At 65.7% G+C, this 57671-nt stretch carries 54 protein-coding genes and 2 tRNA genes (1 of these 56 running past the window's edge); 17 read left to right on the plus strand and 39 right to left on the minus strand.

The genetic code is table 11. The features are described from left to right. Positions 1-85: 85 nt before the first annotated feature. Positions 86-1285, minus strand: a complete 1200-nt coding sequence (tyrS, locus tag FSV73_RS23035; protein WP_145012068.1) for a tyrosine--tRNA ligase — start codon at positions 1283-1285, stop codon at positions 86-88. A 167-nt stretch (positions 1286-1452) separates the two neighbouring features. On the opposite strand from tyrS, the gene FSV73_RS23040 reads away from it, so the two are divergent. Together FSV73_RS23040 and FSV73_RS23045 are read left to right on the plus strand one after the other, a co-directional pair. Then, a complete protein-coding gene (locus tag FSV73_RS23040; RefSeq protein WP_186309319.1) occupies positions 1453-2892 on the plus strand; it encodes a peptidoglycan DD-metalloendopeptidase family protein in 1440 nt (479 codons plus the stop codon). A gap of 1 nt (position 2893) precedes the next feature. Next, positions 2894-3979, plus strand: a complete 1086-nt coding sequence (locus FSV73_RS23045; protein ID WP_145012074.1) for an anhydro-N-acetylmuramic acid kinase — start codon at positions 2894-2896, stop codon at positions 3977-3979. Between the two features lie 18 nt (positions 3980-3997). Here FSV73_RS23045 and erpA read toward each other — a convergent pair whose 3' ends face one another. Then, a complete protein-coding gene (erpA, locus tag FSV73_RS23050; protein WP_145012077.1) occupies positions 3998-4348 on the minus strand; it encodes an iron-sulfur cluster insertion protein ErpA in 351 nt (116 codons plus the stop codon). Positions 4349-4522: 174 nt separating this feature from the next. Here erpA and hemJ point away from each other — a divergent pair, with 174 nt between their 5' ends. The 4 genes from hemJ (at position 4523) to coq7 (ending at position 6906) form a co-directional block, all read left to right on the plus strand. After that, a complete protein-coding gene (gene hemJ, locus FSV73_RS23055; RefSeq protein ID WP_145012081.1) occupies positions 4523-4948 on the plus strand; it encodes a protoporphyrinogen oxidase HemJ in 426 nt (141 codons plus the stop codon). Positions 4949-5007: 59 nt separating this feature from the next. After that, positions 5008-5796, plus strand: coding sequence for an SDR family NAD(P)-dependent oxidoreductase (locus tag FSV73_RS23060; RefSeq protein WP_145012085.1), 789 nt, complete (start codon positions 5008-5010; stop codon positions 5794-5796). 81 nt (positions 5797-5877) lie between these two features. Continuing rightward, positions 5878-6219, plus strand: a complete 342-nt coding sequence (locus FSV73_RS23065; protein ID WP_145012113.1) for a histidine triad nucleotide-binding protein — start codon at positions 5878-5880, stop codon at positions 6217-6219. A gap of 39 nt (positions 6220-6258) precedes the next feature. Continuing rightward, entirely contained in the window at positions 6259-6906 is a 648-nt protein-coding gene (gene coq7, locus FSV73_RS23070; RefSeq protein ID WP_145012116.1) for a 2-polyprenyl-3-methyl-6-methoxy-1,4-benzoquinone monooxygenase, read from the plus strand. 60 nt (positions 6907-6966) lie between these two features. On the opposite strand, the gene pcaG is transcribed toward coq7, so the two are convergent. The 3 genes from pcaG to pcaQ all read right to left on the minus strand — a co-directional run bounded on the left by pcaG (position 6967) and on the right by pcaQ (position 9337). Then, positions 6967-7578, minus strand: a complete 612-nt coding sequence (gene pcaG / locus FSV73_RS23075) for a protocatechuate 3,4-dioxygenase subunit alpha (protein ID WP_145012119.1) — start codon at positions 7576-7578, stop codon at positions 6967-6969. A gap of 10 nt (positions 7579-7588) precedes the next feature. Next, positions 7589-8314 carry a protocatechuate 3,4-dioxygenase subunit beta gene (pcaH, locus tag FSV73_RS23080; RefSeq protein ID WP_145012122.1) on the minus strand — a complete coding sequence of 242 codons (726 nt, stop codon included), beginning with the start codon at positions 8312-8314 and terminating at the stop codon, positions 7589-7591. 99 nt (positions 8315-8413) lie between these two features. Beyond that, a complete protein-coding gene (pcaQ, locus tag FSV73_RS23085; RefSeq protein ID WP_145012125.1) occupies positions 8414-9337 on the minus strand; it encodes a pca operon transcription factor PcaQ in 924 nt (307 codons plus the stop codon). Between the two features lie 116 nt (positions 9338-9453). Between pcaQ and FSV73_RS23090 the strand changes: the two genes are divergently transcribed. From FSV73_RS23090 to FSV73_RS23110, 5 genes are all read left to right on the plus strand, one after another. Beyond that, positions 9454-10146 (plus strand): TetR family transcriptional regulator, encoded by a 693-nt coding sequence (locus FSV73_RS23090; RefSeq protein ID WP_145012128.1) that lies wholly within the window; start codon positions 9454-9456, stop codon positions 10144-10146. 98 nt (positions 10147-10244) lie between these two features. After that, on the plus strand, positions 10245-10745 hold the full coding sequence (gene ureE, locus FSV73_RS23095; protein WP_145012131.1) for an urease accessory protein UreE: 501 nt from the start codon (positions 10245-10247) through the stop codon (positions 10743-10745). Beyond that, on the plus strand, positions 10742-11413 hold the full coding sequence (locus FSV73_RS23100; RefSeq protein ID WP_145012134.1) for an urease accessory protein UreF: 672 nt from the start codon (positions 10742-10744) through the stop codon (positions 11411-11413). Before ureE ends, FSV73_RS23100 begins: the two co-directional genes overlap by 4 nt. 11 nt (positions 11414-11424) lie before the next feature. Next, positions 11425-12039 (plus strand): urease accessory protein UreG, encoded by a 615-nt coding sequence (gene ureG, locus FSV73_RS23105; RefSeq protein ID WP_145012137.1) that lies wholly within the window; start codon positions 11425-11427, stop codon positions 12037-12039. Positions 12040-12068: 29 nt separating this feature from the next. After that, on the plus strand, positions 12069-12641 hold the full coding sequence (locus FSV73_RS23110) for a HupE/UreJ family protein (RefSeq protein ID WP_145012139.1): 573 nt from the start codon (positions 12069-12071) through the stop codon (positions 12639-12641). Positions 12642-12645: 4 nt separating this feature from the next. Here the strand turns inward: FSV73_RS23110 and FSV73_RS23115 are convergent, their stop codons facing one another. Both FSV73_RS23115 and FSV73_RS23120 read right to left on the minus strand, forming a co-directional pair. Continuing rightward, positions 12646-13902 carry a metallophosphoesterase gene (locus FSV73_RS23115; RefSeq protein WP_145012142.1) on the minus strand — a complete coding sequence of 419 codons (1257 nt, stop codon included), beginning with the start codon at positions 13900-13902 and terminating at the stop codon, positions 12646-12648. Positions 13903-13912: 10 nt separating this feature from the next. Then, positions 13913-15541, minus strand: a complete 1629-nt coding sequence (locus FSV73_RS23120; protein WP_145012145.1) for an ArnT family glycosyltransferase — start codon at positions 15539-15541, stop codon at positions 13913-13915. Positions 15542-15796: 255 nt separating this feature from the next. Between FSV73_RS23120 and FSV73_RS23125 the strand changes: the two genes are divergently transcribed. From FSV73_RS23125 to FSV73_RS23135, 3 genes are all read left to right on the plus strand, one after another. Further along, entirely contained in the window at positions 15797-16324 is a 528-nt protein-coding gene (locus tag FSV73_RS23125; protein WP_145012148.1) for a DUF3455 domain-containing protein, read from the plus strand. Positions 16325-16407: 83 nt separating this feature from the next. Further along, the gene (locus FSV73_RS23130; protein WP_145012151.1) at positions 16408-16938 is read left to right on the plus strand and encodes a sigma-70 family RNA polymerase sigma factor; all 531 of its coding nucleotides are present in this window, start codon (positions 16408-16410) and stop codon (positions 16936-16938) included. Continuing rightward, positions 16935-17645, plus strand: coding sequence for an anti-sigma factor (locus tag FSV73_RS23135; RefSeq protein WP_145012154.1), 711 nt, complete (start codon positions 16935-16937; stop codon positions 17643-17645). Before FSV73_RS23130 ends, FSV73_RS23135 begins: the two co-directional genes overlap by 4 nt. A 9-nt stretch (positions 17646-17654) precedes the next feature. On the opposite strand, the gene FSV73_RS23140 is transcribed toward FSV73_RS23135, so the two are convergent. The 9 genes from FSV73_RS23140 to amaB form a co-directional block, all read right to left on the minus strand. After that, a complete protein-coding gene (locus FSV73_RS23140; RefSeq protein ID WP_145012157.1) occupies positions 17655-18413 on the minus strand; it encodes an SDR family oxidoreductase in 759 nt (252 codons plus the stop codon). A 247-nt stretch (positions 18414-18660) separates the two neighbouring features. Then, positions 18661-20385, minus strand: a complete 1725-nt coding sequence (gene lhpI / locus FSV73_RS23145; protein WP_145012160.1) for a cis-3-hydroxy-L-proline dehydratase — start codon at positions 20383-20385, stop codon at positions 18661-18663. Between the two features lie 2 nt (positions 20386-20387). Further along, the gene (locus tag FSV73_RS23150; RefSeq protein WP_145012163.1) at positions 20388-21104 is read right to left on the minus strand and encodes an ABC transporter ATP-binding protein; all 717 of its coding nucleotides are present in this window, start codon (positions 21102-21104) and stop codon (positions 20388-20390) included. Continuing rightward, positions 21101-21976, minus strand: coding sequence for an ABC transporter ATP-binding protein (locus FSV73_RS23155; protein ID WP_027599107.1), 876 nt, complete (start codon positions 21974-21976; stop codon positions 21101-21103). The genes FSV73_RS23150 and FSV73_RS23155 overlap by 4 nt, the downstream gene beginning before the upstream one ends. Continuing rightward, a complete protein-coding gene (livM, locus tag FSV73_RS23160; RefSeq protein WP_145012166.1) occupies positions 21973-23253 on the minus strand; it encodes a high-affinity branched-chain amino acid ABC transporter permease LivM in 1281 nt (426 codons plus the stop codon). Before livM ends, FSV73_RS23155 begins: the two co-directional genes overlap by 4 nt. A 3-nt stretch (positions 23254-23256) precedes the next feature. Continuing rightward, positions 23257-24171 (minus strand): ABC transporter permease subunit, encoded by a 915-nt coding sequence (locus FSV73_RS23165; RefSeq protein ID WP_059231854.1) that lies wholly within the window; start codon positions 24169-24171, stop codon positions 23257-23259. Between the two features lie 96 nt (positions 24172-24267). Next, positions 24268-25389: a branched-chain amino acid ABC transporter substrate-binding protein gene (locus FSV73_RS23170; protein WP_145012169.1), complete on the minus strand. Its 1122-nt coding sequence runs from the start codon at positions 25387-25389 to the stop codon at positions 24268-24270. 495 nt (positions 25390-25884) lie between these two features. Beyond that, on the minus strand, positions 25885-27162 hold the full coding sequence (gene amaA, locus FSV73_RS23175; RefSeq protein WP_145012172.1) for an L-pipecolate oxidase: 1278 nt from the start codon (positions 27160-27162) through the stop codon (positions 25885-25887). Between the two features lie 25 nt (positions 27163-27187). After that, positions 27188-28678 (minus strand): L-piperidine-6-carboxylate dehydrogenase, encoded by a 1491-nt coding sequence (amaB, locus tag FSV73_RS23180; RefSeq protein ID WP_145012175.1) that lies wholly within the window; start codon positions 28676-28678, stop codon positions 27188-27190. 113 nt (positions 28679-28791) lie between these two features. Between amaB and FSV73_RS23185 the strand changes: the two genes are divergently transcribed. Then, the gene (locus tag FSV73_RS23185; RefSeq protein WP_145012178.1) at positions 28792-29676 is read left to right on the plus strand and encodes a LysR substrate-binding domain-containing protein; all 885 of its coding nucleotides are present in this window, start codon (positions 28792-28794) and stop codon (positions 29674-29676) included. A 159-nt stretch (positions 29677-29835) separates the two neighbouring features. On the opposite strand, the gene pnp is transcribed toward FSV73_RS23185, so the two are convergent. From pnp to ftsH, 14 genes are all read right to left on the minus strand, one after another. Next, complete coding sequence (gene pnp, locus FSV73_RS23190) at positions 29836-31938, minus strand: polyribonucleotide nucleotidyltransferase (RefSeq protein ID WP_145012181.1); 2103 nt, start codon at positions 31936-31938, stop codon at positions 29836-29838. A gap of 174 nt (positions 31939-32112) precedes the next feature. Next, positions 32113-32382, minus strand: coding sequence for a 30S ribosomal protein S15 (gene rpsO / locus FSV73_RS23195; protein ID WP_007162645.1), 270 nt, complete (start codon positions 32380-32382; stop codon positions 32113-32115). A gap of 94 nt (positions 32383-32476) precedes the next feature. Beyond that, on the minus strand, positions 32477-33391 hold the full coding sequence (truB, locus tag FSV73_RS23200) for a tRNA pseudouridine(55) synthase TruB (protein WP_145012184.1): 915 nt from the start codon (positions 33389-33391) through the stop codon (positions 32477-32479). A gap of 2 nt (positions 33392-33393) precedes the next feature. Further along, positions 33394-33777, minus strand: a complete 384-nt coding sequence (gene rbfA / locus FSV73_RS23205) for a 30S ribosome-binding factor RbfA (protein ID WP_007162647.1) — start codon at positions 33775-33777, stop codon at positions 33394-33396. Between the two features lie 132 nt (positions 33778-33909). Then, positions 33910-36465: a translation initiation factor IF-2 gene (gene infB / locus FSV73_RS23210; protein WP_145012187.1), complete on the minus strand. Its 2556-nt coding sequence runs from the start codon at positions 36463-36465 to the stop codon at positions 33910-33912. Positions 36466-36491: 26 nt separating this feature from the next. Continuing rightward, complete coding sequence (nusA, locus tag FSV73_RS23215) at positions 36492-37964, minus strand: transcription termination factor NusA (RefSeq protein WP_145012190.1); 1473 nt, start codon at positions 37962-37964, stop codon at positions 36492-36494. Positions 37965-38013: 49 nt separating this feature from the next. Next, complete coding sequence (gene rimP, locus FSV73_RS23220; protein WP_133863045.1) at positions 38014-38472, minus strand: ribosome maturation factor RimP; 459 nt, start codon at positions 38470-38472, stop codon at positions 38014-38016. 127 nt (positions 38473-38599) lie between these two features. Beyond that, a tRNA-Met gene (locus FSV73_RS23225) sits at positions 38600-38676 on the minus strand. An 87-nt stretch (positions 38677-38763) separates the two neighbouring features. Next, positions 38764-38849: transfer RNA gene (locus tag FSV73_RS23230), tRNA-Leu, on the minus strand. 16 nt (positions 38850-38865) lie between these two features. Next, positions 38866-39246, minus strand: coding sequence for a preprotein translocase subunit SecG (gene secG, locus FSV73_RS23235; protein WP_145012193.1), 381 nt, complete (start codon positions 39244-39246; stop codon positions 38866-38868). Next, complete coding sequence (tpiA, locus tag FSV73_RS23240) at positions 39246-40004, minus strand: triose-phosphate isomerase (protein WP_145012196.1); 759 nt, start codon at positions 40002-40004, stop codon at positions 39246-39248. Before tpiA ends, secG begins: the two co-directional genes overlap by 1 nt. Before the next feature lie 66 nt (positions 40005-40070). After that, positions 40071-41408 carry a phosphoglucosamine mutase gene (gene glmM / locus FSV73_RS23245; RefSeq protein ID WP_145012199.1) on the minus strand — a complete coding sequence of 446 codons (1338 nt, stop codon included), beginning with the start codon at positions 41406-41408 and terminating at the stop codon, positions 40071-40073. Continuing rightward, on the minus strand, positions 41408-42271 hold the full coding sequence (gene folP / locus FSV73_RS23250; RefSeq protein ID WP_145012202.1) for a dihydropteroate synthase: 864 nt from the start codon (positions 42269-42271) through the stop codon (positions 41408-41410). The genes glmM and folP overlap by 1 nt, the downstream gene beginning before the upstream one ends. 7 nt (positions 42272-42278) lie before the next feature. Then, a complete protein-coding gene (gene ftsH / locus FSV73_RS23255; RefSeq protein WP_145012205.1) occupies positions 42279-44198 on the minus strand; it encodes an ATP-dependent zinc metalloprotease FtsH in 1920 nt (639 codons plus the stop codon). Positions 44199-44819: 621 nt separating this feature from the next. Here ftsH and yhbY point away from each other — a divergent pair. Next, positions 44820-45131 (plus strand): ribosome assembly RNA-binding protein YhbY, encoded by a 312-nt coding sequence (gene yhbY / locus FSV73_RS23260; RefSeq protein ID WP_145012208.1) that lies wholly within the window; start codon positions 44820-44822, stop codon positions 45129-45131. Here the strand turns inward: yhbY and FSV73_RS23265 are convergent. From FSV73_RS23265 to grpE, 9 genes are all read right to left on the minus strand, one after another. Further along, complete coding sequence (locus FSV73_RS23265; RefSeq protein WP_260856148.1) at positions 45119-45586, minus strand: hypothetical protein; 468 nt, start codon at positions 45584-45586, stop codon at positions 45119-45121. The two genes, yhbY and FSV73_RS23265, sit on opposite strands and share 13 nt — an antisense overlap. After that, positions 45549-46025 (minus strand): transcription elongation factor GreA, encoded by a 477-nt coding sequence (gene greA, locus FSV73_RS23270; protein WP_145012211.1) that lies wholly within the window; start codon positions 46023-46025, stop codon positions 45549-45551. The genes FSV73_RS23265 and greA overlap by 38 nt, the downstream gene beginning before the upstream one ends. Then, the gene (gene carB, locus FSV73_RS23275) at positions 46022-49243 is read right to left on the minus strand and encodes a carbamoyl-phosphate synthase large subunit (protein WP_145012214.1); all 3222 of its coding nucleotides are present in this window, start codon (positions 49241-49243) and stop codon (positions 46022-46024) included. Before carB ends, greA begins: the two co-directional genes overlap by 4 nt. A gap of 21 nt (positions 49244-49264) precedes the next feature. After that, positions 49265-49921: a leucine efflux protein LeuE gene (leuE, locus tag FSV73_RS23280; protein WP_145012217.1), complete on the minus strand. Its 657-nt coding sequence runs from the start codon at positions 49919-49921 to the stop codon at positions 49265-49267. Between the two features lie 21 nt (positions 49922-49942). Next, positions 49943-51079 (minus strand): glutamine-hydrolyzing carbamoyl-phosphate synthase small subunit, encoded by a 1137-nt coding sequence (carA, locus tag FSV73_RS23285; protein WP_145012220.1) that lies wholly within the window; start codon positions 51077-51079, stop codon positions 49943-49945. Between the two features lie 176 nt (positions 51080-51255). Further along, complete coding sequence (dapB, locus tag FSV73_RS23290) at positions 51256-52062, minus strand: 4-hydroxy-tetrahydrodipicolinate reductase (RefSeq protein WP_145012223.1); 807 nt, start codon at positions 52060-52062, stop codon at positions 51256-51258. 54 nt (positions 52063-52116) lie between these two features. Then, the gene (gene dnaJ / locus FSV73_RS23295) at positions 52117-53250 is read right to left on the minus strand and encodes a molecular chaperone DnaJ (RefSeq protein WP_007162663.1); all 1134 of its coding nucleotides are present in this window, start codon (positions 53248-53250) and stop codon (positions 52117-52119) included. Between the two features lie 112 nt (positions 53251-53362). Continuing rightward, entirely contained in the window at positions 53363-55291 is a 1929-nt protein-coding gene (gene dnaK / locus FSV73_RS23300) for a molecular chaperone DnaK (protein ID WP_145012226.1), read from the minus strand. A 93-nt stretch (positions 55292-55384) separates the two neighbouring features. After that, the gene (gene grpE / locus FSV73_RS23305; RefSeq protein WP_145012228.1) at positions 55385-55951 is read right to left on the minus strand and encodes a nucleotide exchange factor GrpE; all 567 of its coding nucleotides are present in this window, start codon (positions 55949-55951) and stop codon (positions 55385-55387) included. 165 nt (positions 55952-56116) lie between these two features. On the opposite strand from grpE, the gene recN reads away from it, so the two are divergent. After that, positions 56117-57671: the 5' portion of a DNA repair protein RecN gene (recN, locus tag FSV73_RS23310; RefSeq protein WP_145012231.1), read on the plus strand. 113 nt of this gene lie beyond the right edge of the window; the window shows 1555 of its 1668 coding nt (coding positions 1-1555); its start codon is at positions 56117-56119; the stop codon falls past the right edge of the window.

The following is a 57671-nucleotide window of genomic DNA, read 5'->3' on the forward strand; positions in this document are numbered from 1 at the left end:
TGATTTTCAAGCCCTTCAGCGTCTGCGCCGGAAGTGGGGCGCATTATAGGGGAGTTTCAGAGGACGTCAACAGGTTATTTCAACTTTATTGCTGGCGGACGCTGATGCGGGCAAAGGCCTTCTTGCCGGCCTGGCATATATAGGTACGGCCGATCTCGAACTGGAAGCCACGGTCGACCACCTCGCCATCCACCTTGACGCTGCCGGCGGCCAGCAGGTCGCGAGCCGCGGCGGCATTCTTCACCAGGCCGGCCTTGTTGAGAACGGCAGCGACCGGCAGCGGGGCGTCGGTCTCCAGCTCGACTTCGGGCAGGTCTTCCGGCAGTTCGCCTTCCTTCATGCGGTTGCCCGCGGAGCGGTGGGCATTCTGCGCGGCTTCTTCACCATGGAAGCGAGCGACGATTTCCTCGGCCAGCTTGATCTTGATGTCGCGAGGGTTGGCCCCCTGCTCCACATCGCTGCGGAACTGGGCAATCTCTTCCAGGCTGCGGAAGCTGAGCAGCTCGAAGTAACGCCACATGAGGGTATCGGGAATGGACACGAGCTTGTTGTACATGACGCCGGGCGCTTCCTGGATGCCGACATAGTTGCCCAGGGACTTGGACATCTTCTTCACGCCGTCCAGGCCTTCGAGCAGCGGCATGGTGAGGATGCATTGGGCTTCCTGGCCGTAGGCCCGCTGCAGCTCACGCCCCATCAGCAGGTTGAACTTCTGGTCGGTACCGCCCAGCTCGACGTCGGCCCGCAGGGCGACGGAGTCGTAGCCTTGCACCAGCGGGTAGAGGAACTCATGGATGGCAATGGACTGGTTGCTCGCGTAGCGCTTGCTGAAGTCGTCGCGCTCGAGCATGCGGGCTACGGTGTACTGCGAAGAGAGGCGAATGAAGTCGGCCGGGGACAGCTGATCCATCCAGGTGGCGTTGAAGGCCACTTCGGTACGCGCCGGGTCAAGGATCTTGAATACCTGGGCCTTGTAGGTCTCGGCATTCTCCAGCACCTGCTCGCGGGTCAGCGGCGGGCGGGTGGCGCTCTTGCCGCTGGGGTCGCCGATCATGCCGGTGAAGTCGCCGATCAGGAAGATGACCTGGTGGCCCAGCTCCTGGAACTGGCGCAGCTTGTTGATCAGCACGGTGTGGCCGAGGTGCAGATCCGGCGCGGTCGGATCGAAGCCTGCCTTGATGCGCAGCGGAGTGCCACGCTCCAGTTTTGTTACAAGCTCTGACTCGACGAGCAGCTCATCTGCTCCACGCTTGATGACCGCCAGCTGCTCCTGGACCGTTTTCATGGGGGCTTCGCCTCTGAATTTCGAAAGCGTGAACCTTATCAAGATGCCCCTAGCAGCCGCCAGCCGGCACGTCGGATCACCACCCCAAAGGGTTGTGACAGCCAGATTTTGATTATATTTTAGGCAGTTATTCACTTCTTTTAACGTCACATCATCACTTTAGCTAAATGACGAAGCCAATCACCAAAAGTCCGTTCTACCCCAAAAGCCACCTCGTGGCCGCCAGCGGGGTGGCCGCGCTCTTGAGTCTGGCCTTGCTCGTGTTTCCCTCTCAGCAGGTTGAGGCGAAACGTACTTCCATCAACTTGGATGTTGAACAGGACGCCGCGCGCGTCATGCCGGGTCAGGACGATCTAAAGGAGCAAGTGCTCTCCGATACTCAAGCGGCGACTACCCCATCTTCCTCCCCCTTCGCCCAGGTCGAGCAGGATCAACCGACCGACCAGACCGCCGAGGAGGCCCCCGCCGCAGAAGAAGCGGTGGCCGCCAGCGAGACACAGGAGCCGCAGTGGACCACCGAGACGGTACGCAAGGGCGATACCCTCTCGACCCTGTTCGAGCGTGCCGGCCTGGCCGCGGCCGTGGTGCACGAGGTGCTCGCCAGCAGCAAGGAAGCCAAGAAGCTGACCCGCCTGCGGGTAGGCCAGAAGATCGAATTCCAGCGGGAATCCTCCGTCGAGTTGCTGGCGGTGCGTACCAAGCTCACCGCGCTGCAGACCCTGTCGCTGGTCAAGGGCGACCAGGGCTACGAGATCGAGCACAAGACGGTTACCCCGGACATTCGCAAGGCCTATGCCCAGGGACGGATCAGCAGCTCGCTGTTCGCCTCGGCGCAGAAGGCCGGGCTGTCCCATGACATGACCATGGCGCTGGCCACCATCTTCGGCTACGACATCGACTTCGCGCTGGACATCCAGGAAGGCGACGAATTCGAGGTGGTCTACGAGGACAAGGTGGTCAACGGCAAGCACGTCGGCTACGGCAACATCCTGGCCGCGCGCTTCGTCAACAAGGGCAAGGCCTACACCGCGGTGCGCTACACCGCGAAGAACGGCACCACCAACTACTACACTGCCGAAGGCGGCAGCATGCGCAAGGCCTTCATCCGGACGCCGGTGGAGTTCTCGCGGATCAGCTCGCGCTTCACCATGGGCCGCTTCCACCCGGTGCTGAACAAGATGCGCGCACACAAGGGCGTCGACTACGCCGCGCCCACCGGTACGCCAATCCATGCCACGGGCGATGGCAAGATCGCCAAGGCCGGTCGCGAGAATGGCTACGGCAACGTGGTGATGATCCAACACGGCAAGACCTACACCACCGTCTATGGCCACATGAGCCGGATCGCCAAGGGCATGCAGGCCGGTGCCTCGGTGAAGCAGGGCCAGGTGATCGGCTACGTGGGCATGACGGGCCTGGCGACCGGTCCGCACCTGCACTACGAATTCCGCATCAACGGCAACCACGTCGATCCGCTCGGGGTGAAGCTGCCCATGGCCGACCCCATCGCCAAGAACGAGATCTCGCGCTTCCTGGCTCAGAGCCAGCCGCTCATGGCCCGCATGGACCAGGAGCGTGCGTCGCTCCTCGCGATGAACAAGCGCTGAGATGGAGCGCTACCTGGGGGTGATGTCCGGCACCAGTCTGGATGGACTGGACATCGCCCTGATCGAACAGGATGAGCGGACCCGCTTCGTCGCTGCCCTCGGCGTGCCCATGCCGGACGCGCTGCGCGGCGAGCTGCTGGCGTTGTGCGCGCCCGGGGACAACGAGATCGAGCGCATCGCCCGGGCCGAGCAGGCGTGGGTGACACTGGCCGCCCAGGGTATCGCCGAACTCCTGGCCCGGCAGGGGCTGACGCCAGCCGATATCCGCGCGGTAGGCAGCCACGGCCAGACCATCCGCCACCTGCCCGCCCAGGGCTACACCCTGCAGATCGGCGATGCCGCCCTGCTGGCCGAGCTGAGCGGCATCGACGTCATCGCCGACTTCCGCCGGCGCGACCTGGCGGCGAGGGGCCAGGGTGCACCCCTGGTACCGGCCTTCCATGCCGATCTCTTCGGCCAGGAGCGCCCACGCGCGGTGCTCAACATCGGTGGCTTCAGTAACGTGACCCTGCTGGCACCGGGCCTGCCGGTGCGCGGCTTCGACTGCGGCCCGGGTAACGTGCTGCTGGATGCCTGGATCCACCATAGCCAGGGATTGCACTTCGACGCCGACGGCGCCTGGGCGGCGCAGGGTCAGGTCGTGCCAGCGTTGTTACAGCGCCTGCTGAGCGATCCCTTCTTCGTGAAGAGCGGGCCGAAAAGCACCGGGCGCGAGCATTTCAATCTGCCCTGGCTGCAACGGCAGCTGGGGCAGCAGGCCGGCCTGGCGCCGGCGGATGTGCAGGCGACCCTGGCCGAGCTGAGCGCCCGCAGCATCGCCGACAGCATCCGCGCCGCCCAGGCGGTGGATGAGGTGCTGGTCTGTGGCGGCGGCGCGCACAACCAGGACCTGATGGCGCGGTTGGCCCGCCACCTGGCACCGGCCGCGGTACTCAGTACCGCGGCCTACCAGGTGTCACCGGACTGGATGGAAGCCATGGCCTTCGCCTGGCTGGCGCATAGATTCTGCGAGGGCCTGCCCGGCAACTGCCCCGAGGTCACCGGCGCCCGTGGCCTTCGCGTGCTGGGTGCGCTCTATCCGCACTAGGGCAATTGCTGCGCCCGATCAGATGGAGAAGGACTGACCGCAGCCGCAGGTGGTGGCGGCGTTGGGGTTCTTGATGACGAAGCGCGAGCCTTCCAGGCCTTCCTGGTAGTCCACCTCGGCACCGGCGAGGTACTGGAAGCTCATGGGATCGACGACCAGGTGCACGCCGTCGCGCTCGATGACGGTGTCGTCGTCGGCGGAGTCTTCATCGAAGGTGAAGCCGTACTGGAAGCCCGAGCAGCCGCCACCCGTGACGAAGACGCGCAGCTTCAGGCGGGGATTGCCCTCTTCCTCGATCAGGTTCTTCACCTTGCTGGCCGCGCCCATGGTGAACTGCAGGGGGGTCGGGGTGAAGGTTTCAATGGTCATTGCCGTAGTCTCCCGGCTTGCGCCGAACACAATTCAGTGACGAAATTATCCGCTTGCCCCAGCAAAAGGGTCAACTATTGCGCGACCGCGGGATGCCAGCCGAGACGACCGGAGTGAATGACTTGCTGGCAGCGCCACTCTAATATCGCGCCGCCTGATAAGGAGAATGCCCCGATGCTCTATCTTTGGTTGAAAGCCTTCCACCTGATCGCCCTGGTCTGCTGGTTCGCCGGTCTGTTCTATCTGCCGCGCCTGTTCGTCTATCACGCCCAGAGCAGTGATAGCGTCAGTCATGAGCGTTTCTGCCTGATGGAGCGCAAGCTGTACCGCGGCATCATGCTACCGGCGATGATCCTGACGCTGCTGTTCGGCATCGGCCTGCTGGTGATCAATCCGAGCTGGCTGACCCAGGGCTGGATGCACACCAAGCTGGCCCTGGTCGTGGTGCTGGTCGGTTATCACCATGTCTGCGGCGCCATGCGCAAGAGGTTCGAGCGCGGCGAGAACAAGCGCAGCCACGTGTTCTATCGCTGGTTCAACGAGGTACCGGTACTGGTCCTCATCGCCATCGTCATCCTGGTGGTGGTCAAGCCCTACTAGGTCCGCCGCCTTCCGAGGCGGACCCCCGCCGGTGACCGGCGTGATCTGGAGAAAGCAGTATGCAGCGTTATGCCCTGGTAACCGGTGCCTCGTGCGGGATCGGCCTGGCCCTGGCCGAGGCCCTGGCGCGGCGTGGCCAGCCCCTGATCCTGCTGGCGCGGCGCAAGGACAAGCTGGAGAGCATCGCCGCCGAACTGGCCCAGCGCTTCGACGTCGAGGTGCTGTACCGGGTCTGCGACCTGGCGGAGCCGCTGCATCTGACCGGCCTGCTGCATGAACTGGAGCAGAGCGAGAGGGCTATCGGCCTGCTGGTCAACTGCGCCGGGATCGGCAGCGGCGGCGACTTCCTCGCCGCCGACTGGCCGCGGGTGCAGGAGCAGCTCGAGTTGAACATCCTGGCGCTCACCCGCCTGTGCCATGCCCTGGGTCAGCACATGGCGATCCAGGGGGGCGGCCAGATCCTCAACGTCGCCTCCACCGCCGCCTTCCAGCCCATTCCCTACATGAGCAGCTATGCGGCGACCAAGGCCTATGTGCTGCACTTTTCCGAAGGCCTGCGCGAAGAACTCAAGGGACGTGGGGTATCGGTGTCGGTGCTCTGCCCCGGCCCGACCCGTACCGCCTTCTTCGAGAACGCCGGCCTGCACACAGGGCGCATGGAGCAGGGCAAGCTGCTGATGTCCGCCGAGGAGGTGGCCCTGGCGGCGGTCAAAGGGCTGGAACGCCGCCAGGCGGTGATCGTGCCCGGCTGGCGCAACCGGCTGGGTAGCCTGCTGCCGCGCTTCTTCCCCCGCGCCCTGACCCGCTCGGTGGCGGTGCGGATCGGCAAACTGTTCCAGCCGGCGTAACGGTGCTCCCGCCCGCGGCACCTGACCCCGGACGGCGGCCGCTGGTACACTCGCCCTCTATCCAGCCAGCAGGAGATCGACGTGGATTGTCTGTTCTGCAAGATCGTCGCCGGGGACATTCCGGCCAAGGTGCTCTACGAGGACGATCAGGTCATGGCCTTCCATGACATCGCCCCGCAGGCGCCGGTGCACTTCCTGGTCATCCCCAAGAAGCACATCGCGACCCTCCACGACCTCAGCGAGGCCGACGACAAGCAACTCGCCGGGCACATCCTCTTCACCGCCCAGCGCCTGGCCCAGGAGCAGGGCTGCGAGGAAGGCTTCCGCGTGGTGATGAACTGCAACGCCCTGGGTGGCCAGACGGTCTACCACATCCATATGCATGTGCTGGGCAAGCGGCAGATGACCTGGCCACCGGGCTAGGTATCCCCCGCCCCTTCATTGCCTGCCAAGGAGATCATCGTGAGATCCAAGCGTCTCTACTCCCCGCTCGATCGGCTATTGATCCAGGCCGATACCGCTCTGCGTACCCTGACGCCCTTCAGCGGCGCCCCGACCCGAAGCTCGCCGGCCATCCCGCTCAAGGATGCCGAGCTGAGCGACGAGGAACGGCGCCATGCCGCCGGCCTCATGCGCATCAACCACACCGGCGAGGTCTGCGCTCAGGCGCTGTACCAGGGCCAGGCGCTGACCGCCAAGCTGCCGGAAGTGCGCGAGGAGATGGAGCGCGCGGCGGACGAGGAGATCGATCACCTGGCCTGGTGCGAGCAGCGCATCCGCGCCCTGGGTGAGCGTCCCAGCCTGCTCAATCCGCTGTTCTACGGCCTGTCCTTCGGTATCGGCGCCGGCGCCGGCCTGATCAGCGACCGCCTGAGCCTGGGCTTCGTCGCCGCCACCGAGGATCAGGTGTGTCGTCATCTGGATGAGCACCTGGAAAAGCTGCCGCCGGCCGATGCCAAGTCGCGGGCGGTACTGGAGCAGATGCGCATCGACGAGGAACAGCACGCCGAGCACGCCTTGGCGGCCGGTGGCTGGCGCTTTCCCTCGCCAATCAAGCAGGGCATGAGCCTGGTGGCCAAGGTGATGACCAAGACCACCTACCGCATCTGACACGGCATTCGCGCCCATGAAAAAGCCCTGCCTTGGCAGGGCTTTTTGCCGTCTGGCGCTTCAGATATCGAAGAAGACGGTTTCCTGCGGACCTTGCAGGTAGATGTCGAAGCGATAGGCCAGGCGACCGTCGATCTCGCAGCGACGTGCCAGCAGGGTGCTGCGGCGCTCCGGTTCCGGCAGGTTGTAGACCGGGCAGCGGGCGTTGGCCTCGGCTTCGTCGTCGAAGTAGATCCGCGTCTGCAGGTGGATGTTGATGCCCCGGGCGAACAGGGTGACGTTGATGTGCGGGGCCATCGGCTGGCCACGCTGGTCGCTCACCTGGCCAGGCTTGACGGTGCGCAGAGTCCAGTCGCCGGCATCGAAGGTGGTGGCGGTGCGGCCGAAGCCGTTGAAGGCCTTCTCGATGTCGTAGAGCGGATCGTAGTGGCCCTGGTGGTCGGCCTGCCAGAACTCCAGGAAGGAGTCGCGCACCAGGTTGCCGTTGCCGTCGAACACCTGGCCGGTGAGCAGGATGTGCTCGCCGGGGGCATCGGGCTTGGCCAGCTCGTTCCAGATCTCGACATCGCGGGTGGGATTACCGGCCGCGGCCAGGGCCAGGCCGATGTGCACATAGGGGCCGGCGGTCTGGGAGGGCGTTTCCGGCAGCAGGTCGTGGCGGTTGGGGATCATCTCGGCGTCCTCAGTGGTGTTCGAAGAACGTCTGCCGCGCGCCGCGGGTGACGATGTCGAAGCGATAGGCCAGGCAGTCCATGGGGTTGGCCATGCTCATGTCCAGGCGGGCGATGAGGGTCTGGACGGCATCGGGATTGGCGATGGCCTTGATGATGGGGCACAGCGGGATCAGCGGATCGCCCTCGAAGTACAGCTGGGTGATCAGCCGGGTGGCGATGGCCGGGCCCATGACCGAGACGTGGATGTGCGCCGGGCGCCAGTCGTTGCTGCCATTGCGCCAGGGATAGGGGCCTGGGCGGATGGTACGGAAGACGTAGTTGCCCTGGCTGTCGGTACGGGTGCGGCCGACGCCGCCGAAATTAGGATCGAGCGGCGCCAGGTAGACGTCGTTCTTGTGCCGGTAGCGGCCACCGGCGTTGGCCTGCCAGATCTCCACCAGGGAATTGGGCACGGGCTTGCCGAACTGGTCGCGCAGGGTACCGAACAGCACGATGCGCTCGCCCTGGGGCAACTGGCCGGTACCGAAGTTGAGCAGCAGGTCGTTGTCGTGCGGGCCCAGGGGCAGCCGCGAGAAATCCGGGCCGGTCCGCTCGGAGGCGGTCTGGTGCTGCAGGCTGACCAGCGCCTGGCGCGGCGAACGCGGAATGGACGACTTGTAGGCGGGAGTATAGGCCTGGGGATGCCAGGCGCGATCACGGGCGACGTAGCGTACGTCGTGGGGCTTGTTATGCATTGGAATGCTCCACGGAAGAATCAGGGGCCAGGAGGGCCGATCCCAGTGTGGCTCAGGGCGCCGCCTGGCTGAATTGAAAGCTGCGCCTCAACCCATAACCTAATGGTTATGGGTAAGCTCGGCGGCGACCTCGCGCAGGACGGCGCAGAAACGCTCCACCGCCAGCGACAGGGGCACGCTGCCATTGCGGCAGATGCCCACCGAGCCGCCCGCCTCCCGCACGCCGAGACTCACCTCTACCAGCTCGCCGGTGGCCAGGTCACGGCGGACCGCATCGAGCGGTGCGATCCACAGGGCATCGCTCTGCCGCACGTACTGCCGGCTCAGGGTAGGCGACAGGGTTTCCAGGCGCTGGGCGCTGAGCGGGATGCCGCACTGCACGAAGAGGCTCTCGGCATGGCGGCGGATGGTGGCACCGGGCAGCGGCAACACCAGGGGATAGCGCGCCAGGGTCGCCCGGTCGGCCGGCAGGGCCTGGCTCAACGGATGGCCCGGACGGACCACCAGGGTCAAGGCCTCGGTATAGAGGTGCTCGAACTGCAGACCATGGATGTCGGGGCTGTCGGTCATGCGGCCGACCACCAGGTCCAGGTCGCCGACTCGCAACTGGCCCAGCAGGTAGGCGCTGGGACCGGTGGCGACATTGACGATGAGCTGGCGGTGGCGATCGTGCAGCCGCGCCAGGACCTCGGGCAATACCTGGCTTTCCACCGTCGAGAGCACCCCGACCCGTACCAGGCCGCCGGCCTCGCCGCCACGCACCAGTTGCATCCCTTCGCGCAGCGCCTGCACGCAGGGCCCGGCATGGCGCAGGAACAACAGGCCCGCGGCCGTCGGCACGACCTCGCCCTTGCCGCGCTCGAACAACCGCACCTCGAGAATCTCCTCGAGTTCGCGGATGGTCTTGGAAATGGCCGGCTGGGACACGGCGATGGCATCGGCAGCCTTGGCGAAGCTGCGCTGCTGGGCGATTTCCAGAAAGCACAGCAGGTGCCGGAACTTGATGCGGTTGTCGAGATTCATGGGGCTCTCAAGGCAAGGCTCGGGCCAGAGACTACCACCCGGCGGTCGCGCCAAAGCCTTGCAGTCAGCAAGGGCATCCTTTGCTACAGTGCCGCCTCGCCCCCTGGAATGTCCCCATGTCGATCCGTGCCCAGCAGAAGCTGCAAACGCGCCAGGCGCTGCTGGAGTCGGCACGCCTGCTGATGAACAGCGGCCGCGGCTTCGGCAGCCTCAGCCTGCGCGAGGTGAGCCGCCAGGCGGGGATCGTGCCGGCGGGCTTCTATCGCCACTTCGCCGACATGGAAAGCTTCGGCCTGGCCTTGGTGACGGAGGTGGGTGACACCTTCCGCGACGCCCTGCGCCAGGTAAGGCACCACGAGCTGCAGCAGCGCGGGATGATCGAAGCCTCGGTGGAGATCTTTCTCGGCGCCGTGGCCGACAACCGCGATCAATTCCTCTTTCTCGCCCGTGAGCAATACGGCGGCTCCCTGACCGTGCGCCAGGCCATCGCCGACCTGCGCCAGCGCATCACCCAGGATCTGGCGCGCGACCTGCTCGCCCTGGGTCGCCTGCCACAGCTGACGGCATCGCAGATCGATGTCCTCGCCGACCTGGTGGTGAAGACGGTGTTCGCCACCCTGCCGGAGTTGATCGATCCACCACCGGCCACGACGCCTGGGCACCTCTGGCCAGCGGCGAAGATGGTGCAGCAGCTCAAGCTGATCCTGATCGGCAGCAAGCACTGGCGACGCCATGAGCGGGAAGACGCCCCAAAAGAGCGCATTGAGCTGCTGGCTACGGCGATGGCGCACCAAATAGGAGCAACCTGAGCGCCTGGTCAGGAATCGCTGCCTCAGAAGCAGGCGAATTGCCTGGCTTGGCAGGCCCCTTGCTGGGATGCTGGGCGAAAACTGCCAAGAGTCCTGCCATGCTGGTCGTCCAAAGCCGCTGCGCGCCCCGGGATACCTGGGACGCCGAACTCCACCTCACCTATGACGCCCGTAGCAAGAGCCGCCTGAGAGCCACCACCAGTGCAGGCGAAGACGTCGGCCTGTTCCTCGAACGTGGGCAACCGCCGCTGGCCGATGGCGACTGCCTTGAGGCGCGGGACGGCCGCATCGTGCGGGTCGTCGCCCGCCCGGAACAGCTGCTGCACGTCACCTGTGCCAGCGCCTTCGAGCTGACCCGCGCCGCCTACCACCTGGGCAATCGTCATGTCGCCCTGCAGATCGGCGATGGCTGGCTGCGATTGCTGGACGACTATGTGCTCAAGGCCATGCTGGAGCAGCTCGGCGCCCAGGTCACCGCGATCGAGGCCGGCTTCCAGCCGGAGCACGGCGCCTACGGCGGCGGCCACCATCACTCGCACCATGGCGAGGAAGGCTTCAACTACGCGCCCAAGCTGCACCAGTTCGGCGTGCGCCCGTGAATGCGCCCTTCGCCCTGCTGCGCCTGGCCAGCCCCCAGCTGCCCATCGGTGGCTACAGCTATTCCCAGGGCCTGGAGCTGGCCATCGACAGCGGCCTGATCCGCAGCGCCGTGGACGCCGAGGCCTGGCTGCGCGACAACCTCGACCTCAACCTGGCGCGGTTCGAGGCGCCCCTGCTGCTGGCCCACTGCGCCGCGGCTTGCGCCGGCGACTGGTCGCGCCTGAGCGAACTGGCCGACCGTCACAGGGCCAGTCGCGAGACCGCGGAATTCCAGCTGGAAAGTCGCCAGACCGGCTATTCCCTGGCGCAACTGCTGCTCGGCCTGCCGGAGCTGGACGACGAGAGTCGCAGCCTGCTGGCCGACCTGGCGCCGACCTTCGCCCTGGGCTGGGCGCTAGCCGCCCGCGCCTGGGGCATAGCGCCGCGCGCGGCGCTGGATGCCTGGCTGTGGACCTGGCTGGAGAACCAGCTGGCGGTGCTGATGAAGACCCTGCCGCTGGGCCAGCAAGCCGCCCAGCGCCTCACCTCCACCCTGCTGCCGACCCTGGCCGCCGTCGCCGAGCGGGCCGCAGACCTGCCCGAAGCGGCCTGGGGCGGCGCCCCCTTCGGCCTCGCCCTCACCAGCATGGCCCACGAGCGGCAGTACAGCCGCCTGTTCCGTTCCTAGGAGATCCCCTGATGAATACCCAACCCCTGCGCGTCGGTATCGGCGGACCGGTCGGCTCCGGCAAGACCGCCCTCACCCTGGCCCTCTGCCGCGCCCTGCGCGAGCGCTACAACCTGGCGGTGGTGACCAACGACATCTATACCCGCGAAGACGCCGACTTCCTGGTGCGCAACGAGGCCCTGGCGCCCGAACGCATCCTCGGCGTGGAGACCGGTGGCTGCCCGCACACCGCCATCCGTGAAGACGCCTCCATCAACCTGGAGGCGGTCGACCAGCTCAACCGCCGCTTCCCCGGCCTGGACCTGATTCTGGTGGAATCCGGTGGCGACAACCTCTCGGCCACCTTCAGCCCGGAGCTCTCCGACCTGACCCTCTATGTCATCGACGTCTCGGCCGGCGACAAGCTGCCGCGCAAGGGTGGCCCCGGCATCTGCAAGTCGGACCTGCTGGTGATCAACAAGGTCGACCTGGCCGAGATGGTCGGCGCCTCCCTGGAGGTGATGGATCGCGACACCCGCAAGATGCGCGGCGACAAGCCCTTTGTGTTCAGCAACCAGAAGACCGGCAAGGGTCTGGAAGAGATCATCGCCTTCATCGAGAAGCAGGGCCTGCTGACCGCCGCCTGACCCCAGGATCACCCCCTCAAGGAGCCTCCATGAAACACACCAAGATCCTCGCCACCGCCGCCCTGCTGCTCACCCCGGCGCTGGCCTTCGCCCACCCGGGCCACGCCGAGAACGGCCTGGCCGCCGGGGTCCTGCACCCCCTGACCGGCCTCGACCACCTGCTGGCCATGCTGGCCGTCGGTCTCTGGGCGGCCCAGCAACAGGGCAAGGCGCGCCTGGCGCTACCCTGCACCTTCGTCGGCACCATGTTGATCGGCGGCCTGCTGGGCTTCACCGGGCTGGAGTTGCCGTTCCTGGAGACCGGCATCGCCGCCTCGGTGCTGGCGCTGGGACTGCTGGTCGCCCTGGCCGCCCGCCCGCCGGTGGCGGCCGCCGTGGGTCTGACCGCCGCCTTCGCCCTGTTCCATGGCGTGGCCCATGGTCTGGAACTGCCGGAAATGGGCAACCCCTGGGCCTATGCCCTCGGCTTCGTCGCCGCCACCGCGACCCTGCATGGCTTGGGCTATGCCGTGGTGCGCTACCTGCCCCAGGCCGCCACGCCGCTGGTACGCCTGGCCGGTGTGGCTACCGCCGTGGCCGGTGGTTGGTTGCTCGCCGCCTGACCTGTCAGGTTATCCCCAGCTGCTGGCGCAACCGCGCCAGCACGCCCTCCTCCACCACCGCCGGCAGCTGTGCGGTGTAGCCACCGAAGCTGGCGAAGCGGCTGGCGAAGTCCACGTCGAGCACGAATCTGTTGTCGAACTGGGTGGACGCCAGGGGCGCCAGCACCTCGGCGGAATAGGTGTCGCGCGGATCACTGCCCAGTCGCACCGGCAGGTCGCCGCTCTGCTGGCGATAGGCGACCCAGGGCGAATAGGTGAAGGCTTCCAGCCGCCCACGCGCCAGATCCAGCTCCAGTAGCCGCAACAGGCCGTTGCCGCCGGCATATTCGGTCTGATAGTTGATCAGCAAGAGATCCACCGGCTGGCCGGCGTCGTTGGCCAGGCGCAGATGGCCGCTGCCGTGGTTGTGGCCATTGAGGGTGAGGAAGATCTGGTCGTTGTGGCGGATCAGCCGATTCCACAGCCGTACCCCGGTGTCGTTGCGGCGGTTCGACAGCACCGCGTGGCCGTTCACCAGGTCGACGATGTTGTGCGAGCAGAGGATGGTCGGCAGGTGCGGATAGCGATCCAGCAGCCCCTGGGCCCAGTCCAGGCTCTGGTCGGAGGGGCACCAGTCCAGGGTCAGCAGCAGAAAGCCCTGGCCGAGCGCCGAGAAGCGATGGGCCTCGTTGAGTCCGGTGGCATCGCGCTCGACGAAGGTCGCCTGCCGCGCGGCACGTTCGCGGCCGAAGTATTGGGTGAAGAGTTCACGGCCATCGCGCAGGCGATCCTCGGTGTAGAGCTCGACGACGTCATGGTCGCCGGTCATGACGCTATAGGGCACGCCGGCCCGCTCCAGGCGTGCCATGGCGTGGCTCGCCAGGGTCCATTCGCCACGTTGCTCGGCGTTTTCCACCAGATCGCCCAAGTGCACCACGAAGGGCATGTTCAGGGCCGCGGCGTTGTTCGCCAGCCAGTGGGTCTGGGCATGGAAGGCCAGTGCCGGTGGATAGCCGAGGTGACCATAGCGCTCCACCCGCCGGCCGTTGGGCAGCATCTCGTGGTTGTTCTCGCTGTAGTACTGGGTATCCGGCAGGGCCCCGAGCACGAAGCTGGTACGCGACGGCAGGGGCGCCAGCGGCGTGAAGGCGTGGCGCTCGAACCAGCTGGCGCGGTGTTCCGGCAAACCATAGCGCTGGGTCGGCTTGCAGGCCGCCAGCAGCGGCAGGCCGGCCAGCGCCAGGCACAGCCGGCGACGATGGAGATCGGGCGAGTCGGTCATGGCGCAGGCCTCAGGGCAGGTAGTAGGCCTGCCAGCGATTGTCGTTGAAGCGACCCTCCAGCACCGGCTGGCGGCTGGCCAGCGGGGTGCCGGCCAGGGCCGCCTGGCTGTCGGCGTCGAGCAGGACATAGGCGGGCCGCGCGACCTCGGCGAGCTGGCCGGGTCGGGCGACGTCGATGAAGGTCGGCAGGGGCACGTCGTAGTCCAGATTCATCAGGTAGCGGAAGGCCTTGGTGTCCTGGCCCAGGCCGAAGAACACCAGCTGCCCAGGCTCGCCCTGGCGCAGGCTCTCCAGACGGGTGACGAAGGCACGGGTGTCGTAGCGCAGCGCCTGCATGGGGTCCAGCGCCAGCACCACCAGCAGCCATTGCGCCAGGGCCGCCGCGGCCAGCGGCATGCCCAGGCGGAAGGCGCCGCGCTCGCGCCAGGCGGCCACCAGGGCGAACAACGCGAGGACGCCGAAGGCGCCCAGCAACAGGCGCAGGTCCAGCGGCGGCCACCAGCCGGCGGCCTGTAGCCTGGGTTGCTGCAGCTTGACCAGGACCCCGAGCACCAGCGGGAACACCACCAGCAACGGCAGGAACAGGCGGCGTACCCAGACCAGGGCACCCTGGCCCTGCAGCAGCACCCAGGCACCCAGGGCGGCGCAGGCGGGGATCGCCGGCAGGATGTAATAGGGCTTCTTGAAGGTGGGGATGGACAGCGCCACCAGGATCAGCGTGGCGAAGCCGGCCAGCTGGATCAGCAGGCGACTGTCCGCCTGCTCATGGCGCAGGCGCCAGTGCTGCCGCAGCGTCGGCAGGGCCAGCAGTGCCAGGGGAAACGCCGGTGCATAGCGATACAGGCCCAGTTGCAGGAAGTACCACCAGGGATAACCGGCGCCATCGGTATCGTCCAGGCGCCCGGAGACCTGCATGCGCATCACGTCTTCGACGAAGGGCCGGCCGCCGGTGCGCCAGGCCAGGCCGAACAGCAGGGCGCAGCACAGTCCCAGCACCGCGGCGCCGACCAGCCCGTAGCCGAAGCTGCGTCGCCAGTCGCCCTGCAACAGCCAGTAGACACAGACCACCCCGCAGGGCTCGATCAACCCCAGCGGACCGCGCACGGCGAAGCCGGCGGCCATGCAGAGGAATACCAGCAGGCGCCGCCGTGGCATTCCGCGCTGGTCGGCGCTCCACAGCAGATAGAAACAGCCCAGTGCGGCCAGGGTGACGAACTGATCCAGGCAGATCGAGCGGGCCTTGGCCAGGAAGCCGTTGGTCAACAGCAGCACCAGCACCGCCAGCAGCCCCCAGGTACGCGACCGCTCGGCCAGCAGGCGATAGAGCAGGCCGACGATGGCCGCCGAGGCCAGGGCGGTGGGGATGACGGTGGCCAGCCGATTGACCTCGCCGAAGGCCTGGGCGAAGACGTTGATCAGCAACGTCGAGGTGGCGGGATAGTCCGGATAGGGTTGGCCATAGCTGGTCGGGAAGGCGCTGACACCATGGCGGAACATCTCCTGGGCGAACAGCGCGAAGCGGCCGTCGAAGCCGATGAACGGCTGCTCCCACAGGCCGAGGGTGAACAGCGGCACGGCCAGCAGGCACAGCGCCAGACTTTCGAGGCGCAGGCGCGCCGGACTCGGGATGGACGACACGCAGCGGGACTCCGGCAGGCTGGGGGACGGGTTCGAGACCCGGCGCCACTATCGCCGAACAACCTTAGGAATCGCTGAAATCAGGCTGACGGCAAGCTGACAGAAGCCCCAGGGCAGAGCGGTTTCTCGGCGCGGCGGCCGCGACTATGCCGAAAAAGCAAAAAGTTTTTATTACAGCTGCATCCAGAAGCCCTGCTGCCGGGTATAGCCCGCACAGTCCAGCCGACTGTGCCCCTTTCATTCCGGAGCAAGCGCATGAACAACTCCTCTAGCCGTTGCAGCATCCTGGTCCTGACCGCCTGCCTGAGCACCCCGCTGCTGGCGCAAGGCGAGCTGCCCGAAGCCGTCCGCGTCCCCGCCGGTAACAGCCTGATGCTGGAAACCGTGGGCAAGGGCACCATCGTCTACGAATGCCGCGACAAGCAGGACATGCCCGGCCAGACCGAATGGTTCTTCGTCGGTCCCAAGGCCGAACTCCATGATCGCCAGGGCAAGCTGGTCGGCACCTACTACGGACCGCCCGCCACCTGGCAAGCCAAGGACGGCTCCAAGGTGGTCGGCAAGCAGTTGGCGGTCGCCCCCGCCGGTGCCGGCAACCTGCCCTATCAACTGGTGGAGGCGGCGCCCGCCGAAGGCCAGGGCGCCTTCCAGGGCACCCGCTACATCCAGCGGACCGCGCTCAAGGGTGGCGTTGCCCCGGCCAAGGCCTGCACTACCGCCAACAAGGGTGAGCGGGAAACGGTGAGCTACCAGGCCGACTACCTGTTCTGGAAGAAGGGCTGAAGCCCAGCGGACAGCCGCGAGCGGATCGGCTAGGCTCGGCTGATCCGGTCGCCACCCTGGCGTCCCCAGCCTGGTGCGACCTCGTGACCGACCGCCCCTACGATCCTGCCGCGTTGCTCGCCGCCTGTGCCCGGGGCGAGCGCGCCGCCTTGCAGCGGCTCTACCAGGCCGAGGCGCCGCTGTTGCTGGGTATCGTCCTGCGCTTGGTCCGGGATCGCGGCCTGGCCGAGGATATCCTCCACGATGCCTTCCTGCGGATCTGGCGTGGCGCCGCCGGTTTCACGCCGGAGCGCGGTTCGCCGCGCGGCTGGATGTGCAGCGTGGCGCGCCACCTGGCGCTCAACGCCCTGCGCGATCGCCAGCGCCTGGTCCCCCTGGCGGAGGACAGCGAACCCCTGCTGGCCGAGCACGACGATCCCGCGCGCCACGCCGAAGGCCGGCGCCTGGAGGGCTGCTTGCAGAATCTGGACACGCCGCGCCGGGAGGCCATCCTGGCCGCCTACCTGGACGGCTGTTCCCACGGCGAGATCGCCCAGCGCCTGCAGGCGCCGCTGGGCACGGTGAAGAGCTGGATCACCCGCGGCCTCAAGGCGCTGAGGGAGTGCATGACATGACGAGCGACGGCACCCTGCCCGCGGACGACGAAATCGAGCGCCTGGCTGGCGAATACGTACTGGGCACCCTGGAAGCCGCCGAACGCCGCCAGGTGGAACGCCGGCTGCCGACCGATGCCCCGCTGCGCGCGGCGGTGGCCCGTTGGGAGGCGCGGCTGCAGCCGCTGGCCGAGCGGGTGCCACCCGTCGAACCCGGACTGAATCTGTGGCCGCGCATCGCGCGCAGCCTGGAGGACGCCGCGGCCGCGCCCCTGCCGCAACGACCACGCCCCTGGCAACGCCTGGCCGTCTGGCGTGGCCTGAGCGCGGTGGGCCTGGCGGCCAGCCTGGTGCTCGCGGTATTGCTGGTGCTGCGCCCGGTGCCTACCCCGACCTATCTCGTGGTGCTGGCTGCACCGGGTGACCGGACCCCGGGCTGGGTGGTCCAGACCGCTAGTACTCACGACCTGCAGCTGATCCCCCTGGGCCGCGATGCCGTGCCGAGCGGCAAGGCGCTGCAATTCTGGACCAAGGCCGATGCCTGGCAGGGCCCGGTGTCGCTGGGATTGGTGGAACCGGGGCGCACCGTGCAGGTACCGCTGGATCGGCTACCGCCGCTGGAGGCCAACCAGTTGTTCGAGCTGACCCTGGAAAACCAGGGGGGCTCGCCGACCGGCCGACCCACCGGGCCGATCCAGTTCATCGGCCGGGCGGTGAAGGTGCTCTAGCGAGCGACCTCAGCTCTGGCGGTGGATGTTGAAGTTGCTGAACGCCTGGCAGGTCGCCATCAGCTGGATGCGGTTGATGTTGACGTGCTTGGGCTGGTTCAGCGCCCAGTGGATGGACTCGGCGATGTCGTCCGGGGTCAGGGGTTCGGTACCGGCGTAGACGGCGTCGGCCTTGGCTTTGTCACCGCCGAAGCGCACCACCGAGAACTCGCTTTCCGACAGGCCCGGCTCGATGTTGGTCACCCGGACCCCGGTACCCAGGAGATCGGATCTCAGGCTGAGGCTGAATTGCTTGAGGAAGGCCTTGGTGGCGCCGTAGACGTGGCTGCCCGGATAGGGATAGTCGCCCGCCACCGACCCCAGGTTGACGATGCCGGCGCCGGCGCCATGGGCGATCAGGCGCGGCAAGAGCAGGCGCGTGCAATAGAGCATGCCCTTGATGTTGGTATCGACCATGGTGTCCCAGTCGTCCAGGTCGCAGCTCTGCGCGGGGGTGTTGCCCAGCGCCAGGCCGGCATTGTTGACCAGGGCGCGCAGCTGATTGAATTCCTCTGGCAGACCGGCGACCGCCGCTTCGACCGCAGCACGATCCTGGACATCCAGCACCAGCGGCAGCACCTTGGCCTGGCCGGACAGTTCTTCCGCCAGGGCGTGCAGGCGGTCCTCGCGGCGGCCGGTGATGACGATCGACCAGCCGTCCTTGGCGAAGCGGCGAGCGGTGGCGGCGCCGAAACCGGAGGTGGCGCCGGTGATGAAGATCGAAGACATGGAAGATTCCTTCTGCAGGGGAAATTGGCCGACGCCCACCTTAGCTCAGGGGCAATCGTCAGGCGAATACCCAGATCGCTGGGTATCCGACCGATCAGCTATAACGTCTTGGTATTGAACGGTTTTCCGGTGACTGGTGATTTTTTGAGCAGTTCCTGCCAGCCCAGGTGCCCTGGGCCTCACACCCGGCTATGCCAAGCTTATCCACAGGACGATCCACGGAATTCCTGTACAGAACTCGGACCCGTCAGCAGGTGGATAAGTCCGCCGCGCTGAGCCAGGCCGGAGGTCCGGCCGGTGCCAGGCCGGTGCACGCCGCCTCCGCGCAGGCGGCCAGGCCGGCGAAGCGCAGCTCACGCCCGGTGAGCCCGGGGCCGTAGTGGGCGAACTTGCCGGAGTTGGTCAGCAGGGTTCGGGCGCCGGGTGGGACCAGCGGTTCCCCCAGCATGCACCAGCAGGTATCGCCCACCAGCTGGGCCCCGAAGGCCTCCAGCTCGGCCAGGGCGCCGCTGCGTTCCGCGGCCATCCGCACGGCCCGTCCCAGGGTGATCACCAGGGCCACCCCGGGATGCTTGCGCCGACCCCGGCAGAGTTCGGCCAGGCGCAGGCACTCCTCGGCGGAGAAATGCGGATTGCCCAGCGCCACCAGCTGCACCTCGCGCGCCGCGGCGCTGTCCAACTCGGCCAAGGCCTGGCGCAGGTCGGCCAGGCCGATGTCTTCGATCTCCAGCTCGGGCGAGGCCACCGCGGCCAGGGTCGGCGCCTCGGGCGTCACCCCGACCAGATGGAACAGCGGCGCCGCCGAGGTGGTGGCGAAGGCGGCGCCGAAGGTCTTGAGGTCGTCGCGACTGGGCTGGCTGTTTTCCAACCCCAGTACCGCCGGGATCCGCGTGGGCGAGCGCAGGCCGATCCAATAGCCGAGCAGCGGATAGAAGGCGTCGTCATGGCCCTCGGGTACGGTGACCCGGAAGACCTTGGCCGCGCGACGACCGCTGTCCAGGTGGCAACCCGCCAGGGGTGCCCGGCCGGTCAGGGCGGTGCAGATATCGAGGAAGTCGGCGTATTTCTGGGTCCGCGCCCCCAGCACGCTGTTGGCGAAGACCACAGCATTGGATTCGGCCCACACCACCTGCTCGCCCAGCGCCGGGGCACTGTCCAGCAGATAGGGGGCGCAGGTGAAGGTGGGGCTGCAGCCCAGCGCCACATAGGCCTCGGCCAGGGCACTGGCCGGCTCGCCGATCGCCGGTGCCACGCCCTGCTCGCGCCAGCGACGCTGGTCCACGGAGACCGCATTGAGGCTGGTGGGCACCCGTACCTTGCCGCCCCACTCCACCAGGCGTTGGGCGAAGGCCAGGCTGGCCGGTCCGGTATAGATGCAGCCGTCGATATGCGCCTGGCTGATGTCGAGCAGCTCGCCAGCGCCCTGCAGGTGCGCCATCCGTACCAGAATCTTCATGGCCGCCTGGGCGGCGCGGCCCTGGGCACCGTCGAGCGTGGCCTGGTCGGTCGCGCTGAGCCGGAGTTCGGCGGTGTCATCCGGCGCGGCTGGGGGAAAGTGGCTGTCCGGCGAGCCGATCCAGCCATCGTTCACCCGGATTTCGTCGGTCTCGGCCAGGGCGGCGAAGGCTTCGGCACCCAGGCTGACCACCGGCAGGGACAGGCCGAACAGCTCCTCGGCGACGATGGCGCCCAGGCTGAGGATCTCGTCCGGCTCGGCCAGCAGCAGCGCCGCCGGACCGCGCCCGGCGAGCAACAGCTCCAGCAGCACGGCACTGCCGGTGCAGGAGCCGCGGCCACTGGGAATGGCCAGGACCCGTCCGGCCAGCTGCAGGCCATGCAGCGGATGGTGACGGTCGATCACCCGGCCACTGGCCGGATCGACGCCACCCCAGAAGCTCAGCCCTATGGGTGCCCAGGCCAGGCGACCCTGGGCCCGACCCGCGACCAGCGCGCGACCGCGGACCGGCTCCATCGCTAGTGACCGCCGAGGTAGGCTTCGCGCACCTGGGGATTGGCCAGCAATTCCTGGCCGCTGCCGGTCATGCGGATCTCGCCGGTGACCATCACGTAGGCGCGATCGGACAGGCGCAGGGCATGGTTGGCGTTCTGCTCCACCAGGAAGATGGTCATGCCGCTCTTGGCCAGCTCGCGCAGGATCTGGAAGATCTGCTTCACCACGATGGGCGCCAGGCCCAGGCTCGGCTCGTCGAGCAACAGCAGCTTGGGTCGGCTCATCAGCGCCCGGGCGATGGCCAGCATCTGCTGCTCGCCGCCGGACATGGTCATGGCGCGCTGGTTGCGGCGCTCCTTGAGCCGCGGGAAGAGTTCGAACATGCGCTGCATGTCCTCGTCCACCCAGCGGGTACCGATGGGGATGGTACCCATCAGCAGGTTTTCCTCGACCGTCATGTCGGGGAACACGTGGCGCCCCTCCGGCGACTGGGCGATGCCGTTGGACGCCACGTAGTGGGCGTTCTTGCGGGTGATGTCCTCACCGCGGTAGAGGATCTGCCCGTTACGCGCCTGGGGCTGGCTGAAGATGGACATCAGCAGGGTGGACTTGCCGGCGCCGTTGGAGCCGATCAGGCTCACTGTCTCGCCTTCGTTGATGGTCAGGGAGACGCTCTTCAGGGCCTGGATGGGCCCATAGAAGACGTCGACGTTGCGAAACTCCAGGATCGGCGTGGTCATGCCACCTCCTCTTCTTCGGCGCCGAGGTAGGCGGCGATGACCTTGGGATCGTTGCGGATATCGGCCGGCAGGCCGCGGGCGATGACCTGGCCATGGTCCAGCACCACGATGTGGTCGGAGATGTTCATCACCATGCCCATGTCGTGCTCGATCAGCACCACGGTGATGCGGTGCTGGTCGCGCAGCAGGCGGATCATCCCGGCCAGGGCCTCGGTCTCGGCCGGGTTGAGGCCGGCGGCGGGCTCGTCCAGGCAGACGATCTCCGGACGGGTACACATGGCGCGGGCGATCTCCAGGCGGCGCTGCTGGCCATAGGAGAGTTCACCGGCCAGGCGGTTGGCGTGGTCGACCAGGTCGACCACCTCCAGCCAGTAGAAGGCCGTGTCCAGCGCCTTCTCCTCGGCCCGGCGATAGCCGGGGGTATTGAGGATGCCGGTGATGAGGTTGCGGTTGCACTGCATGTGCTGCGCCACCAGCAGGTTCTCCACCACCGACATCTCCTTGAACAGGCGGATGTTCTGGAAGGTACGGGCGAGACCGGCGCGGTTCACCAGGTGGGTGCCACCGAACATCTTGTACCAGAGCCGGCTGCCGAACTGCACCGGATTGACGAAGTCGGTGGCCTGGAAGCGCTCGCCCATGATCTTGCCGACGCGGGTCGAACGACCGTCGGCGGTATCCAGGCGGATCTCGCCATCGGTGGCCTTGTAGAAGCCGGTCAGGCAGTTGAACACCGTGGTCTTACCGGCACCATTGGGGCCGATCAGCGCGGTGATGGAGTGCCGCTGGATATCGAAGGACACGTCCGAGAGCGCCTTGATGCCGCCGAATCTCATGCCCAGACCGCTCACGGTCAGAATGTTGTCGCTCACGGCGCCACTCCCTTGCGAATCGCGAAGCCACTGCGGGCGATACGGATCAGGCCACGCGGCCGCCACATCATCATCACCACCATGAGCACGCCGAACACCAGCATGCGGATGTCGCCGAATTCGCGCAGCAGCTCGAACAGCAGGGTCATGACGAAGGCCGAGACCACCACCCCGACGGTGGAGCCCAGGCCGCCCAGGACCACGATGGCCAGCACCAACACCGACTCGAAGAAGTTGAACGAGGCCGGGTTGATGAAGCCCTGGTAGGTGGCGAAGAACACCCCGGCTAGGCCGGCGGTGGAGGCACCGATCATGAAGGCGGAGAGTTTGACCAGCACGTGGTTCAGGCCCATGGCGCGGCAGGCGATCTCGTCTTCGCGCAAGGCTTCCCAGGCGCGGCCGACCGGCATGCGGGTCAGCCGGTGCTTGATGTAGAGCACCAGCAGCACCACCAGGAACAGCACGGTGTAGATGAAGATCATGGTCGCGTTGGGGTTGTAGCTGATGCCCAGCAGCTCATGGATGGGCACCCCGCCCTCCTTCGCCCGGCGGCCGAATTCGATGCCGAAGAAGGTCGGCGAAGGCGCGGCGATGCCGTTGGGGCCCTTGGTCACTTCCAGCCAGTTGTTCAGCACCAGGCGGATGATCTCGCCGAAGCCAAGGGTGACGATGGCCAGGTAGTCGCCGTGCATGCGCAACACCGGGAAGCCCAGTATCGCCCCCGCCACCGCGGCCATGACCGCCGCCAGCGGCAGCATGGTCCAGAAGCCCAGGCCCAGGTACTGGTAGCCCAGCGCCAGCCCGTAGGCGCCGATGGCATAGAAGCCGACGTAGCCGAGGTCGAGCAGACCGGCCAGGCCCACCACGATGTTCAGGCCGAGGCCCAGCAGCACGTAGATCAGGCAGAGGATGATCACCGTCAGCCAGTACTTGGTGGCCAGGAAGGGAAAGGCGATGGCGACCAGGATGACGAGGGGCAGGATGAACCTGAGGTTGGACTTGTGTCCCGGCGGCAGCACATGGACGCCGCCGTCATTGCGCTTGAAGGACTCGATCCAGTCACGCCCCTTGGCGGTCTGGCCGAACAGGCTGAGCAGGAAGCGGCCGGCCATGACCACGGCGACCATGATGCCGACGCGACCGGGCTGGAGGTTGTAGCCATAGCCGTCGAGCACGATGCCGACGATGGGGCCGAACAGGATCAGCGAGACCAGGCCGACCATGAGGGTGTCGCGCAGCACGACCTTGAGGTCGAAGGAGGAAGACGTCTGACTCATGGATTACACCTTCGTGACCTGGGGTTTGCCGAGCAGACCCTGGGGCCTAAAGATCAGGATCGCCACCAGCAGCGAGAAGCTGAAGACGTCCTTGTAGTCCGAGTTCACCAGGCTGGCGAACTGGGCTTCGGAGATGCCGAGGATGATGCCGCCGAGCATGGCGCCGGGCAGCGAGCCGATGCCGCCGAGTACCGCCGCGGTGAAGGCCTTGATGCCGATGATGAAGCCGGCGTAGAAGTCGAAGGTGCCGTAGTTGAGGGTGATGAGCACCCCCGCCAGCGCCGCCATGGCCGCGCCGATGATGAAGACGTAGGAGATCACCCGGTCGGTGTTGATGCCGAGGATCTGCGCCATCTTGCGATCCTGCTGGGTGGCCCGGCACATGCGGCCGAGGGTGGTCTTCTGGATCACGTAGGTGAGCAGGCCCATGCCGATGATGGAGGCCAGGATGATGAAGATCTTGGTGTAGGTGATGATCACGAAGCCATCGCCGATGTGCAGCCGCAGGGCGCCGTCGAGCAGCGTCGGCACCCCCTGCTGGCGCGCGCCCTGGGCGAGTTGCACGTAGTTCTGCAGGATCAGCGACATGCCGATGGCGGAGATCAGCGGCGCGAGGCGAGTGGAATTGCGCAGCGGCTTGTAGGCGATGCGTTCGATGGCCCAGCCGTACACGGAGGTGACCACCACGGTGAAGATCAGGGTGCCGAGGATCAGCACGGGAAAGGAATGCAGGCCGAACACGCTCAGCACGGCGATACCGATGGCGGCGAGATAGGCCGAGACCATGTACACGTCGCCATGGGCGAAGTTGATCATGCCGATGATGCCGTAGACCATGGTGTAGCCGATGGCGATGAGTCCGTAGACCGAGCCCAGGGTCAGGCCGTTGACCAGTTGTTGCAGGAAGATACCGTCCACGTTTGCAGTCTCGCGCTGGAAGGATGACGAGGGCCGCCAGCCGCCGCCTCGTCCTGGGGCGGAGACGAGATGGCGGCCGGCGGATTCACGCGAGGATCAGGGCAGCTGGTGGTACTTGCCCTTGTCGTCCCATTCGTACATCACGTAGTCGGAGACCTTGAGGTCACCCTTGCTGTCCCAGCTCTTCTCACCCAGCACGGTGTTGACGCTGTGGGATTTCAGCCACTCGGCGGCCTTGGCGCCGTCGGTGCCCTTGATGCCGTTGAAGGCCGCGGCCACGGCCTGCAGCGAGGCGTAGGAGTAGAGGGTGTAGCCCTCGGGCTCGTAGCCGGACTTGCGCAGGGTTTCCACCACGGTCTTGCCGGCCGGGTTCTGCAGCGGATCGGCGCCGAAGGTCATCAGCACGCCCTTGGTGTACTGGGCGCCACCGGCGGTGGTGACCAGGTCGGCGGAGACGATGCCGTCGCCGGAGACGAACTTGGCGGTTACGCCCTGCTCGCGCATCTGGCGGACCAGCGGACCGGCTTCGGGATGCAGGCCGCCGAAGTAGACCACGTCGGCGCCGGAGGCCCGGATCTTGGTGACCAGGGAGTTGAAGTCCTTCTCGCCGCGGGTCAGGCCCTCGTAGAGCACCTCTTTCACACCGCGCTTGTTGAGTTGCGCCTTGGTGGCGTCGGCCAGGCCCTGACCATAGGTGTCCTTGTCGTGGATGATGGCGACCTTCTTGGCCTTGAGGGTGTCGACGATGTAGTCGCCGGCGACGATGCCCTGCTGGTCGTCACGGCCGCACATGCGGAACACGCCCGCCAGGCCACGCTCGGTGATCTTGGGGTTGGTGGAGGCCGGGGTGATGGAGATGATGCCGGCTTCGTCGTAGATCTCCGAGGCGGGCATGGTGTTGGAGGAGCAGAAGTGGCCGATCACGGCCTTGACCTTCTCGGAGTCCACCAGGCGGTTGGCCACGGCCACGGCCTGCTTGGGCTCGCAGGCGTCGTCGCCCTGTACCAGCTTGATCTTCTCGCCATTGATGCCGCCGGCGGCGTTGATGTCTTCCGCGGCCTGGCTCGCCCCCTTCCAGAACTGCTCGCCATAGGCTGCGCTGGCACCGGTGAAGGGACCCGCAACCCCGATCACGATGTCGGCATGCGCCAGGGACGAGAGGGTGAACGCAGAACCGATAGCGAGAGCCAGAATGCCTTTTCTGTAAATCTTCGACATGGGAGGTTTGCTCCAGAGGGTGGTTGGCTCTTCGGCTTGAGCAAAGCCTGTGCCATCACCCAGCTGTGTTCCCGGTGCAAAGGCCATTTGCCGTCATCGCGAGGAACTAAAACCTTCTGGCAGCCAGTGCAAGGGCCGCCACCAGTGGACCTGGCAGCCCCCTTGGCCTCGGTCTTGGTCAGATCATACCTCTCAGTAAAGGTGGAGCGGCGTAGCAACGGCAGGCGTAAAACGCAGCGGTTTGTTACCAGGTAGCAACCCGGTTGCACCTGTTTCGCACCAAAACGTAACATCGTGCGCACACCGTGCCACCAAAGTAACCATGGCGAGCCCGCGTGACGAGGGTTCAGACAGGCGCCTGGCCGCCGGTCCTGCCTGGCGGCGACCGGCCAAGAAAAAGCGGCCGATTTGCCCCGTCCGGGATGCGCAAATCGGCCGCTTGAGCAGACCGCAACCCGGGCCGAAGCCCGGTTGCCGCCGGGTGTGGGAGGGTCGCTAGAGGACGACGCGCAAGCATTGCCCGGCGTGATAGAGGGTAAAGCCGGCCTCGTACATCAGGCTGCGCCACTGCCCGACCGGGTTGGCATCCAGGGAAGCCAGCGGCATGGGCAGGTCCTGCCGATCGCCACTGCACAGATAGCGGGCGAAGGCCTGCCCCACGACCGTGCCGGTGGTGACGCCACGCCCGTTGTAACCCGTCACCGCCAGCAAGCCCGGCGCCGGTTCGAACAGCCGCATCAGGTGGTCAGGGGTGAAGGCGATCTGCCCCGTCCAGGTGCATTCCCACTCCAGGCGACCGAGCGAGGGGAAGTAATGCCGCTGGATCCGATCCGCCCAGGCACGGATGAAGCCGGCGGGCCGCCCCGCCATGTTGCCGAGGCTGCCCAGCAGCAGGCGGCCGTCGGCGTCCCGCCGGATGCTGCTGAGCACCGTGCGGGTATCCCAGGAGCCTCGCCCCTGCGGCAGGATGAAGTCCGCCTCCGCGCCCAGGGGTCGCGAGGCCACCTGGTAGTAGTAGCCGGGAAAGAACTGCCTGCGCAGGCTGGTCCATTCGCCCTCGGTGTAGGCATTGGAGGCGATCACCACCTGATCGGCGGTGACCCGCCCCCGGGTGGTTTCCACCAGCCACCGCTCGCCAACCCGCTGCAGGCGCCGCACCGCGGTCTGCTCGAACAACTCGCCGCCTTCCTGCCGCAGCGCCTTGGCCAGGCCTTGGGCGTACCCCATGGGCACCAGGGTACCCGCACGATGATCGAGCAGCGCACCGCTGATGTCTCTCGTACCGCAGGCGCTGTAGCAGGCCTCGCCTTCCAGCAGCTCGACCCGGGCGCCGCGCCGTTGCCATTGCTCGGCGCGCTGCCCCAGGTCGGCCAGGCCCTTGGCGCTGTGCGCCATGTGCAGGGTACCGGCGCGGCGCGCCTGGCAGTCGATGCCATAGCGCTCGATCAGGGCGAACACCTGGCTCGGTGCATCGCCCATCACTCCCAGCAGCCGCTCACCGACCTCGCTGCCGAGGGTGGCGACCGCCTCATCCGGCGGGATCCACATGCCGGCATTCACCAGCCCGACATTGCGCCCGGAGCCGCCATGGCCGACCCCGTGGGCCTCCAGCACCACCACCCGCCGCCCGGCCTGCGCCAGGTGCAGGCCGGTGGAGAGCCCGGTGAAGCCGGCGCCGATGACGCAGACCTCGGTGTCGCTCTCACCCTGCAGCGGCGCCCCTGGCACCGCCGGATACAGCCGCTCCCACAGGCACTCCTGACGCAACTGCATTTCCCTGCGCTCCTTGGTGGGCCACTCAGTCGAAGACGATGCCCTGGGCCAGCGGCAGTTCGCGCGAATAGTTGACGGTATTGGTCTGGCGGCGCATGTAGGCCTTCCAGGCATCGGAACCGGATTCGCGACCGCCACCGGTTTCCTTCTCGCCGCCGAAGGCCCCGCCGATCTCGGCGCCGCTCGGCCCGATATTGACGTTGGCGATGCCGCAGTCACTGCCGGTGGCCGACATGAAGGCCTCAGCCTCGCGTACGTCGGTGGTGAAGATGCAGGACGACAGGCCCTGGGGCACCGCGTTGTTCAGCGCCACCGCCTCGTCGAAATCGTCATAGGTCAGCACATAGAGGATGGGGGCGAAGGTCTCGTGGCGCACCGCCTCGCTCTGCTCGGGCATCTCGACGATGGCCGGCGCCACGTAGTAGGCGCTCGGATACTGGTCGGCCAATTGGCGCTCGCCGCCATGGACCACGCCGCCCTCACCGCGTGCCTGCTCCAGCGCGCCCTGCATGGCCTGGAAACTGGCGGCATCGATCAGCGGGCCGATCAGGTTGCCCTCCAGCGGATGGCCGATGCGGACTTTGGCATAGGCGGTCTTCAGCCGGGCGACGATCTCGTCCTTGACCGAACGATGGGCGATCAGCCGGCGCAGGGTGGTGCAGCGCTGGCCGGCGGTGCCGACGGCGCTGAACAGGATGGCGCGTACCGCCATGTCCAGATCGGCGCTCGGCGCGAGGATCATGGCATTGTTGCCGCCCAATTCGAGGATGCTACGGCCGAAGCGCGCCGCAACCCGCGGTCCTACCTCGCGACCCATGCGGGTGCTACCCGTAGCGCTGACCAGTGCCACCCGCGGATCGTCCACCAGGGCCTCACCCGCCACGCGATCGCCGATGATCACCTGGCTGAGAGCGGCCGGTGCATCACCGAAGCGCGCCAGGGCCTTCTCGAACAGCGCCTGGCAGGCCAGGGCGGTCAGCGGGGTCTTTTCCGACGGCTTCCAGATCACCGGGTTGCCGCAGACCAGGGCCAGGGCGGCGTTCCACGACCAGACCGCCACCGGGAAGTTGAAGGCACTGATGATGCCCACCACGCCCAGCGGCTGCCAGCTCTCGCGCATATGATGGCCGGGACGCTCGGAGGCGATGGTCAGGCCATAGAGCTGCCGCGACAGGCCCACGGCGAAATCGCAGATGTCGATCATCTCCTGGACCTCGCCCAGGCCCTCCTGGGTGATCTTGCCGGCTTCCCAGGACACCAGTTCGCCGAGATCGGCCTTGTGCGCGCGCAGCTCCTCGCCCAGCAGCCGTACCAGCTCCCCGCGACGCGGGGCCGGCACCGCCCGCCAGGCCTGGAAGGCGCGCTCGGCGCGGGAAATCTTCTGCTCCACCTCAGCAGCGCTTTCCAGGGCGACGCTGCCCAACTGACTGCCGTCGATGGGGGAATGCACCTGGTGGTCGCCTTGGGTGTAGTGCTGGGCAGGAACGCCGAGGCGTTCCAACAGGGCCTTGCTCATGCTGAGGTCTCCGCAGTCTGAAAATCGTTCCTGAGTATGGTCAGGGCCGCGGCGCCGGACAACCGACCTTTGCTCGGCATATCATTCCCTTTTTTCATGCCGCGAGCGCGCTCATGCAACGTCGCCACCTGCCCTCCATCACCGCCATGCAATGCTTCGAGGCGGTTGCGCGCCACCTGAGCTTCACCCGCGCGGCCGATGAGCTGGCGCTGACCCAGAGCGCGGTCAGCAAGCAGGTCGCCCAGCTCGAGGACCTGCTGCAACACAGTCTCTTTCGTCGCGTGCGGCGACGCCTGCAACTGACCCCGGCGGGCGCCCTCTACCTGGCCGAGGTGGACAAGATCCTCAACCAGCTGGAGATGTCGGCGCGCTACCTGAGGTCCTATGGCGGCGAGACCGAGGTGCTGCGCGTGGCCACCCCGCCGACCTTCGGTGAACGCTGGCTGGTCCCCCGCCTGAAAGGCTGGCGCCTGCGCCATCCCAACATCCACCTGGATGTCTCCAGCGCCCTGGAGCCGGTGGACTTCCGCGATCCCCGCCATGACGTGGCGCTGTTCTATGGCCATGGCAGCTGGCCAGGTGCCGAGTGCGAGCTGCTGCTGCACGAGCACATGGTCGCCATCTGCGCACCGGACCTGCTCCCCGCCGCGGGCATCGCCGGGCCGGAACAGCTGGTGGACTTCGTGCTGCTGCAGAACACCACCCGCCCGGAATCCTGGCACGACTGGTACGCCAGCCTCGGTCGCGAGGAGGTACACAGCCACCACGGGCCGCGTTTCGACACCTTCACCCTCTGCGCCCGCGCCGCCCAGGAAGGCTGCGGCGTGGCGCTGCTGCCGGAATTCCTGGTCGCCGAAGAACTGGCTTCGGGCCGCCTGGTGCTCGCCTGGCCCCACCGGCTGGCCAGTCCCCACGCCTACTGGCTGGCCTATCCCGAACAGATGACCGAGGTGCCCAAGGTGCGCAGCTTCATCGAGTGGATTCGCGAGAAGGCGTGATGCCTGGGCCTATCGCGGCCATGGGCCGCTCCTACGGTTAACTCGGAGTCTGTAGGAGCGGCCCATGGCCGCGATGAAAACTAACCGGCGAACATCGCGTCATCCGCCTAGAAACGAAAAAACCCGGCCGAGGCCGGGTTTTTCTTAAGCAGGGTCGTCTCAGACGCCGGAGGCTTCCGCCGCCGCCACGTCCTTGATCGACAGCTTGATGCGGCCGCGGTTGTCCACGTCTAGCACCAGCACCTTCACTTCCTGACCTTCCTTGAGGACGTCGGTGACCTTCTCGATGCGCTGATCGCTGATCTGCGAGATGTGCACCAGGCCATCCTTGCCCGGCAGGATGTTGACGAAGGCGCCGAAGTCGACGATGCGCTCCACCTTGCCGACGTAGATCTTGCCGATCTCGGCCTCGGCGGTGATGCCCAGGACGCGCTGCTTGGCCGCTTCAGCCGCTTCGCGGGTCTCGCCGTAGATCTTGATGGTGCCGTCGTCCTCGATATCGATCGAGGCCTTGGTCTCTTCGCAGATACCGCGGATGGTGGCGCCACCCTTGCCGATCACGTCGCGGATCTTGTCCTGGTCGATCTTCATCGCCAGCATGGTCGGGGCGTTTTCCGACAGCTCGGCGCGGGACTCGGAGATCACCTGGTTCATCTGACCGAGGATGTTCAGACGCGCTTCCAGCGCCTGCTCCAGGGCGATCTCCATGATCTCTTCGGTGATGCCGTTGATCTTGATGTCCATCTGCAGGGCGGTGACGCCCTTGGCGGTACCGGCCACCTTGAAGTCCATGTCGCCCAGGTGGTCTTCGTCACCCAGGATGTCGGTCAGGACGGCGAACTTCTCGCCTTCCTTGACCAGGCCCATGGCGATACCGGCGACCGGCGCCTTGACCGGCACACCGGCGTCCATCAGCGCCAGGGAGGCACCGCACACCGACGCCATGGAGCTGGAGCCGTTGGACTCGGTGATCTCGGAGACCACGCGGATGCTGTAGGGGAAGGCTTCCTGGGTCGGCAGCATGGCCTGGATGCCACGACGGGCCAGACGGCCATGACCGATCTCGCGACGACCCGGGCTGCCCATGCGGCCGCACTCGCCGACCGAGAAGGGCGGGAAGTTGTAGTGCAGCATGAAGCTGTCGCGGCGCTCGCCTTCCAGGGTGTCCAGCAGCTGGGCATCACGGGCGGTACCCAGGGTCGCGGTGACCAGGGCCTGGGTTTCGCCACGGGTGAACAGCGCCGAACCGTGGGTCTTCTTCAGCGGGCCGACTTCGATCTGCAGCGGGCGTACTGTGCGGGTGTCGCGACCGTCGATACGCGGCTTGCCGTCGACGATGTTCTGGCGCACGGTGCGGTATTCCAGCAGACCGAAGGTCTCCTTGACCTCGGCTTCGCTGTACTGACCGTTTTCGCCGGCCAGCTTGGCGATGGCCTGGTCACGCAGGGCGCCCAGGGCCGCATAGCGATCCTGCTTGATGGTGATGGTGTAGGCACGGGACACGGCCTCGCCGACCTCGGCCTTGACGGCCTCGACCAGGGCGGTGTTCTCGGCGGGTGCCTGCCAGTTCCAGGTCGGCTTGCCGGCTTCGGCGGCGAACTGGCTGATGGCCTCGATGGCCACCTGGAATTCTTCGTGGGCGAACAGCACGCCACCCAGCATCTGGTCTTCGGTCAGCTCGTCGGCCTCGGATTCCACCATCAGCACGGCGTCACGGGTACCGGCCACGACCATGTCCAGGCTGGAGCTCTGCAGCTGCTCGTAGCTGGGGTTCAGCAGGTAGCCCAGTTCGCTGTGGTAGCCCACGCGCGCAGCGGCGATGGGGCCGGCGAAGGGGATGCCGGAGATGGCCAGGGCGGCGGAGGTGCCGATCATGGCGGCGATGTCCGGATCGGACTTCTTGTTGGTGCTGACCACGGTGCAGACCACCTGGACTTCGTTGAGGAAGCCTTCGGGGAACAGCGGGCGGATCGGGCGATCGATCAGGCGCGAGGTCAGGGTTTCCTTCTCGGAAGGACGACCTTCACGCTTGAAATAGCCACCGGGGATGCGGCCAGCGGCGTAGGTCTTCTCCTGGTAGTGCACGGACAGCGGGAAGAAGTCCTTGCCGACGGCGGGCTGCTTGGCACCGACCACGGTGACCAGCACGCTGACGTCTTCGGTGGAGACCAGCACGGCACCGGTCGCCTGGCGCGCGATGCGGCCGGTTTCCAGGGTGAAGGTCTGCTCACCGAACTTGAATTGCTTGATTACTGGATTCACAGTCTTTCCTTCTCTTTATTGCCTTGGGGGAAACAGGGGCGACCAGAGGGATTCGGACCCTCGCTGATCTCCGGGTGACGCAGGCCGATTCCGTCGGCCTCTCAAGCAAAAAAGCCGGAGGCCGGCGCGAGCCGACCTCCAGCTTCAGACTGCTTGCAGCAGGTCTGCATCGTCTTAACGACGCAGGCCCAGGCGAGCGATCAGGGCGCTGTAACGAGAGGTGTCCTTGGACTTCAGGTAGTCCAGCAGCTTACGACGCTGGTTGACCATGCGGATCAGACCACGACGGCTGTGGTGGTCCTTGCCGTTGGCCTTGAAGTGGCCTTGCAGCTTGTCGATGTTGGCGGACAGCAGGGCAACCTGCACTTCCGGGGAACCGGTGTCGCCTTCGCTCTGCTTGAACTCGTTTACGATCTGGGCTTTGTCTTCGACGCTCAGTGCCATGATAGGGCTCCTCTGAGGTAACAGGCCGGGAATATTCCCGTGCTTAGGAAAAGAGGAGTGACCGTGCCTGCTGACAGCCACCCTCGGTATCGGTCTAGGACCGAATCAGTCTACGCGGGGCAACCTGCCCCTCGTCATCTATCTCGCCGATGCCGATGAAACGACCCTGGTCGTCCTGCACCCGCATCAAGCCGAATTTCGGTGCATTGGCCGCCCGGACGGGCTGACCGTGCAACCAGTAGTAGGCGCTGTGCTGCGTCAGCTGCACCAGCGGCCAGTGTTCGAGGCCACTGTCCACCGGCAGCAGGAAGCGATCCAGTGCCTCGGCTCCGCCTTCGGCGTGTGCCGCTTCCAGTTCTTCCAGGCTGATCGCCTGCACCAAGCCGAAGGGACCGGCCTGGGTACGGCGCAACTCGGCCACATGGGCTCCGCAACCGAGACGGGCGCCGAGGTCTTCGACCAGGGTGCGCACATAGGTCCCCTTGCTGCAGGCCACTTCCAGCGTTGCGCGATCTTCCTGCAACGCCAGCAGCTCCAGACGGGCAATAGTAACAGAACGCGCCTCGCGCTCCACTACTTCGCCGGCACGCGCCAGCTTGTAGAGCGGCTGGCCGTCGCGTTTCAGCGCCGAATACATCGGCGGGATCTGCTCTATCTGGCCCCGGAAGGCCGGCAGCGCCGCCTGGATGGCAGCCTCGTCGACAGCGACCGCCTGTCGCTCCAGTACTTCACCCTCGGCGTCGCCGGTGGTGGTGGTGATGCCCAGCTGGGCCACGGTGCTGTAGCCCTTGTCGGCATCCAGCAGGTACTGGGAAAACTTGGTCGCCTCGCCGAAGCACAGCGGCAGCACGCCGGTGGCCAGGGGATCCAGGCTGCCGGTGTGTCCCGCCTTCTCGGCGTTGAGCAACCAGCGGACCTTCTGCAACGCGGCGTTGGAAGAGAAGCCGCGGGGCTTGTCCAGTACCAGCACGCCGTGCACCTGACGGCGAATACGCTTGACCTGCGCCACCGCTACTCCTCCCCTTCGTGCCGGCGATCTTCGGCGACCGCGCGCTCGATCAGCGCCGACAGCTGGGCACCGCGACGGATGCTCTCGTCGTACTGGAAGCTCAGTTGCGGAACGGTGCGCAGCTTCATCGCCCGGCCCAGCTGCTGGCGCAGGAAGCCGGCGGCGTCCTTGAGGATGCCGATGTTCTGCTTGATGGCGTCGGCGTCGTCGTCCTTGCCGAGGACCGTGATGTGCACCTTGGCATGGGACAGGTCGCGGGCGACGTCCACACCGGTGATGGTCACCATGCCCAGTCGCGGATCCTTGATCTCGCGCTGGATCAGCAGTGCCAGTTCACGTTGCATCTGGTCACCGATGCGCTGGGTACGGCTGAATTCTTTGGCCATGTCGAAACTCTCGTACGAAAGGCCGCAGACGCTCGGCCTGCCAGCCATGAACCTTGGAAACGCGAACGGCAAGTCCGTACCTGGCAGGGGTCTGCCAGGTACGTGACCTGCCGTCCTGGTGCGGGGTCGTCGTTACAGCGAACGGGCGACCTGCACCTTCTCGAACACTTCGATCTTGTCGCCGACGCGCACGTCGTTGTAGCTCTTCACGCCGATACCGCATTCCATGCCGGCACGGACTTCGGCCACGTCATCCTTGAAGCGACGCAGGGACTCCAGCTCGCCTTCGAAGATGACCACGTCTTCGCGCAGCACGCGGATCGGACGGTTGCGGTGCACCATGCCCTCGGTGACCATGCAGCCGGCGACGGCGCCGAACTTGGGCGAACGGAACACATCCCGCACCTCGGCGATACCCAGGATGTTCTCCCGGACGTCACTGCCCAGCATGCCGGTCAGCGCCTTCTTCACGTCTTCGATGATGTCGTAGATGACGTTGTAGTAGCGCATGTCGAGGCCTTCCTGCTCGACGATCTTCCGCGCCCCGGCATCGGCCCGGACGTTGAAGCCGAACAGCACGGCGTTGGACGCCAGCGCCAGGTTGGCATCGCTCTCGGTGATACCACCGACGCCACCGCCGACCACACGGACCTGGACCTCGTCGTTGCCCAGACCGGACAGCGAGCCCTGCAGCGCCTCGAGGGAGCCACGGACATCGGACTTGAGCACGATGTTGAGGGTCTTCTTCTCGTCCTGGCCCATGTTCTCGAAGATGTTCTCGAGCTTGCCGGCGTGAGCGCGGGCCAGCTTGATCTCGCGGAACTTGCCCTGACGGAACAGCGCCACTTCGCGGGCCTTCTTCTCGTCGGTCAGCACGGTGAGTTCGTCACCGGCATCCGGGGTGCCGTCCAGGCCGAGGATCTCGACCGGGATGGACGGACCGGCTTCCTTGATCGGCTTGCCATTCTCGTCGAGCATGGCGCGGATGCGGCCGAAGTTGACGCCGACCAGCGCCATGTCGCCCTGACGCAGGGTACCGTTCTGTACCAGCACGGTGGCGACCGGGCCGCGACCCTTGTCCAGGCGCGATTCGATGACCACACCGCGACCGGGCGCTTCCGGCGTGGCGGTCAGTTCCAGGACCTCGGCTTGCAGCAGGATGGCTTCGAGCAGCTCGTCCACACCGGTACCGGCCTTGGCCGAGACGTGTACGAACTGGGTATCGCCGCCCCACTCTTCCGGGATGACCTGACGACCGGCCAGATCGTGCTTGACGCGATCCGGGTCGGCATCGGGCTTGTCGATCTTGTTGACCGCCACGACGATGGGTACACCCGCCGCCTTGGCGTGCTGGATGGCTTCCTCGGTCTGCGGCATGACGCCGTCATCGGCCGCCACCACCAGGATGACGATGTCGGTGGCCTGGGCACCACGGGCACGCATGGCGGTGAACGCGGCGTGACCGGGGGTATCCAGGAAGGTCACCATGCCACGCTCGGTTTCCACGTGGTAGGCACCAATGTGCTGGGTGATGCCACCGGCTTCGCCCGAGGCGACCTTGGCGCGGCGGATGTAGTCCAGCAGCGAGGTCTTGCCGTGGTCGACGTGACCCATGACGGTCACCACCGGCGCGCGGTGCATGGCCTTGCCACCCTCGAACTTGAGGGATTCGGCCAGTTGGTCTTCCAGGGCGTTCTCGTTGACCAGCTTGACCTTGTGGCCCAGCTCTTCGGCCACCAGCTGCGCCGTCTCGCGGTCGAGCACCTGGTTGATGGTGGCGGGGGACCCCATCTTGAACATGAACTTGATGACTTCGGCGGCCTTCACCGACATCTGCTGAGCAAGCTCAGAGACGGTGATGGTCTCGCCTAGATTGACTTCGCGCACTACAGGTCCTGTCGGGCTCTGGAACCCGTGTTGGTTTCGCTTCTTGAGTCGCGACTTGCCACCGCGACCGCCACGCCGGCCAAAGCCTTCTTCCTCGTCGTCGCCACTGCGCACGGTACGGGGAGCGGCGACCTTGTCCTTGATCGACGGGCGATGCTGGGCGTTCTTGCGCTCACGGCGCTCGTCTTCGTCGCGCTTGCTGCTCGGCGCAGGGTGCACGGGACGACGCGGTTCTTCGCGCTTGCGCTCGGCGGCGGGGTCGGCTTTCTTGACCTCGGCGACCGGCTCGGCAGCGGGCTGCTGCTCGGCCACCGCCGCCGGGGCTTCCGGCGCAGCGGGCGCGGCAGCTTCGGCGGCGACCGCCTGCTGCGCGGCCTGGGCGGCGGCTTCGGCCTGCTGCTGCGCAGCCGCTTCGGCGGCGCGCTGGCCCTCTTCCTCGGCCCGTGCCTGGGCAGCGGCTTCTTCGGCCGCGCGCAGGGCTTCCTGCTCGCGGCGCTGTTCGGCCTCGAGCTCGGCGGTGCTGCGCTTGACGAAGGTCTTCTTCTTGCGCACTTCCACACTCACCGTCTTGCTACCCGCCACTTTCAGCGTGGTCTGGGTCTTGCGCTGCAGGGTGATCTTGCTCGGCTCGTCGAGCTGCGCAGTCCCCTTCAGGTGCGTCAGCAGCGCCTGCTTTTCCGCATCGCTCACCAGCTGCTCGGCGCTGTTATGCGTCAGGCCCGCCTCGCGCATCTGCTGTAGCAGACGTTCCACCGGCGTATTGACCGTTTGGGCCAGTTCTTTCACCGTGACTTGCGTCATGCACTTCTCTCCTCAGACTGCGCCGCTTACTCGAACCAATGGGCACGGGCAGCCATGATCAGCTTGCCGGCACGCTCTTCGGTCATGCCGTTGATGTCGAGCAGGTCGTCGATCGACTGCTCGGCGAGCTCTTCGCGATTCACCACGCCACGCTGGGCCAGCGCGCTGGCGAGCTGGGGGTCCATGCCGTCGAGGGTCAGCAGATCTTCGCTGGGGCTCTTCTGTTCTTCGGTCGCGATGGCCCGGGTCAGCAGGCGATCCTTGGCCCGGGTCCGCAGCTCGTTGACGATGTCTTCGTCGAAGCCATCGATGTTGAGCATCTCTTCCATGGGGACGTAGGCCACTTCCTCGAGGGAGGTGAAGCCTTCTTCCACCAGCACCTGCGCCAGTTCCTCGTCGACATCCAGCTCGTCGATGAAGCGCTGGATGATGTCGCCGGTCTCGGCCTGCTGCTTGGCGTTGATGTCCGCTTCGGTCATCACGTTCAGCGTCCAGCCGGTCAGCTGGCTGGCCAGGCGCACGTTCTGGCCGCCACGACCGATGGCCTGGGCCAGGTTGTCCTCGGCGACCGCGATGTCCATGGTATGGCTGTCTTCGTCGACGATGATCGAGGCGACTTCGGCCGGGGCCATGGCGTTGATGACGAACTGCGCCGGGTTGTCGTCCCACAGGACGATGTCGACGCGCTCGCCACCCAGCTCACCGGATACCGCCTGGACGCGCGAACCGCGCATGCCGATGCAGGCACCCTGGGGATCGATGCGCTTGTCCTTGGAGCGGACCGCGATCTTGGCCCGGGAACCCGGGTCACGGGCAGCGGCCATGACGTCGATCAGCTGCTCGGAGATCTCCGGCACCTCGATGCGGAACAGCTCGATCAGCATCTGCGGATCGGTCCGCGACAGCATCAGCTGCGGACCGCGGTTCTCCGTGCGGATCTCCTTGAGCAGGGCGCGCAGACGCACGCCCATGCGGAAGGTCTCGCGCGGAATGATGTGCTCGCGCGGCAGCAGGGCCTCGGCATTGTTGCCCAGGTCGACGATGACGCTGTCACGGGTGACCTTCTTGACGGTACCCGAGATGATCTCGCCAACCTTCTCGCGGTAGGCATCCACCACCTGAGCCCGCTCGGCCTCGCGCACCTTCTGCACGATCACCTGCTTGGCGGTCTGGGCGGCGATGCGGCCGAATTCGATGGACTCGATCTTCTCCTCGATCACCTCGCCGGCCTTGACGCCAGGATGCTCTTCCTGGGCGTCTTCCACCGTCAGATGCGAATCGGGCAGCTGATAGTCCTGGTCTTCCACCACAGTCCAGCGGCGGAAGGTTTCGTAGCTGCCGTTGTGTCTGTTGATCGACACCCGCAGATCCACATCTTCTTCGTAGCGTTTCTTGGTAGCCGTGGCGAGAGCCAACTCCAGTGCCTCGAAGATGACGCCGGGTGGAACACCCTTCTCGTTCGAAACAGATTCCACTACCAGCAGAACTTCTTTGCTCATCTTACGCCTCGTATTCGCAATCCTTGGGATCCGCGGTCTCGCGCTCAAATCACTCGAAACGGGGAACGACGTTGGCCTTGTCGATCATCTCGATGGGCAGCAGATACTCATGCTCGTCCACCTGCACCACGACGTCCTGGTCTTCCACACCGCGCAGCAAACCCTGGAAATTACGCCGCCCTTCGAAGGGCGACCGAAGTTTGACCTTGACCTGTTCACCGACGTGGGCAGCGAATTGCTCCAGGGTGAACAGCGGTCTATCCATACCGGGGGAAGACACCTCGAGGGTGTATTCATTGGTGATCGGATCTTCCACATCGAGTACGCCACTTACCTGGCGACTGACAGCCTCGCAATCTTCGACGAGAATGCCGTTGGGATGATCGATGTAGACACGCAGTAGCGAATGCCGCCCTTGGGAGATGTACTCGACACCCCAGCAGACATAGCCAAGCGCCTCGACGACGGGGGCCAGCAAGGCCTGCAACTGTTCTAGCTTGCTCGACACCTGGTTGCCTCGCGTTTTTTGAGAATAAAAAATGGGCATTACGCCCATCCCTAAGAGGTCTGCGCAAGAAAGCGCGACCCGAACTGTCCAGCCAACAAAAAGCCCCTAAAAAGGGGCTTTAAATAACTGGTTGCGGGGGCTGGATTTGAACCAACGACCTTCGGGTTATGAGCCCGACGAGCTACCAGACTGCTCCACCCCGCGTCAAAGCTGGAGCGAGATTATATTCAACTGAACTCTAGGAGTCAACCTACTCTCTCTCGCCGCGTCCTGCAGGACGTCTTTGCTATTTGGTGCCGAAGATGGGACTCGAACCCATACAGCCTGTGGCCACTACCCCCTCAAGATAGCGTGTCTACCAATTCCACCACTTCGGCATGAAACCTTTTAAACCTACTTGGACTCCTGGGGCACGTCCCCGGAAGTACCACCCTGGGCAGCACGAGGCTGCGTCAGAGGAACATCGTTACCATCCTGCTTCGGCTGAGGAGCCTGCTGGACCGGCTGAGCGGGGAGACCCCCTTCACGCAGACCCAGCGCACGGTCTTTGGCAAAATACCCCAGACCCAGGCTAGTCGCGAAAAAAACCGCGGCTAGTATAGCAGTAAAACGACTCAGAAAGGTAGCAGAACCTTGACTACCGAACACGGTACCCGAAGCACCCGCACCAAAGGACGCACCGGCCTCGGCACCCTTGCCCTGCTGCATCAATACCAACGCGATCAGGCCAAGCGCCATCAGCAAGTGGACCACGACAACTGCAGTTTCCAACATTATCCACGTCCTGCAGCGCGGCAAATCGCACTGAACTCTTCAGCATTCAGGGAGGCCCCACCCACCAGCCCCCCATCGATATCCGGCATGCCGAACAATTCGGCAGCGTTGGCGGCCTTGACACTGCCGCCATACAACAGCTGGAGGCCTTCGGCGATTCCAGCATCGGCTTCGCGCACCAGGGCGCGAATCGCCGCATGAACCTCTTGCGCCTGCTCCGGCGTCGCCGTGAGCCCGGTGCCTATCGCCCAGACCGGCTCGTAGGCCACCACGGCATTGGCGAAAGCCGCTACGCCAACCGCCTCGATGACCGCCTTCAGCTGACCACCCACGACGTCCAGCGTGCGCTCGGCTTCCCGCTCTTCGCGGGTCTCGCCGACGCAGAGCACGGGAATCATCCCGCCCTCCTGGATGGCCGCGAATTTCTTCGCCACCACCGCGTCATCCTCGCCCAGCAAGGCACGCCGCTCGGAGTGCCCCACCAGTACATAGCGACAACCGAACTCCGCCAACTGGGTCGAGGATACCTCGCCCGTCAGGGCCTTCTCGCCCGCGACGGGAGCACAGGTCTGAGCCCCCACCGCCAGCGACGTTGCCGCCAGACCTTCAGCCACCCCGGGCAGATGCACCAATGTCGGAATCACCACGACATCGACGCCCGCCACACCGTCCAACCCTTTCAAGCCTGCGACCAGCGCCGACACGCTCTGCAGCGAGCCATGCATTTTCCAGTTACCGGCAACCAGGGAACGACGCATGCGTTTTACCTCAGGGAGCGAAGTGGGCGCAGATGTTACTCAATCGAAAACAGGCATGCAAGCAAATCAAGCACATACCTCGGTTATCAGTTGAGCCAGGGCTTCGGCATGGGCGCGCACCTCGCGCTCGTTCTCGCCCTCGACCATCACCCGCAACAGGGGTTCGGTCCCGGACTTGCGCAGCAGCACCCGCCCCTTACCGGCCATCTTCTCGGTGACTTCGGCACTGGCCTGCTTGACCCGCGGATGCTCCAAGGGATCCTGGCCACCGCCGAATCTCACGTTGATCAGCACCTGCGGACACTTGCGCAGCGCCATGCGCGCCTGCGCCAGGGTCTGGCCCGCGTTGCGCAGGGCAATGAGTACCTGCAGGGCCGCGATGGTCGCATCGCCGGTGGTGGTGTACTGGCAGCACACCACGTGCCCGGAGTTCTCGCCACCGAGCATCCAGTTGCGCTCCAGCAGCTCGGCCATGACGTAGCGATCCCCGACCTTGGCCCGCACGAAAGGGATGTCCAGTTCGGCCAGGCCCAGTTCGAGCCCGAGATTGCTCATCAGGGTGCCCACCACGCCACCCTCGAGGCGGCCACGACGCTTGAGGTCGCGGGCGATCAGGTAGAGCAGCTCGTCGCCGTCCACCGCCGCCCCGGTGTGATCCACCATCAGCACCCGGTCACCGTCGCCGTCGAAGGCGATGCCGATGTCGGCGTGCTGGTCGAGCACCGCCTGCTGCAGCCCCTCCAGATGGGTGGAACCGCAATCCTTGTTGATGTTGAGGCCATCGGGCTGTACGCCCAGCACGCTGACATCCGCGCCCAGCTCACGGAAGACACTGGGGGCGACCTTGTAGGTGGCGCCATTGGCGCAATCCAGCACGATCTTCATCCCGGCGAAGCTGGTGCCGGTAGGGACACTGCTCTTGCAGAACTCGATGTAGCGGCCGGCGGCATCGTTGATGCGCGACACCTTGCCGATACGCGCCGAGTCGACCACGGTCATCGGCGTATCGAGCAGCTCCTCGATCATGGTCTCGAGTTCGTCGGGCAACTTGGTCCCAGCGCCGGAGAAGAACTTGATGCCGTTGTCGTAGTAGGGATTGTGCGAGGCACTGATGACGATGCCCGCGCTGGCCTGGAAGGTCCGGGTCAGGTAGGCGATCCCCGGGGTCGGCATGGGCCCGAGCAGCATGACGTCCGCGCCGGCCGCGGACAGCCCGGCCTCCAGCGCGGATTCGAACATGTAGCCCGAATTGCGGGTGTCCTTGCCGACCAGCACCCGGCAACCGCCGCGACTGCGGAAGGCGATACCCGCCGCCCAGCCCAGCTTGAGCATGAAGTCCGGCGTAATGGGATAGGTCCCGACCTTGCCGCGAATGCCATCGGTTCCGAAATACTTTCTTGCCATCAGTTGTGTTCCTGCCTGAAGCCTTCGACTGCGGTGATCATCTTCACCACGTCCACCGTTTCCGCCACATCATGGACCCTGAGGATCTGGGCGCCCTTCGCCAGTGCCAGGGCCGCCAGGGCCAGACCACCGGCCAGGCGGCCCTCGACCGGACGCCCGGTGACCGCGCCGATCATGCTCTTGCGCGAGACACCCACCAGCAAGGGTAGCCCAAAGGCGAGCAATTCGGTTTGTCGGCTGAACAGCTCGAGGTTGTGTTCCAGGGTCTTGGCGAAGCCATAGCCCGGATCCAGTACCAGCCGCTCGCGGGAGATGCCGGCCGCTTCGCAGCGCGCGACCTGCTCGGCAAGGAAGGCCCCGACCTCGCCCGCGACATCGGTGTAGACGGGTGCCTGCTGCATGGTGCTCGGCTCACCGCGCATGTGCATCAGGCACACCGCCAGGTCGGTCGCGGCAGCGGCTTCCAGGGCGCCGGGCCGGCGCAGGGAGCGGACGTCGTTGATCAGACCGGCACCCGCCCGAGCGCCTTCGCGCATGACCGCTGGCGTGGAGGTATCCATGGAGATGACGACATCCAGCTCCCGGGCGATCGCCTCGATCACCGGCACGACGCGGTCGAGCTCTTCTGCTTCGGTTACCGCTGGCGCCCCGGGACGGGTGGACTCCCCACCGACATCGATGATGGCCGCGCCGGCCGCCACCATCCCTTGCGCATGGCGCAGGGCGCTCTCGACCGCCGTGTAGCGGCCGCCGTCGGAAAAGGAATCGGGAGTGACATTGAGGATGCCCATGACTTTGGGCGTGTCAAAAACAAGAACCCGATTGCCGCAAGGCAATCGGGTCGAAGGCAACGGATTGAACATGGGTGTTTCAGTGTTCTCCAGCCGGACCACCGATGGGCGTTTCCGGACGATCGCTGCCACTCTGCGGGGACGCCGGGGCGTCGCCGGTCGGACCGCCGCGGTCGTGCCAGTCACGCGGCTCACGCGGGACCTTGCCCGCCATGATGTCGTCGATCTGGTCGGAATCGATGGTCTCGTACTTCATCAGGGCATCGGCCATGAGTTCGAGCTTGTCACGATTCTCGTCGAGCAGGCGCTTGGCGGTGTTGTAGCAGTCGTCGATGATCCGGCGGATTTCCAGGTCGATCAACTTGGCCGTCTCGCCCGACATGTTGCCGGCGCCACCGCCACCGGAGCGACCCAGGTAGCCCTCGTTCTCTTCCTCGCCATAGAGCAGCGGACCGAGCTTCTCGGACAGCCCCCACTTGGTCACCATGTTCCGCGCCAGCGACGTGGCCCTCATGATGTCGTTGGAGGCACCGGTGGTCACGCCCTCGAAGCCCAGCGTCATCTCTTCGGCGATACGGCCACCGAACAGCGAGCAGATCTGGCTTTCCAGGGCACGCTTGGACAGGCTGTAGCGATCTTCCTCGGGAAGGAACATGGTCACGCCCAGGGCGCGGCCACGGGGAATGATGGATACCTTGTAGACCGGGTCGTGCTCGGGCACCAGGCGACCGACGATGGCATGACCTGCCTCGTGGTAGGCCGTGTTGCGCTTCTCCTTCTCGGACATGACCATGGTCTTGCGCTCGGCGCCCATCATGATCTTGTCCTTGGCCAGCTCGAACTCGCGCATGTCGACGATGCGCTTGTTGGCCCGGGCGGCAAACAGCGACGCCTCGTTGACCAGGTTGGCCAGGTCGGCACCGGAGAATCCCGGGGTACCACGGGCGATGACACCGGCGTCGACGCGTTCGCCGACCGGCACCTTGCGCATGTGCACCTTGAGGATCTGCTCGCGACCACGGATGTCCGGCAGGCCGACCACAACTTGACGGTCGAAACGACCGGGACGCAGCAGCGCCGGGTCGAGGACGTCGGGACGGTTGGTGGCGGCGATGACGATGATGCCATCGTTCATCTCGAAACCGTCCATCTCGACCAGCAGCTGGTTCAGGGTCTGCTCACGCTCGTCGTGGCCACCGCCCATGCCATTGCCACGGTGCCGACCGACCGCATCGATCTCGTCGATGAAGATGATGCAGGGCGCGTGTTTCTTGGCCTGGTCGAACATGTCGCGCACGCGGCTGGCGCCCACGCCGACGAACATCTCGACGAAGTCGGAACCGGAGATGGTGAAGAACGGCACCTTGGCCTCGCCCGCCACGGCCTTGGCCAGCAGGGTCTTGCCGGTACCGGGCGAGCCGACCATCAGCACGCCGCGGGGGATACGCCCACCCAGGCGCTGGAACTTGCCCGGATCGCGGAGGAATTCCACCAGCTCGGTGACTTCTTCCTTGGCCTCGTCGCACCCGGCGACGTCGGCGAAGGTGGTCTTGACCTGGTCTTCCGACAGCAGTCGCGCCTTGCTCTTGCCGAAGCTCATGGGGCCACCACGGCCGCCGGCACCGCCCTGCATCTGGCGCATGAAGAACATGAACACCGCGATGATCACCAGGATCGGGAAGCTGGCCACCAGCAGCTGAGTCCAGATGCTCTGCTGCTCGGGCTGCTTGCCGGTGATGGTGACGCTGTTGTTGACCAAGTCGCCGATCAGGCCATTGTCCTGGATCGCCGGTCGGATGGTCTTGAAGGGATCACCATCCCGATGCTTGCCGGTGATGACATAGCCATCCACGGTCACGCTCTCGATCTGTCCGTCCTTCACCTGCTGGATGAAGTCGGAGTAGTTGAGCGTCTGGGGTTCGTTGGGGCTGGAGAAGTTGTTCATCACGGTGACGAGCACCGCGGCGATGATCAGCCACAGGATCAGATTCTTTGCCATGTCGTTCAATTGACTACCCTCTGCGCCGGTTTCGTGGGTAAACCGTTCGAAGCGAAACCGGCAGTGACCGGTAAGTTACTACACAAAGCCTGGCCCACGGCAGACATCGTCTGTAACGCTATATGAGTCTTCTGCCTTTGACTCTAGGGCAAGGCAGACGTTGCGGCCATCAATTCTCTCAATTGCCCCTAAAACCGCGACCCAATAGAGATTGCTGGCGCGATCTGGTCCCGCGACGCGGACAGCGACGCCAGAGCCCCCGCGCTTGGGACGCATACCACCTTCAGGCAGATGGCAACGCCCTTACCCCGCAGAGCCCGGATCACTCCAGTGCACCCAGCTCGCTCATATGGGGGCCAAGTGGGAAATAACAAGGCCCGTCACCCGGCCAGCCAACGTCTCGCCAAACCGGACCGTTACCGCTCTCCGCCCTGCTGGATGCTACCGGGATCCTGGACTCGTGATACCGCCCTCCTTCCAAATCACCTGACCTCACCCTGCTTGAGGTATTCCTTGAGCAGGCTAGACAGGCTCCGCCGGGCGCCACGCTAAGTTTTCGCGTATCGCTGGGCGGCACCGGGCAGCTGGGATAAACTGTACGGCTTTTATCCGGGGTGAATTATGGCGCTCAACAACGAGCTCAAAAAGCGGTTCAAGGCGATCGGTCATCAACTCAAGCCGGTGGTCACCATCAGTGAGAACGGCCTGAGCGAAGGCGTACTGGGCGAACTCGACCGCGCGCTGAACGATCACGAGCTGATCAAGATCAAGCTGGCCGTCACCGAACGCGAAGACCGTCGCGCCCTGATCGAGGAGCTGTGTGCCTCGAGCAAGGCGGAGCTGGTGCAGGTGATCGGCAAGATGGCCCTGATCTACCGCAAGGCGCGCGAGCAGAATCGCAACCTGTCGAACGTGGTGCGCTATACCGCCTGATTCCCCGGCGCTCGCCCGGGAACGGGCTGCAGCACCAGGATCAAACCGCACAGCAGCAGGACCAGGTAGCCGGCCAGGGCGGTCGGCCCGGTCCAGAAGCGCGCCAGCTCGTTCTGCAGCACCACGGCCAGCGCACTGGCCAGCAGCAGCTGGCCACGCAGGTCACGCCACAAAGCGGTGACACCCGCCCACCACACCAGCACCACGACCTGGGTGAAGACCCCACCGGCCGCGGCGCTGAGCATCATGCGCAGCAGTTCCTCGCGCCCGGACTGGATCAGCAGCGGCGCCCAGCCCGCCTGGGCGAGCGCCACCGGGATGCACAGGTGCAAGGCGACCAGCGGGCCGACCCAGAACACCTGGGCCAGTTGCCAGGCAGCGGCGAGCAGCCTGGCGAGCCAGCCCGCGGGGCGGCGTTCAGACGTGGCGGACAGCGACAATTTCGTATTCGACATTGCCACCCGGGGTCTTCACCAGCACCACGTCCCCCTCTTCCTTGCCGATCAGGGCGCGGGCGATGGGCGAACCCACCGACAGCTTGCTCTGCTTGATATCCGCCTCGTCGTCACCAACGATCTGGTAGGTCACCGTCTCGTCGGTCTCGGTGTTGGCGATCTCCACGGTGGTGCCGAAGATCACCTTGCCGGTATGCGGCAAGGCGGCCACGTCGATCACCTGGGCATTCTGCAGCCGGCCTTCGATATCGCGGATGCGCGCCTCGACCATGCCCTGCTGTTCGCGGGCGGCGTGGTATTCGGCGTTTTCCTTGAGGTCACCCAGTTCACGCGCCTCGGCGATGGCCTGGGTGATCTGCGGGCGCAGCTCGGTCTTGAGGTGCTTGAGTTCCTCTTCCAGGGCGCGGGCGCCCTGGACGGTCATGGGGTACTTGGTCATGCCTTAACTCCTGCATGCAGATCTTGCAGCCGGCGCACGGTCTTCTCGGCGCCGAATTTCAAAGCTTCGCAAATGGCCTGGCCGCCGGCAATGGTGGTGGTGCAGCAGAGCTTGTGCTGCAGCGCATTGCGGCGGATGGAATAGGAATCGGCGATGGATTGCCGGCCTTCGGTGGTGTTGATGATCAGGGTGACCTCGTCGTTCTTGATCATGTCGACCACATGGGGACGGCCTTCGGTCACTTTGTTCACGCGCCGCACCGGCAAGCCGGCGGCCTCGATCACCCGCGCGGTACCGGCGGTGGCCACGACCTCGAAGCCGAGGCCGACCAGATCGCGGGCGACCTGCACGGCTTCGGGCTTGTCGTCGTCACGCACGCTGATGAAGGCGCAACCGGAGTTCGGCAGGATCTCGTTGGCCCCCAGCTGGGCCTTGGCGAAGGCTTCGCCGAAGCTGTCGCCGACTCCCATCACCTCGCCGGTGGACTTCATCTCCGGGCCGAGGATGGGGTCGACGCCGGGAAACTTGTTGAAGGGGAACACCGCTTCCTTGACGCTGAAGAACGGCGGGATGATTTCCTGGGTGAAGCCCACTTCGGCCAGGGTCTTGCCAGCCATGACCCGGGCGGCCACCTTGGCCAGGGACTCGCCGATGCACTTGGAGACGAAGGGCACGGTCCGGGAAGCGCGCGGGTTGACCTCGATGACGTAGATGTCCTCGCCCTGCACCGCCATCTGCACGTTCATCAGGCCGACCACGCCAAGCTCCAGGGCCATCTTCTTGACCTGTTCGCGAATCTCGTCCTGGATATGCTTGGGCAGCGAATAGGGCGGCAGCGAGCAGGCGGAGTCACCGGAGTGCACGCCGGCCTGTTCGATGTGCTGCATGATGGCGCCGATCACCACGGTCTGGCCGTCGCATACCGCATCCACGTCCACCTCGATGGCGCAGTTGAGGAAGTGGTCGAGCAGCACCGGGCTGTCGTTGGACACCTTCACCGCTTCGCGCATGTAGCGCTTGAGTTCTTCTTCCTGATAGACGATTTCCATCGCCCGGCCGCCCAGCACGTAGGAGGGGCGCACCACCATCGGATAGCCGATGTTCTTCGACAGGGCCAGGGCCTCGTCTTCGCTGCGCGCGGTGGCGTTGGCCGGCTGGCGCAGGTTGAGGCGCTGCACCATCTGCTGGAAGCGCTCACGGTCCTCGGCGCGATCGATGGCGTCGGGGCTGGTGCCGATGATGGGCACACCGGCCTCTTCCAGGGCGCGGCAGAGCTTGAGCGGGGTCTGACCGCCGTACTGGACGATGACGCCCTTGGGCTGCTCGACGCGGACGATTTCCAGCACGTCCTCGAGGGTCACCGGCTCGAAGAACAGGCGGTCGGAGGTGTCGTAGTCGGTGGAGACGGTTTCCGGGTTGCAGTTGACCATGATGGTCTCGTAGCCGTCTTCCCGCATGGCCAGGGCCGCGTGCACGCAGCAGTAGTCGAACTCGATGCCCTGGCCGATGCGGTTGGGACCGCCGCCGAGGATCATGATCTTGTCGCGACCGCTGGGCTTGGCCTCGCACTCTTCCTCGTAGGTGGAATAGAGATAGGCGGTGTCGGTGGCGAATTCCGCGGCACAGGTATCCACCCGCTTGTACACCGGCAGCACCTTGAGCTTGTGGCGATGGGCGCGCAGGTTCTTCTCGGTGACACCGAGCAGCTTGGCCAGGCGCGCATCGGAGAAGCCCTTGCGCTTGAGCTTGCGCATCAGGTCGTAGTCGAGGTCGGCCAGACCCAGGGTCTTGATGCGCTCCTCGTCCTTGATCAGGTCTTCGATCTGCACCAGGAACCAGGGATCGATACGGGTCAGTTCGAAGACCTTGTCCAGGCTGTAGCCCTGGCGGAAGGCGTCGCCGATGTACCAGATGCGATCGGCGCCCGGCACGGTCAGCTCACGCTTGAGAGTGCCATCGGCTTCCGGATCGGCCGGGTCCAGCTTGGGATCGAAGCCGACCACGCCGACTTCCAGGCCGCGCAGGGCTTTCTGCAGGGATTCCTGGAAGGTACGACCGATGGACATGACCTCGCCAACGGATTTCATCTGGGTGGTCAGGCGGGCATCGGCCTTGGGGAATTTCTCGAAGGCGAAGCGCGGGATCTTGGTGACCACGTAGTCGATGGCCGGCTCGAAGGACGCCGGGGTACGACCGCCGGTGATGTCGTTCTGCAGCTCGTCCAGGGTGTAGCCGACGGCCAGCTTGGCGGCGATCTTGGCGATGGGGAAGCCGGTGGCCTTGGAGGCCAGGGCGGACGAACGCGATACCCGCGGGTTCATCTCGATCACCACCATGCGCCCGGTGTTGGGGCAGATGCCGAACTGGACGTTGGAGCCGCCGGTCTCGACGCCGATCTCGCGCAGCACCGCCAGGGAGGCGTTGCGCATGATCTGGTATTCCTTGTCGGTCAGCGTCTGGGCCGGCGCCACGGTGATGGAGTCACCGGTGTGCACGCCCATGGGATCGAAGTTCTCGATGGAGCAGACGATGATGCAGTTGTCCTTCTTGTCGCGGACCACCTCCATCTCGTATTCCTTCCAGCCGATCAGGGATTCGTCGATCAGCAGTTCGTTGGTCGGCGACAGGTCCAGACCGCGGGTGCAGATTTCCTCGAATTCTTCACGGTTGTAGGCAATGCCGCCACCGGTACCGCCCATGGTGAAGGACGGACGGATGATGCAGGGGAAGCCGACCTTCTCCAGCACGCCGTAGGCTTCTTCCATGGTGTGGGCGATGCCCGAGACCGGGCAGGCCAGGCCGATGTCCTTCATGGCCCGGTCGAAGCGCGAGCGGTCTTCGGCCTTGTCGATGGTGTCGGCATTGGCACCGATCATCTCGACGCCGAATTTCTCCAGCACGCCATGCCGCTCCAGGTCCAGGGCGCAGTTCAGCGCGGTCTGGCCGCCCATGGTCGGCAGCAGGGCGTCGGGACGCTCCTTCTCGATGATCTTGGCCACGGTGGCCCACTTGATCGGCTCGATGTAGGTGGCGTCGGCCATGGCCGGGTCGGTCATGATGGTGGCCGGGTTGGAGTTCACCAGGATGACGCGGAAGCCTTCCTCGCGCAGGGCCTTGCAGGCCTGGGCGCCGGAATAGTCGAACTCGCAGGCCTGGCCGATGACGATGGGGCCGGCCCCGAGGATCAGGATGCTCTTGATGTCTGTACGCTTAGGCATGGGCTTCTCGAATGCAGGGAATCAGGTCAGGGTCGCGGTGGCCAACTTCACACCGAACCCCACGAACAGGGCGCCGACGCCACCGGTGGCGCTTGCGCTGAGGCGCCGCCGCTGGCGGAACCAGGCCGCCAGGCGAACGCCACAGAAAATCAGGAACGACAGGTAGCAGAAGCTGATCGCCTCCAGTACCGCGCCCAACACCAGGAAGGACAGCGCCGGATGGGCGTAACCGGGGTCCACGAACTGGATGAAGAAGGAGACGAAGAACAGGATCGCCTTCGGGTTCGACAGGCTCAACAGCAGCGCCTTGCGGAACGGCTGGTGAACGTCTTCGCGCAGGGTCGCCTCGGCCTGGCCCTGGGCCGGGCTGCGCCAGGACTTGAGTCCGCCACGCAACATGCCCCAGCCGAGATAGAACAGGTAGACCGCGCCCAGGTATTTGAGCGCCTGGAAGAACAGCGGCTCGGCCTTGAGCAGCGATGCCACCCCCAGGGCCGAGAGCAGCATCAGCACGGCGTCACCGAGGAACACGGCCGAGGCCGCCTGGTAACCGCTGCGAATGCCGCGCTGGGCGCTGGTGGCGAGCACGAAGAAGGAATTGGGACCGGGCAGCAGGATGACGAACAGGGTCCCGACCACGTAGGTCCAGAAGTCGATGACACCCAGATTCGCCAGCATGAGCCTTACCCTCCTCCCGTCTTAGCGGCGCGCCGCCATGGCCTGGATGAACTTGTCGAACAGCGGCGCCACGTCGTGCGGGCCGGGGCTCGCCTCGGGGTGACCCTGGAAGCTGAAGGCGACCTTGTCGGTGCGTTCGATGCCCTGCAGGGTGCCGTCGAACAGCGACTTGTGGGTGGCACGCACGTTGGCCGGCAGGCTGGCCTCGTCCACGGCGAACCCGTGGTTCTGGCTGGTGATCATCACCACGCCGCTATCGAGATCCTGCACCGGATGGTTGGCGCCGTGGTGACCGTTGGGCATCTTCACCGTCTTAGCGCCGGAAGCCAGGGCCAGCAACTGGTGGCCCAGGCAGATGCCGAACACCGGAATCTCGGTCTCCAGGACGTCCTGGATCGCCTTGATGGCGTAGTCGCAAGGCTCGGGATCACCCGGGCCGTTGGCCAGGAAGATGCCGTCGGGCTGCAGCGCCAGGGCTTCGCTGGCCGGGGTCTGGGCCGGCAGCACGGTGATGCGGCAGCCACGGGCCACCAGCATGCGCAGGATGTTCAGCTTGACGCCGTAGTCGAAGGCCACCACGTGATAGGGCAGCTGCTCGGCCGGGATCTCGGCGTGGCTGTCGGTCTCCAGCGACCAGACGCTGGAACGCCACTCATAGCGCTGCTTGACGCTGACTTCCTTGGCCAGGTCCATGCCCTTGAGGCCGGGGAAGGCGCGCGCCAGTTCCAGGGCGCGCTCCTCGGTGGCGTCCGCGCCGGTGAGGATGCAGCCATCCTGGGCACCCTTCTCGCGGAGGATGCGGGTCAGCCGACGGGTATCGATGCCGGCGATGGCGATGGTGCCGTTTTCCTCGAGGTACTCCGGCAGCGACTGCTTGTTGCGCCAGTTGCTGGCCAGCAGCGGCAGGTCGCGGATGATCAGCCCGGCAGCCCACACCTGGGCAGCCTCGCCATCCTGCGGCGTGGTACCGGTGTTGCCGATGTGCGGATAGGTCAGGGTGACGATCTGCTTGGCATAGGAAGGATCGGTCAGGATTTCCTGGTAGCCGGTCATGGCGGTGTTGAACACCACTTCGCCGACCGTATGGCCGTCGGCACCGATGGATTCACCGCGAAAGATGCTGCCATCGGCAAGTGCGAGTATGGCTGGCTTAGTCAAGAAGACCTCCGAAAATCAAGCCTTGGCGGGCAAACGCAGGGTGCAAAAAAACGGGATGACATCTCGAAGAGTCATCCCGTTTTAATGTTGTGATTTCATTCTGCGCTAGCTTTTAGTGGATACACTAAAGCTGCATTGTACACGAATTGAGCGCTGCTGGCACCCTCGCGAGCGAATCAGCGCAACTCCAGTACGTCCTGCATGTCATATAGCGCCGGCTGTTTGTCCTTGAGCCACAGGGCCGCACGCACCGCACCCTTGGCGAAGGTCATGCGACTGGAGGCCTTGTGGGTGATCTCCACCCGCTCGCCTTCGCTGGCGAACAGCACGGTGTGATCGCCCACCACATCGCCGGCCCGCACGGTGGCGAAGCCGATGGTCTGCCGATCACGGGCACCGGTCTGGCCTTCGCGGCCGTAGACAGCCACCTCTTCCAGGTCACGTCCCAGGGCCTGGGCGACGACTTCGCCCATGCGCAGGGCAGTACCCGAGGGCGCATCCACCTTGTGTCGGTGATGCGCCTCGATGATCTCGATGTCGACCTCGTCGCCCAGCACCCGGGCGGCGGTATCCAACAGCTTGAGGCAGAGATTGACGCCGACGCTGAAATTGGCGGCGAAGACGATGGGAATCTCCTTGCTGGCTTCCAGCAGGGTCAGCTTCTGCTCGGCGGTGAAGCCGGTGGTGCCGATGACCATGGCCTTCCGGGCCTTGCGGCAGAGCGCCAGGTTCTGCAGGGTGACGCTAGGATGGGTGAAGTCGATCAGGACGTCGAAGTCATCCAGCACGCGCGCCAGCTCACCCGACAGCATCACGCCATTGCGACCGATGCCGGCGAGCTCGCCGGCATCGGCGCCGACCAGGCTGCTTTCCGGCCGATCCACCGCGGCGGTGAGCCCGGCGGCGCCCTGGGTCTGCTGGACCGCCTCGATCAGGGTCTTGCCCATGCGCCCCGCGGCGCCCATTACAGCTATACGTCGCATCATCAGCTCCAGGCTGCTGGCCGAGCGCCGCCTCGCGACGGCGCCCCTACCGGGTTAGAGGTCGTCGAAGAAGCGCTTCATGCCGTCGAACCAGCCACTGGCTCGGGGCGAATGGGAGCTGTCGCTCTGCAGGGTGTTGCGGAATTCCTCGAGCAGCTCGCGCTGGCGCCGGCTCAGGTTGACCGGGGTTTCCACCACCACCTTGCACATCAGGTCGCCGGCGCCACCGCCACGCACGGGCGTCACGCCCTTGCCGCGCAGGCGGAACATCTTGCCGGTCTGGGTGCCCTCGGGAATCTTCAGCTTGACCCGGCCATCCAGGGTCGGCACTTCCAGTTCGCCACCCAGGGCGGCGTCGGTGAAGTTGATCGGCACCTCGCAATAGAGATGCTTGCCGTCGCGCTGGAAGATCGAGTGCTCGCGCACATTGACCACGACATAGAGGTCGCCGCTGGGGCCACCCAAGGTCCCCGCCTCGCCTTCGCCGGTCAGGCGGATGCGGTCGCCGGTGTCGACGCCCGCGGGCACCTTGACCGATAGGGTCTTCTGCTCTTCCACGCGCCCCTGGCCATGACAGGCGTTGCAGGGTTCGGGGATGATCTTGCCGCTACCGTGGCAGCGTGGGCAGGTCTGCTGCACCGAGAAGAAGCCCTGCTGCATGCGCACCTGGCCGATGCCACCGCAGGTGGGGCAGGTGGACGCCGAGGTACCCGGCTTGGCGCCATTGCCGTCGCAGACCTTGCACTCGACCAGTGTCGGCACGCGAATGGTGACCGTGGTCCCGCGCACCGCCTCTTCCAGGTCCAGGTCCAGGGTGTAGCGCAGGTCGGCGCCGCGCTGCGGACCGCCCCGGCCACCGGCGCCACCGCGCCCACCGAAGAAGTCGCTGAAGACGTCGCCGAAGATGTCCGAGAAGCTCGCGCCACCGGCCGCACCGCCGAAACCGCCGCCGCCCATGCTCGGATCGACGCCAGCATGGCCGTACTGGTCGTAGGCCGAGCGCTTGCCCGCATCGGACAGCACTTCGTAGGCCTCGGCGGCCTCCTTGAACTGCTCTTCGGCAGCCGCGTCCCCCGGATTGCGATCCGGGTGGTATTTCATCGCCAGGCGTCGGTAGGCCTTCTTGAGCTCGGCTTCACTGGCGCCGCGCTCGACCCCGAGCACCTCATAGTAATCACGTTTGGCCATAGACTTTCTGCACCTTAAATTTTCTCACCCTCCAGACACGCCAACGCGGGAGCAGGCTCCCGCGTGGCGGATCCGACGGGCCGCAGCCCGTCAGGTGCGGTAAGCACGCGGCTTACTTGTTGTCCTTCACTTCCTCGAACTCGGCATCGACCACGTCGTCGCCGGGCTTCTTGGCTTCACCGTCCGCCTTGGCCGAGGCGCCTTCGGCACCCGCGCCAGCGCCCTGCTCGGAATAGAGCTTCTGGGCCAGCGGCGCGGAGGCCTGGGACAGGGCATTCATCTTGGCCTCGATGGCGTCCTTGTCGTCACCGCGTACGGCGGTTTCCAGTTCGCCAATGGCCTTCTCGATGGTGCTCTTCTCATCCGCGGTGGCCTTGTCGCCCGCCTCGGTCAGCATCTTGCGGGTGCCGTGCACCAGAGCATCACCCTGGTTGCGGGCCGCGGCCAGCTCTTCGAACTTGCGATCCTCGTCGGCATTGGCCTCGGCGTCACGCACCATCTGCTGAATCTCTTCCTCGGACAGACCGGAGGACGCCTTGATGACGATGGACTGCTGCTTGCCGGTGGCCTTGTCCTTGGCGGACACGTTGAGGATACCGTTGGCGTCGATGTCGAAGGTCACCTCGATCTGCGGTACGCCACGCGGCGCCGGCGGGATCTCGGCCAGGTCGAACTTGCCCAGCGACTTGTTCTGCGCGGCTTGCTTGCGCTCGCCCTGCAGCACGTGGATGGTCACGGCGCCCTGGTTGTCGTCGGCGGTGGAGAACACCTGCGACTTCTTGGTCGGGATGGTGGTGTTCTTCTCGATCAGCGCGGTCATCACGCCACCCATGGTCTCGATGCCCAGGGTCAGCGGGGTGACGTCCAGCAGCAGCACGTCCTTGACGTCACCGGCCAGCACGGCGCCCTGGATGGCGGCACCGATGGCGACGGCTTCGTCCGGGTTGACGTCCTTGCGCGCTTCCTTGCCGAAGAAATCGGCCACGCGCTTCTGCACCAGCGGCATGCGGGTCTGACCACCCACGAGGATCACTTCGTGGATGTCGGAGACGTCCAGGCCGGAGTCCTTCAGCGCCGTGCGGCAGGGCTCGATGGTGCGCTCGACCAGCTCTTCCACCAGGGACTCCAGCTTGGCGCGGGAAACCTTGACGTTCAGGTGCTTGGGACCGCTGGCATCGGCGGTGATGTACGGCAGGTTGACGTCGGTCTGGGTAGCCGAGGACAGCTCGATCTTGGCCTTCTCGGCAGCTTCCTTCAGGCGCTGCATGGCCAGGGGGTCGCCCTTGAGGTTCATGCCGCTTTCTTTCTTGAATTCCTCGACGAGGTAGTCGATCAGACGGATGTCGAAGTCTTCGCCGCCCAAGAAGGTGTCGCCGTTGGTGGCCAGCACCTCGAACTGATGCTCACCGTCGACCTCGGCGATCTCGATGACCGAGACGTCGAAGGTACCGCCGCCCAGGTCATAGACGATCACGGTATGGTCGCCCTTGGCTTTGTCCAGGCCATAGGCCAGGGCAGCCGCGGTGGGCTCGTTGATGATGCGCTTGACGTCCAGACCGGCGATGCGACCGGCATCCTTGGTGGCCTGGCGCTGGCTGTCGTTGAAGTAGGCCGGGACGGTGATGACCGCTTCGGTCACGGCTTCGCCCAGGTAGTCCTCGGCGGTCTTCTTCATCTTCTTCAGGACTTCGGCAGAGACCTGCGGCGGCGCCATCTTCTGGCCCTTGGCCTCGACCCAGGCGTCACCGTTGTCCGCCTTGACGATCTTGTAGGGGACCATCTCGATGTCTTTCTGTACGACGTTTTCTTCGTAACGCCGACCGATCAGGCGCTTGACCGCGTACAGGGTGTTCTGCGGATTGGTCACCGCCTGGCGCTTGGCCGGCTGGCCGACCAGGGTCTCGCCATCGTTGGTGTAGGCGATGATGGACGGCGTGGTACGGGTGCCTTCGGCGTTTTCCAGTACCTTGACGTTGCCGTTTTCGAGGATCGCGACGCAGGAGTTGGTCGTCCCCAGGTCGATACCGATGATCTTGCCCATGTAGTCTTCTCCAGAAATCTCAGATTCCGCGCGGCCCGCTCAGGGGGCCTTTGATGTTCGCTTGCCTACCAGATGGGGCCGAGCGAAAGAATTTCAAGCCTTTTCGTCGATGCTCGGCTGCTGCGCTGCAGGGGCCTTGCTGACTACCACCATCGCCGGCCGCAGCAGGCGACCATTGAGGAGATAGCCCTTTTGAAACACCTTGAGCACGCTGCCCGGCTCGGCAGTGGCGCTCTCCTCCATGGCCATGGCCTGGTGGTGTTCGGGATTGAAGGGCGCGCCGTGGGGATCGACGGCTTCGACCTGATAGCGCTTGAGGGTGTCCTGCAGCATCTTCAGGGTCAGTTCCATGCCTTCGCGCATGGGCTTGAGCGTTTCGTCCGTAGCATTGGACAGCTCCAGGCCGCGCTCCAGGCTGTCGAGCACCGGCAGCAGATCGCCGGCGAATTTTTCCAGGGCGAACTTGTGCGCCTTCTCCACGTCCTGCTCGGCGCGGCGACGCACGTTCTGCAGTTCGGCGACACTGCGCAGCGACTGGTCCTGGGCAGCGGCGAGTTGCTCTTCGAGCGTAGCGACGCGGGCAGCGAGATCCTCGTGCTGGACGTCGCCCTGGGCCGCGGCCTCGTGCTCGGGAGTCTGGGAGTTCTGTTCGTCGGCCATGGAGTCCTCCTGTGATAATGCCGGTGGGCGTGCCCTCTAATGGACATCGCCTTGATCGATGGCGCCTATATGGGGCCGCCGGCCGGCGCTTCAAGAGCTGTATGGATTGCCAGTGTCCGAACGGCACTGTATAAACAACCAGAAACCGCCTTCGGAGATCGTCGCATGCTGGTGCATCTGTCCGTCCGCAATTACGCCATCGTCGAACACCTCGACCTCGACCTCGAGCGCGGCATGACCGTGATCACCGGCGAAACCGGCGCCGGCAAGTCCATCATGCTCGACGCCCTCGGCCTTACCCTGGGCGACCGCGCCGACAGCGACGCGGTCCGGCCTGGCGCCGACAAGGCCGATGTCCTGGCCAGCTTCGACACCACCGACATCCCCGAGGCCCGCCAGTGGCTCGCCGAGCGCGACCTGGAGCAGGACGGTCCCTGCCTGCTGCGCCGGGTCATCACCCGCGAGGGTCGCTCGCGCGGCTACATCAATGGCTCGCCCTGCCCGCTGGCCGACCTCAAGACCCTGGGTGGCCTGCTGATCGATATCCACAGCCAGCACGAACACCAGTCACTGCTGGGGCTCGATACCCATCGCCGGCTGCTGGACGAGTATGCCGGCGCGGGTGAGCTGGTCCGCCAAGTCCAGCTCGCCGCCCAGCGCTGGCGCCAGGTGCGCCAGACGCTGGAGCGGCTGACGCGCAATGGCGACGAACAACGTGCCCGCCACCAGCTGCTCAGCTACCAGCTCGAGGAACTCGACAACCTCGCCCTGGCCGAGGGCGAGTTGCAGGCCCTGGAGCAGGAGCAGAGCGACCTGGCGAGTGCCGAGCACATCCTGCTGGCCTGCCGCCAGGCCATGGATCTCTGTACCGAAAACGAGCAGGGCAATGCGCTGTCCGCGCTCAATGCCAGCGTGGCCCGCCTGACCGCCTTCGAGCGGCCGCCGGCGCAGATCGAGGAAGCCAGCAACCTGCTCGCCTCCGCCCAGATCCAGATCGAGGAGGCGATGAATGAACTCAATCGCTTCGTCGATCATTTCGAAGCCGACCCGGAGCGCCAGCAGGCGGTGCAGGAGCGCCTGGACAGCGTCTATAGCCTTGCCCGCAAGCACCGGGTCCAGCCCGAGGCCCTGCTGGAGCTGCACGAGCAGCTACGCACCGAACTGCAATCGCTGGACGCCGACGACGTCGCCCTGGAGCGCCTGCAGGAAGAACTGGCTGCCTTCGAGCGTCACTATCAGGAAAAGGCCAGCGAACTGAGTCGTCTGCGTGAACAGCGGGCACCGGAACTCGCGGCGGCGGTGGAGACGGAAATGCAGCGTCTGGGCATGCCGGGCGGCCGCTTCAGCATCACCCTCACGCCAGGCAGCACCGGCGAACCCCAGCCGCTGGGCAACGAAGGCGTCGAATTCCGCGTCAGCGCCAACCCCGGCCAGCCGCTACGCCCATTGGCCAAGGTGGCATCCGGCGGCGAGCTGTCGCGCATCAGCCTGGCCATCCAGGTCATCACGGCCCAGACCTCGCGCACCCCGACGCTGGTCTTCGACGAGGTGGATGTCGGTATCGGCGGCCCGACTGCCGAGGTGGTCGGCCAGTTGCTACGGCAATTGGGCGAGCGCGGCCAGGTACTCACGGTGACCCACCTGCCCCAGGTGGCGGCCCAGGGTCACCAACACCTGTTCGTGCACAAGGAACGCGGCACCGACGAGACCCGCACCGCGG

Origin of the sequence: Pseudomonas oryzihabitans (genome assembly GCF_007665395.1) — a bacterium.
Lineage (GTDB): Bacteria > Pseudomonadota > Gammaproteobacteria > Pseudomonadales > Pseudomonadaceae > Chryseomonas > Chryseomonas psychrotolerans_C.

Coding starts and splice junctions, on each gene's coding strand:
- tyrS (WP_145012068.1), bottom strand. CDS start 1,285: ATGAAAACGGTCCAGGAGCAGCTGGCGGTCATCAAGCGTGGAGCAGAT.
- FSV73_RS23040 (WP_186309319.1), top strand. CDS start 1,453: ATGACGAAGCCAATCACCAAAAGTCCGTTCTACCCCAAAAGCCACCTC.
- FSV73_RS23045 (WP_145012074.1), top strand. CDS start 2,894: ATGGAGCGCTACCTGGGGGTGATGTCCGGCACCAGTCTGGATGGACTG.
- erpA (WP_145012077.1), bottom strand. CDS start 4,348: ATGACCATTGAAACCTTCACCCCGACCCCCCTGCAGTTCACCATGGGC.
- hemJ (WP_145012081.1), top strand. CDS start 4,523: ATGCTCTATCTTTGGTTGAAAGCCTTCCACCTGATCGCCCTGGTCTGC.
- FSV73_RS23060 (WP_145012085.1), top strand. CDS start 5,008: ATGCAGCGTTATGCCCTGGTAACCGGTGCCTCGTGCGGGATCGGCCTG.
- pcaG (WP_145012119.1), bottom strand. CDS start 7,578: ATGATCCCCAACCGCCACGACCTGCTGCCGGAAACGCCCTCCCAGACC.
- pcaH (WP_145012122.1), bottom strand. CDS start 8,314: ATGCATAACAAGCCCCACGACGTACGCTACGTCGCCCGTGATCGCGCC.
- pcaQ (WP_145012125.1), bottom strand. CDS start 9,337: ATGAATCTCGACAACCGCATCAAGTTCCGGCACCTGCTGTGCTTTCTG.
- FSV73_RS23090 (WP_145012128.1), top strand. CDS start 9,454: ATGTCGATCCGTGCCCAGCAGAAGCTGCAAACGCGCCAGGCGCTGCTG.
- ureE (WP_145012131.1), top strand. CDS start 10,245: ATGCTGGTCGTCCAAAGCCGCTGCGCGCCCCGGGATACCTGGGACGCC.
- ureG (WP_145012137.1), top strand. CDS start 11,425: ATGAATACCCAACCCCTGCGCGTCGGTATCGGCGGACCGGTCGGCTCC.
- FSV73_RS23110 (WP_145012139.1), top strand. CDS start 12,069: ATGAAACACACCAAGATCCTCGCCACCGCCGCCCTGCTGCTCACCCCG.
- FSV73_RS23115 (WP_145012142.1), bottom strand. CDS start 13,902: ATGACCGACTCGCCCGATCTCCATCGTCGCCGGCTGTGCCTGGCGCTG.
- FSV73_RS23125 (WP_145012148.1), top strand. CDS start 15,797: ATGAACAACTCCTCTAGCCGTTGCAGCATCCTGGTCCTGACCGCCTGC.
- FSV73_RS23135 (WP_145012154.1), top strand. CDS start 16,935: ATGACGAGCGACGGCACCCTGCCCGCGGACGACGAAATCGAGCGCCTG.
- FSV73_RS23140 (WP_145012157.1), bottom strand. CDS start 18,413: ATGTCTTCGATCTTCATCACCGGCGCCACCTCCGGTTTCGGCGCCGCC.
- lhpI (WP_145012160.1), bottom strand. CDS start 20,385: ATGGAGCCGGTCCGCGGTCGCGCGCTGGTCGCGGGTCGGGCCCAGGGT.
- FSV73_RS23150 (WP_145012163.1), bottom strand. CDS start 21,104: ATGACCACGCCGATCCTGGAGTTTCGCAACGTCGACGTCTTCTATGGG.
- livM (WP_145012166.1), bottom strand. CDS start 23,253: ATGAGTCAGACGTCTTCCTCCTTCGACCTCAAGGTCGTGCTGCGCGAC.
- FSV73_RS23170 (WP_145012169.1), bottom strand. CDS start 25,389: ATGTCGAAGATTTACAGAAAAGGCATTCTGGCTCTCGCTATCGGTTCT.
- amaA (WP_145012172.1), bottom strand. CDS start 27,162: ATGCAGTTGCGTCAGGAGTGCCTGTGGGAGCGGCTGTATCCGGCGGTG.
- amaB (WP_145012175.1), bottom strand. CDS start 28,678: ATGAGCAAGGCCCTGTTGGAACGCCTCGGCGTTCCTGCCCAGCACTAC.
- FSV73_RS23185 (WP_145012178.1), top strand. CDS start 28,792: ATGCAACGTCGCCACCTGCCCTCCATCACCGCCATGCAATGCTTCGAG.
- rpsO (WP_007162645.1), bottom strand. CDS start 32,382: ATGGCACTGAGCGTCGAAGACAAAGCCCAGATCGTAAACGAGTTCAAG.
- rbfA (WP_007162647.1), bottom strand. CDS start 33,777: ATGGCCAAAGAATTCAGCCGTACCCAGCGCATCGGTGACCAGATGCAA.
- infB (WP_145012187.1), bottom strand. CDS start 36,465: ATGACGCAAGTCACGGTGAAAGAACTGGCCCAAACGGTCAATACGCCG.
- nusA (WP_145012190.1), bottom strand. CDS start 37,964: ATGAGCAAAGAAGTTCTGCTGGTAGTGGAATCTGTTTCGAACGAGAAG.
- secG (WP_145012193.1), bottom strand. CDS start 39,246: ATGTTGGAAACTGCAGTTGTCGTGGTCCACTTGCTGATGGCGCTTGGC.
- tpiA (WP_145012196.1), bottom strand. CDS start 40,004: ATGCGTCGTTCCCTGGTTGCCGGTAACTGGAAAATGCATGGCTCGCTG.
- glmM (WP_145012199.1), bottom strand. CDS start 41,408: ATGGCAAGAAAGTATTTCGGAACCGATGGCATTCGCGGCAAGGTCGGG.
- folP (WP_145012202.1), bottom strand. CDS start 42,271: ATGTTCAATCCGTTGCCTTCGACCCGATTGCCTTGCGGCAATCGGGTT.
- ftsH (WP_145012205.1), bottom strand. CDS start 44,198: ATGGCAAAGAATCTGATCCTGTGGCTGATCATCGCCGCGGTGCTCGTC.
- yhbY (WP_145012208.1), top strand. CDS start 44,820: ATGGCGCTCAACAACGAGCTCAAAAAGCGGTTCAAGGCGATCGGTCAT.
- FSV73_RS23265 (WP_260856148.1), bottom strand. CDS start 45,586: ATGTCGAATACGAAATTGTCGCTGTCCGCCACGTCTGAACGCCGCCCC.
- greA (WP_145012211.1), bottom strand. CDS start 46,025: ATGACCAAGTACCCCATGACCGTCCAGGGCGCCCGCGCCCTGGAAGAG.
- carB (WP_145012214.1), bottom strand. CDS start 49,243: ATGCCTAAGCGTACAGACATCAAGAGCATCCTGATCCTCGGGGCCGGC.
- leuE (WP_145012217.1), bottom strand. CDS start 49,921: ATGCTGGCGAATCTGGGTGTCATCGACTTCTGGACCTACGTGGTCGGG.
- dapB (WP_145012223.1), bottom strand. CDS start 52,062: ATGCGACGTATAGCTGTAATGGGCGCCGCGGGGCGCATGGGCAAGACC.
- dnaJ (WP_007162663.1), bottom strand. CDS start 53,250: ATGGCCAAACGTGATTACTATGAGGTGCTCGGGGTCGAGCGCGGCGCC.
- dnaK (WP_145012226.1), bottom strand. CDS start 55,291: ATGGGCAAGATCATCGGTATCGACCTGGGGACGACCAACTCCTGCGTC.
- grpE (WP_145012228.1), bottom strand. CDS start 55,951: ATGGCCGACGAACAGAACTCCCAGACTCCCGAGCACGAGGCCGCGGCC.